Origin of the sequence: Robertkochia sediminum (assembly GCF_016786255.1) — a bacterium.
Lineage (GTDB): Bacteria > Bacteroidota > Bacteroidia > Flavobacteriales > Flavobacteriaceae > Robertkochia > Robertkochia sediminum.
Genome location: NZ_JADMKT010000069.1, coordinates 1 through 57,671 on the forward strand (window position 1 = coordinate 1; position 57,671 = coordinate 57,671).

The window sequence follows — 57,671 nt, forward strand, 5'->3', positions numbered from 1 at the left end:
TTTGCTGTGCAAAACCACCTCCCCCTGGATCAGGGGGAGGGGATCGTACTTCGATGGATCATATGTGTATAGAAGAAGGAAGTTATCCCCTCCTTCCCAAGGAGGGGCGGCCAGAGGCCCGGGTGGTTCGTCCAATCTTCAACGTCTTGTCAATAATCCTACGTTCACCTTCCCCTGATCCAGGGGAAGGTGGCTGGCCTTTGGCCAGAAAGAAGGGGTTGCCAAATACTTTAACGTCTTATCACTAGAACAATATTCTCCTTCCCCTGCCAGGGAGGGCCGAGCGAGAGGAAAAGGCCGGGGTGGTTCGCTAAAAACTCCAACGTCTTATTACCAATTTCACGATCACCTTCCCCTCCCAGGGGAAGGTGGCAGCGCTTTCAGCGCTGTCGGAAGGGGTATTTGATGCATCAACGTTTCTTAATACCATTATGATTGATTTGTGAGTTGGAGTCTTCGTAACTTGGTAACCGCATCACAGCATCACAGCATCACAGCATCACAGCATCACAGCATCACTGTATCACAGTATCTCCTACCGCTTATTTTTCTTACTTTAGAGGTCCAATGATTGACCCATGAATACTTCATTTTCCCTCTACATTACCTTATTCTTCTGTATAACAACAGCGCTGGGACAACATTCTCTGGAAAATGATATGAATATTACTCCGGTCACTATCTATGAAGATCCTTCACTTAAGGAGATTCATGAGCGGGTAAATGCCATTATGGAAGAGGCGATCAGCAATAAGGCCTTCCCGGGAGCCCAGTTCATGGTAGTAAAAAGGGGACAGCTGGTGTTCCATGAAACTTATGGATACCACAGCTATGATCGTATTACCAGGGTAGACAGAAATGACTTGTATGACCTGGCTTCGGTAACTAAGATCGCTGCAGCCTTACCGGCGATCATGAAATTGGTAGATGAAGGTAAATTGGATCTTGACACTCCGTTTAGTGCTTATTGGCCATCCTGGAAGGATCATCCGGAAAAGGCAGCACTAAACTTAAGAGAAATTCTCTCTCATCAGGCGGGACTTCATCCCTATATTGTCTTTGTCAATGAACTTAGAGACAAAAAGGGGAAGTTTAAAAGACGATATATTCATAGCCGATATAGCAAAAGCCATCCCATCAAAATAACCGATGATATGTATGTCTCCAGGAAATTCAGGAAGGAGATGTATAAGACCATCGATAATTCTGTAGTAAAGCCTGAGAAAATATATAGATACTCCGGGTTATCATTTTTATTATTCCCAAAGATCATTGAAGACCTGACAGGGATACCGTACCATACATATATCCGCAAAGAGATCTACGAGCCTATAAAGGCTCATTCTTTAATGTTTAATCCAGAAGGATGGTATCCGGAAAATATGATCGTGCCCACAGAAAGGGATACTATTTTTCGAAATATACAGGTTAAAGGTGTTGTTCATGATGAGAATGCTGCACTAATGGGAGGTATTTCGGGAAATGCCGGGTTGTTTGGTACGGCAGAAGACTTAGCACGTCTCATGCACATGTATCTTCAGGAAGGCAAGTTCAGGGGCGAGCAGATCCTTAGCAGGGAGACTGTCAGGGAATTCACAAAGGTGCAATACCCTGAAAATGGTAATCGACGCGGACTCGGGTTCGATAAGCCTTTACTGGATAATAAAAGCAGGTCGTTAACCGAGGCATATCCGGCTCCTGCCGCAAGTATGGAGAGTTTTGGGCATTCCGGCTTTACCGGGACTTTTGTTTGGGCAGATCCTCAGGGCGATTGGGTTTTCGTATTTCTTTCTAACCGGGTGTATCCGTCCCGAAGTCACCAGGAAATTTATGCAATGGATATCAGAGAGCGGTTAATGCAACTGTTCTACGAGTACGATCAGGAATAAGAACTCTATTTTATTTCGTTTTTCGTCTGTTCACAGGTGCGGTCTCTTTGTTGTAAGGGCTTATGTCATAAGGTATACTTCGAAGGTATCCAACTACCTATTCTATTTTTTGCTGTTAAATTTGGATATAATATAGATTATTTTCTATATTGTGGATTCCCTTAGTCAAAAAACCGGGAAGGATTGATTAATAGCAGCCTAATATTAATCCTTTGATCCATGGTTAGACCTTTACTTTCATTCATACTTTTCTTGTGGAACACATGCGCTTTTTACGCCATGATCATGGAACATGACCTTGACGCGATCAACGATCCACGGGATAGTAGCCTTGTACAAAGCACCAAAGGATCGCCACCTATACCCGTTATCCCCAACAAGACACAACAGTTCTATTCATTCGAAGAAGTTAGCGCGTTTGACTTCGGTACTCCCGTAGGTACAGCAGCCCAACCGCTGGCCGAGTTTACTACTGAATACCTTAACCGTGTACTGCACACTGATCGCGCGACCGATTCGATCATTGCTGTAGCCAAAGAGATCTTTAACGAAATTCACGAGCACAGGCGGTTTTTGGATATTCTATCGGGCAGGGAGGTTATGAGCTTTCCGGTGGGTATTAGAAAACAATTCTCTCAAAATTCAGCGCTCACCGTAGGCGTCATGAACGCCCGATTTCATGGGCAGTATGCAGAAGTAGACCTGTTTGCTCGTCTGGAACTTTCGGAACTCAATGCCGATCTTTTCTTCGCTGCCGCAAATGTCAAACTATCTCATAAGGGAGGTATCTATGAACAGGCCAGGCTACACCTGGTAAAAGACATCCCCGTGATCCAGGAAGGGGGGCAATGGTTATTGACATTTATGGGGGGATTACGCCGAAATGGAGCTCCAGCGGAAGAAAGTTATATGGTGATCGACTGTGAAGGAAACGTTCAAGAGCTATCCCTGGCGGCAGACATACGGCTTTCAAAACAAATCGCCGTACCTCTGAAAAAAAATGGAGAATACGCTTACCCTGATCAATTAAGTCCGTCAAATGGTAGTAATCCGGTTAACAATAAGAGTTATGTGGGGGCTCAGTTTATGGTCCAGGCAAATACGGCCGGCGACTTTATTTTTAATTTGAACCTTCCACTTTTTGAATTTCGCGGACTTAAAGGTTGGGGGTTTCAGTTTAAGGATTGTACCCTTGATCTAAGTGATACCCGTAACATCCCCAGGTTACGGTTTCCCCCGTCGTATACAGAGAATGGATATTTGATACGCGGTCAGCGTGAACTCTGGAGGGGATTTTATGCTTCTGAAGTGGCGGTTATGTTGCCCAGGGAATTTCGGGTTTCAGATACCGACGATCGCATTATTATTGGAGCAAATGATTTTATTATTGACAACCATGGCGTTTCCGGAGATTTCTTTGCAGAGAACGTGATCACTCTGGATAAAGGTACTGCCGGGGGATGGAGATTCTCTGTTGACAGGATCCGGGCGGCCATCGCAGCTAATACTTTTACAGGGGCCGGTTTTTCAGGGAGCATCATTTTACCGGTAAGTAGCGGGAAAGCTAAGAATGCGTTGCCTTATGAAGCCTTTATTTCTCCCCATAATGAATATCTCTTGGATGTAGGTGTTGATAAGGACATCAATTTTGATGTCTTTCGCGCAAGGGCAAAGCTTTTCAAGGGATCATTCGTGCGTATGGAGGTAGCGAACTCTAAATTCTTTCCTCAGGCTCACCTTACCGGGGTGATGGATCTTGACGGAAATACTTCTGCCACCCTTGATACGATCTCGGCTAGTGATGTGAAAAAAACGGGTATGGAAAAGCTCGATCTCCAGGGACTGCAGTTTCAGAATCTCAGGCTTAATACCAAAGCACCTCCCTACCTGGAAGTCGATTATCTCGCACTCCGCGATACAGTTAGAAGTCCATCGTTCTTCGGTTTCGAACTGGGCGTGCACGATGTTTACCTTCAGGTGCCTGATGAGCATTCTGCCGTTCTCGGTTTCAATACTTTTGTTAACCTCGATGATTCCGGGATCAAAGGAGATGTAGGCTTACGTATCACAGCCTCCTTAACTCAGGGTGATCTGATGCGCTGGAATCACGATAGCTTTTTGGTAGATTCTGTCGCTGTTTCCGTCCGTCGTAAAGACTTTGAACTTGAAGGGAGTTTGTATTTTACCGATACCCATGAGCAATACGGAGATGCACTTAGCGGACAAATGCGTTTGTATTCTGAGTCGCTGGATATCCAAGTGGGTGCAAGGGCCATGTTCGGCAAGAGCAATGGATTAAAATACTGGTATGTTGATGCCTATGGAGCACCGAAGGCTACAGGGAACCAGCCTTTTAAGATCTACAGTATCAGCGGCGGACTATTCCATCATATGAAAAAGGCAGGGTATGATCGTATGGGAACTAATCCGTCGGGAATTCTCTATGAACCAGATGCCGCAACCTCGCTTGGATTTAAGGCGATGGCAGCTTTTGAGGTGAAAAAGGCCGTGACCTTTTCCGGGCTTACCGGTATAGAGATGAGTTTTAACAAGGCTTCCCAGGGTGGAGGAATTCGCAGGATAGGATTCTATGGAGCAGCGTCCCTGATGAATGCCATCGATAATGCTTCAGGACAACCACATACGCTTGGTGATCTTCGGGAGGTTCAGGAAATGCAATCCAACAGGGAGACGCAATTGGCATCATTTCATGAGCTTTCTATTGATCAACAAGGCATACGGTATTTCGCAACAGAGGTTTTTCCTGATCTCCTTACCGGGAAGGAGCTCTTTGCGGCGCAAGTGGCTATAGACTACGATCTTGTTAATAAGGTATATTGGGGCCTCTTCGATGCCTTTCTCGATCTTGGAGGCATCAGGGGTGATGGCGAAAAGAATCGATTGGGTTATGTGGAATTCTACAGTGCTCCAGACAACTGGTATGTTTATGCCGGGACCCCCGATCGGCGATTTGGGGTAAGAGATATTCCCGTAGGTCCTTTCCGGGCCAGGGCCAACCTCTATTATATGACTGGTACCCAACTCCCTCCTCCAGCGAGTCCGCCACCACATATTGCCGATATGCTCAACCTTCAAGGAACTGACCTCGAATTGAACAGGAGCTATACTCAAAACCTTGCAGAGGGTAAGGGGTATGCTTTTGGAGCTTCTTTTGCGCTGGGAGTGGGCTTTGACTGGGGGCTTGTCTATGCCAATGTTGAAGCCGGTGTTGGTTTTGACCTGATGATGAAGAATTTTGGCAATACGGCCTGCAGGGGCGACTCGGGACCAATTGGCATGAATGGCTGGTACGCGAGTGGTCAGGCCTATGCCTATTTGCAAGGAGCCATTGGTGTGCGGATCGATGTATTCTTTATGAATATGGATATCCCTGTGCTCAGAGGTGGAATGGCTTTACTGGCACAGGCCGAGCTTCCTAATCCGTGGTTCATAAAGGGCTATGCCGGCCTTGAACTTCAGGTTTTAGGACATATACGAATTAAAACCAGGGTCAAAGTGGTTATCGGGGAACCCTGTGAACTCACCGAAAAGCAGGCCCTGGAAGGGATTACCATGATCTCTGATGTAACCCCCCGGGAGGACGGGACCGATGTTAATGTTTTCGAGACCGTTAATGTCGCTTTGAACATACCCGAAGGAGAACTGTTAAGGGTAGAGACCCTTTCCGGGAAAAAATATTACAAGGCGCTCTTAGATACCCTGGTGGTTTATAACGATAAGAAAAAACTTGACGGCAAACTCTCTTGGAATCAGGACAGAGACCTGCTCACATGGAGTGGTAACGACATATTGCCGGAACGGACGGAGCTGCTGGTATGGGTCAAGCTCAATTTTATGGAATATGCGAACGGGGTATGGCAACCGGTTTACAAGGATGGGGTAGAGGTTTATGAAGAGCGAAAGATCACTTTTAAAACCGGCGATGCGCCATCGTCCATTCCCTTTGCTAATATTGCGACCATGTACCCGGCCGTCGATCAGCAATATGTGCTTACCGGGGAGTTTGAAAAGGGATATATACAATTAAAAAAGGGACAGGATTACCTCTTTAATGATGGCCTGGACAACCGACTGATCTTTGTTTCTGAAACAGGAGGTCGTCTTGGGTCGGATCTCACCTATGATAAGACCAATAACCTGTTGCGTTTCGATCTCCCCGATCTTCAGGGGGAGACCCGGTATACCTTCAAATGGATCGCCGGGGCTTTGAAACAGGGAAGTAGTAAAGGGGCTTCGGTATATGAAACCTCCGGTGATGCACTCGAGGTATCTGCCAATAAGATCCAGAGTTCAGTCAGTAACGACGCCGTATTTACCCGTCTTGAATTCTCCTTTACTTCCAGCAGGTATGCCACCTTTAAGGAAAAAGTACGGGCACAGGAGATTGCCGGGCATTCCCTCTTTACTGATGGCGAACACGACGTAGCGGGATTCGTGATCAATACCAGGGAGGCAGAACCTTGGGATATCCACGACCTGGCTCCAGCAAGGTACAATGGAGGAAAACCTTTGATCAGGGTCGCTGCCCATATGACCGATGATTATTACGAGAAGGAGATCGCCCCTTTACTGTATGACCGGTATCCGCTGGAAGGCCATATCCGTTTCAGTCGCGATACTACCGTATATGGTTTTGTGCCGGTACGGGCGGTGCTTCCTTCTGCGATCTACACCAGCCTGGCAAGGTCTGCAAAAGATCATTCTTTTCTCAGAAGTCAGTTTCCGTTTCAGTGGAGGCTGGCCCGCACCTATAAGGAAGACTTCACCGATCTGCAGCAGCAGTTGGTGGCGCGATATCTTAATGGTCCGGCCGTGGATCGGGAGATGTTTGAAAAGTATAAATACCTGATCAATGGGGTGTTCCCCTATGTGAACACGGAAAAGTACAAGGTTTATTTTAGTTACATCCTGCCTTACAGAACAACAGGGAACAGGGTGAGAGTAGATTATCTAAATACATTCTAATGAAAAAGGAGGTTTGTTTTATTATGGCTTTTTTGTTGTGTTCGTTAGGTGTGGTTTTTGCCCGAGAGCATACGGCCAATGACACCTTAATGGTCAAGGTATATGTAGCCAACGATCATATTAAACTTCGATGGGCTCCGGGAAACCGGTACTTGTGGGAAGATGGATTGCAATACGGGTACCGGTTGATCCGAAAGACCATTACGCGTAATGGGGAGTTGCTGGAAGTGCCGGAGGTATTGGTGCTGAAAGAACGCATTCTTCCCACTTCCGAAGAACAGTGGAAAAAAGCCATGACCACCGATGCGATGGTGGCGGTTGTTGCTCAGGCCATTCATGGTCAAAGCTTCCTGACTTCCGGAGGAGGTGGTTTGGGTACTGCGGCCCAGGTGATCATGGAAACCGATGAGCTTACCAAAAGGTATGCCTTCTCCCTTTATGCTTGCGATATGAGCTTTACCGCAGCAGAATTGGCAGGACTTGCGTTTACAGATCATGCGGTAGATCCAAATGAAGGGTATCTTTATCAATTGCAACAACATACCCCTGATCATAAGGTGGGAGTTTCAGGGATGCGATTTGTCAATGCTTCAGAAAGAACCGTATTACCTGTGCCTCAGCCGCCTGCTGCCATAGCCATTGATAGTACGATCAGACTTTCCTGGAATTACACCAGTCTGGCGAAAACCTATACCGCCTATGTTATCGAGAGATCACAAGATGGTATTAACTATCGTCCTCCTGGCACTACCCCTGTAACGGCTCTTTCGATGGACGCTTCCGGAAATATCACCTATTCTGATACGCCCGAAGCCTTTGGTTTATACCGGTACCGTTTGAGGGGGGTCAATGTGTTTGGGATAACGGGGCCACCTTCGGAAGGGTTTGAAGTCGCTTTGAACCCTCCTTTTACTACCCGTGCCAGGATCGTTGGTCATGAGTCTTATGATGGTGGTGAGATCTCCCTCTCCTGGAAGTTTGAAACACCTCCGACTACTGCATTAAAGGAACTGAAATTGTATGCTTCTTCCCATCCTCATGGAACATATAATGAGATACGATCCGGAATCGATAAAGACGCCGGGGCTATTCACTTCAAGCAAAAGGGTTCGGTAGCCTATTACAAATTACACACGGTAGATCAATATCAGCAAAGCCTGGAATCGCCGGCTTATTTTGTGCAGCTTCCCGATACTATACCGCCGGAAAATCCCGTAGGTCTTAAGGCTATCATAGGAGATGATTCGAGAATCAACCTGTCCTGGCAAGGCGTTGCGGCATCCGATCTGTTGGGGTATGATATTTATTTTGCTCCTTCAAAAGGCGCTGCATTCTCCAGATTGAATAAGGCTCCTATCGAATCTCCTGATTTTGTGTATGTCCTTCAGAAGAAGAACAGCTTGCAACATGCAAGATTTATGGTTCGGGCAGTTGATGAACGCTATAATCAATCGATCCCTTCTGATACCGTGACACTAAGTTTTGCCATTCCCCCGGTAGCTCCGGTGATCAATCATTACCAATATGAGCTAAGTAAGGGCTTGATATTGAGGTGGTCGGTCTATGAACAAGGAGACAATTCCCTATTGCGATTGTACAGGCAGGATAAGGAACTTGCCGCAGCAGGAAAATGGGAGTTGCTCACGGAAATCGACATTGCCCAGGCAACAACCTATACTGATTCCGGGATCCATGCGGGTAAAACCTATCGCTACATCATGACCGCTTTGAATACACACGGCCAGGAAAGTGCGCCATCGGAGGTATTCACCTTTACCGTTCCCGGGCCTCGTCCCGCAATAGATTACGGTCGGCTTACCCTAACAGCCAACAGGGAATACCGCGCCATTCGGTTGCATTGGAATTTTGACGTTCCTGGCCTTTTGGAAGTTCGCTTATACAGACGAAAGGGCGGAGAGAAACTCAGCTTATATAAGACCCTTAAGGGCGAGGCTAAAACCTTTACCGATACCGAAGTAGCTCCCAATAATGCGTACGGATACCTCCTCGTAGGCCTTTATCCCGGGGGAGAACGGAGATCGCTCGAGGAGGAAACAATAAACTTTTAATGAGCTATGAAGAAGCTATTATCACTTTTGCTTTTGGTGATCCCTTTGTTTGGATCGGCGCAGGATTATCGCGTTGTTAGTATCCCCATGGGATACCATTATTCCTTTAATGATGGCTATGCAGATGGGACAGGTACGTGTACGTCCTGCTGGACCTATGCCAACCGGACTCCCGGGTTATTGTTTACACAGAGCCTTGAAAGCTTAACGGAACAACATACTACGAATACCAAGGAACTACAGGTTTCTTTTTATGAATACAGAACAAAGAGCGTTAACAGCGGATTTACCCAGGAAAATTACTGCGGATTAGCGAAGTATAAAGATCAGGACGCTTTTACAAACATGCAGGTAGACTATTGTCAGGCGAGGGTGAGCAGAGAAGATGTCGTCCTGACACCGGGAGCCGTGGTAATTCTGGGGAACGCTCTCTCCCGGGACCTGTCTGATCCCGATCATCAGGGAGCATTAAGTGCAATGAAGGTCTGGATGTTACCCAATGTAACGCAATACGAGCAATCATTAGGGTTTTGTGAGACCCTGTTTCCCGTTCAGGGCACGGGTGTTGAGGGAGGGCATTGGGAGTACCTCCTCGATGAAGAAACTTCATGGAGTACATTAGATGGTCCCTATGCGAATCACTATCCGCTGGATATCACGCTCGAGACTCTGGATCAAAATACCTCGGCGAATCTCAGGGCAGCAGAATTCATCAAATTGAGGTTTGTGCTCAATGCCGAAGGGGGAGGGGAGTATGGCGGATTTCATACTTCTACCACCCAAAGCACTACGGAGGTTCCGGGAACCGGAACGGCCATATTAGGCCCTTATAATTTTACCGTCTACCGCTGTTCACCGGACCTCGCCGGTCCCGTAGTTCCAAAGGATATTTTTTGTAACGGAGAGCTGTCGGGAAGTTTCCGATTGGATTTTGCCCGATCTCTTAACGCGACCTACGACGAAAAAATGTTGCTCATGTTGTACAAGCAAATGGGCGAAGAGTTTGTGTTTATGGAAAGTAAAACACTTTTTTCTGCAGACCTTCCCGAGCAGTCTTATTCCTGGAGCAGAACTTTAGGAGTGGGGATCTACAAGGTGCGTTGGATGACGAAAGAAGGAGGGGATGACCCCGAAAGTATTCCCGATGCTTATAAGGAGAGTACCCCTTTTGTGATCGCAGAACCGGCATCCTTGCAGTTAGCCGCTGAGGGATCGGATGTATTGTGTAAAGGAGAGGCTGGGGGCTCTGTATCACTTACGGCAGCAGGGGGCGTATTGCCTTACGAGTTTTCTCTGGATGGAACGAACTGGACAACAGATCCGGTAATGAATAACCTGCTTGCAGGATCCTATACCATCATGGTGAGGGATGCTAATAATTGTGAAACGGCAACCACCATTACCCTGAATGAACCCACTTCGAATATTGAAGCCACACTTATGAAGGCATCAGATCCTACTGCCTTTGGGAAGAGCGATGGATCGATCAATGTTCTTGTTTCCGGGGGATCACCACCTTATACCTATGTATGGGAAAAGGAGGGTAAGTCCTTTTCAACAGAAGAAGACCTCAAAGACATCGCAGGGGGTACCTATACCTTCCAGGCAACCGACAGCAATGGATGCACGACAGCCCTTCAGCCCTTTACATTGACCGAACCGGAACCGCTGGGACTGCTCTTTATCGCAGAGACCGATTCACTGGCGTGTGCCGAAGAAACCACCAGATTGCGTATTCAGGGTACGGGCAGTGCTTCAGAATGGGATAATAGCTACACCTACTTGTGGGCTGATGGCGGGACCGATCCTTCGATCATTCAAGCCGGGAGCGGTGTTTACCAGGCAACTGTGTTCGATAAATACGGAAATAGCTTTACGGGTAGGTATGAGATCTATGCTCCAATACCCCTCGGGGTTTCGGCATCCAAAAGTGATGTTCGGTGTAAGGGGACAGCAACGGGAAGCATAGCATTGGAGATCAGTGGAGGTACTCCGCCATATAACGTCACCTGGGTGCAACTTGAAGACCCCGGATTTGAAGCCGGGGGTACCGTGCTTCACGAGCTACCTGCCGGAACCTATATCTATGAGGTGGTCGACGCCAATGGTTGTTCGCTAGCTAATGCGGTAGCCCCCATTCGCGTTGAAGAACCTGCCAGGGAGATCACGGTTGAGGATGTGATCGAAAAGCCTATTACTGCTTTTGGAGCTTCAGACGGGGCTATTGAGGTTATCGTTTCCGGGGGAACACCACCATATCAATATGAATGGATAGGCCCTGACGGATTTACTGCAAATACATCGGCGATCACCGGATTGAATGAAGGGGTGTATACCCTTATGGTCGTCGATGAAAATGCAGGTGATGAGCTCTTGCCCGGATGTGTTCTGATCGAAGAATTTGAGCTTATAGCTCCGGCACCCCTTACCGCTGCCGTCATTGAGATAGGGTCTATTGGATGTCATGCCTCCTCGGATGCGGTATTACAGGCTTCCGGTGCAGGAGGCGTATTGCCTTATCGGTATAGGTGGTTTAAGATAGACCAGGATGGAGAGGAGGTCGCCGTTGGAACCGGTGAGTTACTGGAACAAGCAGATGCAGGAAGTTATGTCCTGCAGGTTACAGATCATTATGGTAATACTTCCAGGTCACAGGTAACAGAGGTTATAGCTCCACCTGTATTGGAGATCACAGCCTTTGACGTGATGGATGTGACCTGTTCGGGGATGGATAATGGGGCGGTTACTTTGGAGATCGCGGGAGGGGTTCCCCCGTATGAAGTGCTATGGAGTCACGGCCAAGCGGGATCGGAAGTTTCAGATCTTGGCCCCGGAACCTATGAAGCCATCATTACCGATAAGAAAGGCTGTAGGATGTATCAGGAATTTACTATTGGGGTTAACAGTGACCTGTATGCGCAGGTCGTTGTTCTTCACGAACCAACCGGGGTGGATCGTAACGATGGTGAAGTAAGGGTAGAGATATCCGGAGGTACGCCTCCTTTCGAAGTTTTCGCCAATGGTAGTCTTGTGTATGAGGGTACCGAACCGGAGTATGTCATTGTATCACAGCAGCCGGGAACCTATCATTACGAGATCAGGGATTCAAGTGGTTGCTCTGTAGTCCATGAGCTTTCATTGGCACCTGAGAAACTGGTTCATGTTGAAGTGATCGCTCCTTCTTGTCCCGGCTCATGTGATGGAGCGGTAAATCTCTCGGTTAGTCAGGTTTTAGGGCCGGTTACGATGCTTTGGCCTGATGGAAACAGGGCCAATTCGCGAACCGATTTGTGTGCGGGGACCTATGCCTTAAATGTGCTTTTAGACGGACAAACGGTGGAGACGCATACCGTGGTGATCCCTGAACCGGAACTTCCTGATCCGAAGATCCCGGAAACTGTTTATTTATGTTCCGGAGCACATACCGTTCTCCGGGTACCGGATGTTATGCCCGGGGTTATTTATGAATGGTGGCAGGGCGATCAATATATAGCAGAAGATGCGGCGGTAACCTTGTACAATGAAGGCAAGTACGCTCTCAGGGTGATTAAAGATTCGTGTATTTTGGAATATCCTTTTGAGGTGGTGTTTACAGGGGAGGTGCAGATACCGGAGTTTGTCATGGCTACCGATGTGCTCACCGGAGAAGAGGTATTGGCTATAGACGTGACCATGCCAGTTCCGGAGGAGGTAGCATGGGATTTACCCGAGGAGGCTATTATTACCGGTCGAACCGCAGACGGTATTTCTTTTTACTTTGAGGATCCGGGCGAATACGAGATAGGGATGCGTGTCACCAATGGGGAGTGCAGCAGTACGGTGGTCAAGACCTTACGGGTGATCGACCCTGAACCCGGAACGAATACAGACCTGGGAATTTCCGGGATATGGACATCGGTTCCAAAGATCTATCCCAATCCTGTAGCGTCCTATTTTAACCTTGAAGTAGAACTACAGGAAGCGGGAAGTCTGAGCGTTAAGGTGTACAGCCTGGCGAACAATCAAATGATCTCCCAGGTGGCCGATATGGGAAAAAGGAGCTACCAAAAACAGATCGAAGTGTCCGGGGCACCTCCCGGCATGTATGCAGTGCTTATCGAAACTGATCTGGGGAGCCGGGTGTATAAGGTGGTGAAGTCCTAGACTTTACTTGCGGATGATAGGATAGGATGAACTGCATAGATCAAAAACACCTCTTAAAAACCGGAGTTCCGGTTAAAAGAGGTGTTCTGTATTTTCTACGCTTTTAGAAAAGGCTAAAAGTCGAAATTGTTGTGTTTGAAATACCCACTCGCATCGCTCGATATGGTCTCGATGATCTCAGATACATCGAAGTGTTCTTTTTGATCTTTGATCACCATTTGCAGGTAGTCATTGTAAGTACTCATATTATCAAACTTTGACATCATAGCTGAGACCAAATTGAGGTTTCCGGCCTGTCTTTCCTGATAGAAGGTAAGATGACTTAATTCGGCAGGTAGCTCAGGTAGGTTGATGGTGGTCATTTCCTGGGAAGGAAAGATAACCGACATATAATAAAAGTCCTGAGAAGACGGCACAAAGTAAAGTCTTCCTACCGGAGTTTCATTCCCTGTAACAGACACATCGATACTACTACCCATTTTGTTTGTAGTTATAGCCCAGCCTGGAAGGGTATACTCGGCCTGAGGTAATCCCGGTCTCACAGAAAGGTAATTTTCCAGCTGGAGTTCATTTCTGAAATGACTAAAAATGGAGCTGTAATAATAACCAAATCCGCCTCCAAAGATGGATTCCGTAGTATTGGAGAACAGGGTATGGTAGTTACCGTTGTCATAGTCGCTCTGGGATTGGTATCCGTAAAGAGTGAGTCGTCTGTTCAGCATAGGAGGATTACCAGTAACGGTATAATCTGCTAAAACAACATTCTCGGTACTTAGGTCTGCACGGTCCAGAGGAGTATTATTTGGAGTTGTGGATGGCAACAGTGCATAGGCGTATGGCACACCGTCCAGATTATCTGAATAAAAGTAATAATCGGAGTAATTGTAATCATCAATATGGTCTACAACCCCTATGGTTTGAGGTGTTTCCCATGGGTAGTGATTACCGTAATATCCGTTTCCACTTGCTGTGACGGTTTCGTTGGTGCCAAATCCGGTAGCCAGGAGGGTGATATTGTTGGAATAAATAACCTCTCTCGGCTGGAAGTTCATTTCTGTAAAGTTAGTCCTGTTGATCTTTTGGATATTGGTTGCCCGAACCCTGTCATTCTTCTCGGCAGCGATAAAGGAGATCTGATAGTCCTTGTCTAACGGGAACTCACCGGGCGCATAGATCACGATCTCGGTTTCTCCCATGGAAACTGAGTGAGAGAGGATCGGACTTCCGTCCATTTCTGAGGCCACGATCCAGAAGGATTCCCAGAAGGAGTGAAGGAATCCTTCACCGATGGTCACAGTAACTAGTTTTCTGCGTACCTCAGTATTTACGGTGATCTCGCTTTGATTACCGGCTTTATCAACGGCCCATAAAGATACGGTTCCCTGACCCACCGGGAAGTTCTCCGGGTTAAGATCATAGGTGAACGTCCCTGAGTATTTTTCGTTAACGACGATAGAATCGTTGAACTTTAGTCGGATACTGTCGATACCAGAAGTGGCATCTTCCAGTATTGGCTCGAGAATCATTGGTTTATCGAGGATCTGGTTTTCGCTGAGATGGGTGAAGGCCAACTCCGGAGCTGTGTTGTCAATGATAAAATCGATCATTTTTTCGGCACTATTGGCAGCGCGGTCCTTGGCGTTTATTGTAAGGTTATGTTGGCCGTCCTGAAGGGTGTTGGTATCCAGCGTATAAGCGTAATAGGAGGTGTCTTTAACCAATTCTACAGGAGTCTCTGCGATCCTGAGTTCTACGAGTTCCAGCGCATCATTTTCGGTCACTTCAAAACCAAACTCTTTACCGGTACCTCGCATAATACTATCGGTAGCAATGGTTAGTCCGGAGATCACCGGTTTGATATTGTCTACATAGGCTTGTTGAACGATCGAATCGGTATTGGCCACCATATCGAAAACCTTGATCTTTATAGCTACGAGGGTGTCTGTTTTCTTTGCGATCCCTGATTTAGCCTGAATTGCGCTCAGGTCTAATGCGATCTCATAGGGCGCCACACTGTCTTCTTGGGCGAGTACATTGTTTACAAAGACCTCTACCCGTGCAACTCCTACACCATCCTGAGCATCGAGGTCCAGACCAGTCATACTGGTTATAACAGGTATTACCGTATCCTGGTCTTGCATGTTGTAGGTTTTTAAGGCCTCAGGATCTGATCCGGTGGTAATGGCTTTAATGGCTACAGAAGGGTCAGTATTGTCTGCCGTGAAGGACAATTGATAGGTGGCTTCATTGGCTGCAATATCTACTGCAGAAATGGTTAATTGATGAAGGCCATCAGTAAATTCCAGGGTATTCAGGTTGAGTTCGTATCCACTGCTGTCTGACGCCACTACCGGAATGTCGATATCGCCTACTTTCGCGGTAACGGCTTCAAGTCCTTCATTATCGTTTACCAGGAAGCTCACGGGGTTGGTATCACCTTTTATATAGAGACCGTCTTCCATAGAAACCTGTGCGATCACCGGCATTTCGCCATCGACGATCACCTGTTTTTCTACAGAGGACTGATTCCCGGAAAAGTCAGTAGCAGTGACCGTTAGGGTATACTGGGTTTCACTTTTGCTAAGGACTATACCTTTTGTCTGTATTTGGCTGAAGTCGACTGTAATTCTAAAGGGTGCGGTTTTATCTTCCCCGGCTTTTTCTCCGTCAACAAAGGCTTCCACCTTTTCTACACCTTTTGCATCCTCTGCGCTGATCTCAATAACGATCACATTGGGTACCACTACTGAGGTTGTATCTGACGGAGACCCTTCTCCTGATGTACCGTTATCACCAGGAAGACCGGCGATCTCGAACATCACCTCAGGAGCGATAGTATCCGGCTCCTCAACAGGTTCTTTGGATTCATCTTTAGAGCATCCCAGGATAAGGGCAAAGGTCAGGAGGATCGATAGTAAGCTAAGTCGTTTCATTTGTAGTAAATTTCCGATGAAAATAAGAAATGACTAACGATTTCCATACTGTTTTTGTAGGAATTTTATTCAGTAATTATACACGATGCTCCCTTAGGTTTTGGGAAATCCATTCTAACATGAATGACGATTCATGCGGAACTAAAATGCATGCATCCTCCCTAATCGAAAATAAGAGTCGTAAGTCTTTAAAAATCAATGGGTAATGTATCCTGTTCTTATTTTTAACCATGGGGCAAACGTTATATGAAGAGAAGTTAAATGCACTCACCCATGGTCTTGGGGTGGCGCTATCGATCATTGGCTTGATCGTACTTATTTATTTTGATAGCGGCAGAACCAGTTATTCTACCTTTAGCATTGTGGTTTACGGCCTCTCTGCTCTGATCCTTTTCTCTGCTTCCACCTTATATCACTCTGCCAGAAGGCCAAGAGTAAAGAATTTGTTCCGCCTCCTGGATCATATCGCTATATACTTTCTCATTGCCGGCACGTATACGCCCATGGCGCTTATATCTATGGAAGAAGGATCCGGGTGGACCATATTTACGGCGGTATGGGTCATTGCGCTTATCGGAAGTGTATTTAAGATCTTCTTTTTGGGAAAATACGAACGACTTTCTTTGATGTTCTACCTGTTCATGGGCTGGTTGGTGTTGTTTGATCTAAAGGGGCTTTTTGAAAGTGTTTCCACACCTGCACTCGTCCTGCTTTTAGTGGGTGGGGCATTTTACACCATTGGTACGATCTTCTATTCCGCAAAAAAAATGCCATATCATCATGTGATATGGCATCTGTTCGTTTTAGGCGGGGCTATTAGTCACTACTTTATGGTGCTTGTTGAAGTCTAAGGGGGTATCCCATGGGATTACGAAATACTTATGCTTTGATCACTTCCTTAAAATCTTCGAAGAACTCTTCAAATTTCCCCATTTTTTCCACAAAGAATTCCATGGTTTCCTGCCAGGTGTTCTTGTTGTGAATACTTACCCCTTCTTTAAGGATAAAGATCCGCGAGATCTCCTTGCCATTTTCCAGAAAATAGATGTCTTCATATACCGCTTCCGGCAGGTAACTTTCTTTGAGTACCTTTTCCAGCGACTGCATCTTTTCGTAGTATTTGATGCGCTGCTCGAGGTCCTGGTCTTCAATATCCAGTACCACCATGGCCTTTTTGGTGTCGAAGTAGAACTTAAAGGAGAAGTCTTTGATCCCGGTATTGTAGAGGGTCCACTTTCGGGGAAACGATTTACCGAATGCGATCCAGAATTCCTGACGTATCTTCTTTGATTCTTCTCTGCTAAACATATTACATGATAAATGCTATGGCGATACCCAGGACGATCACCATGAGTTTGTTGATATTGAATTTGTGTTCCTCTGAACTCTCAAAAAGGATCACCGTAGAGATATGAAGAAAGATCCCAACCACCAGGGCCAGAAGTTCATTATACCATGGTCTTAGGAATTCAGAATTACTCCCTACAAAGGTACCCAGTGGAGTCATCATTGCAAATAATAAAAGGAACAAGATGGTTTTCCATCTGCTGATGTTGGAATTTACGAAGAATGCGCTCATAATAATGGCAACCGGTAGTTTGTGCACTACGATACCATAGACCAGGTGGTCGTGTCCTGAGATCGGGAAGCCTTCGAGAAAGGCATGGAGGCTAAGACTCAGGAATAGCGGTATCGGAAATCGGTTAAGTTCTTTGTCGATATGCATATGTCCGTGTTCTGCCCCCTTAGAAAAGAATTCAAGAAAGATCTGTAACAGGATCCCGGCCATGATCAGAAGTCCGAGAATTTTATCGTCACTGTGGTCGTGACCGTGACCGCCGAAGATCTCGGGCAAGAGTTCAAAAACCGTTACCGATAGCAAGAAAGCACCACTAAAGGCCAGAAAGAGCTTAAGGAACTTCCGGTTAGTGAGTTTAAAGACCAAGACAACGAGGTAGCCGATTACTACGGCCAGAACAGGGAGTATGTAATTCATCTGTTTATTTAAAGATCATCACCAACCGCTCTGACCGGGTAGGATGGTATTTGTTTAGTTTGTAATCACCAAAAACATCGAGTAGGAAGATGCCTGCCTCTTCGAACATCTGCTCAAAGTCTTGCAGGGAGTAGGCTTTTACTCTTTCTGTAAAATGGTAGGGCGTTTGGTCGTGCTCAAAACGGATATCCTTACAAATATGTCCGTCTTCCTCATAACGTTCAATATGAAAGTTGATACCTCCGAATGCGATCTTGCTTGCAGGTATCAGATGGCTGCTAACTTCTGTTACGTTCATAAAATCGATCACCCCGAATCCGTTATCTTTCAGGGCATCCTTCATCATCCTTAGCGTTTTAATATGGTCATGATCATTATCAAAATATCCGAAGGAGGTAAATAGGTTGAAAATGGCGTCATAGTGATCGCCGTAAGGCTCGCTCATATCATGAACGTCAAAGCGGAGGCGGGAAGAAGTAAATTGTTTGGCATGTTCGATATTGCTTTCGCTCAGATCGATACCTCTTACGGTATATCCCATTTCACCCAGCATGACCGAGTGCCTGCCGCGACCGCATCCCACATCGAGGACCGAAGCGTTATCCGGTAAATTGAGGTAGGTGGTAAGGTTCTTCATAAAGAGGGCTGCCTCATTGAGGTTTCTTTCCCTGTAAAGAATGTGATAAAAGTCGGTATCGAACCATTCTTTATACCAATTTAAGGTCTCTTTATTCATAAATTTACTTAGGCCACTAAATTAACGTATTTTTGCTATCTGATAAATGTAATTTATGGCAAATAATTTCAAAATGCTTGCCAAAACCATGCACGGTTTTGAGGATATGCTGGCCAAAGAGTTGACCGACCTTGGCGCTATTAATGTGGAGAAAGGAGTAAGAAGTGTGACTTTCGAAGGCGATACCGGCTTTATGTATAAGGCGAACCTTTGCCTGAGAACGGCGATCAAGATCCTGAAACCTATCCGTACGTTTTTCGTAAGGAGCGAACAAGACCTTTACGATAAGGTATACCGTATGGAATGGGAGCGCATGATGAAGGTGAACCAAACCTTTGCCGTTGATGCCACGGTTAATTCTGACCTTTTCAATCATTCCAAGTATATATCCTTAAAGACCAAGGATGCTATTGTAGACCGTTTTCGAAATATTCTGGGTAAGCGTCCTAATGTGGATATCAAATACCCGGATCTACGCATTAATATTCACATTCAGCGCAATCAGGTGACGATTTCCCTGGATAGTAGCGGTCAATCGCTTCATCAGCGGGGATATAAGACTGCGACCAATATTGCACCTATTAATGAGGTACTTGCTGCCGGGATCCTCCTGCAAAGTGGTTGGGACGGACAATCAGATTTTCTCGATCCTATGTGTGGTAGTGGTACCCTGTGTATCGAGGCAGCTATGATCGCTTGTAATATTCCCGCCAATATCAACCGCAGGGAATTCGCCTTTGAAAAATGGGCCGATTACGATGAGGAGCTCTTTGAAAAGATCGTAGAGAGCAGTCTTAAAAAGACCAGGGAGTTTCATCATAAGATCTACGGATATGATAAGGCACCTTCTGCTGCCCGTAAGGCTGCAGATAATGTGAAGAATGCCAACCTGGCAGAATATATTACCATTGAACAAAAGGATTTCTTCGCATCAGAAAAAGAGGGCGATGAAAAACTACACATGGTTTTCAATCCGCCATACGGGCAACGACTGGAAATAAAAGAGTTTGAGGAATTTTATCGTAACATAGGGGATACCCTGAAAAATCATTACGCCAATACCGAGGCCTGGTTTATTACGGCCGACCCGGAAGCTGTAAAGAATGTGGGTCTGCGACCTTCCAGAAAGATCAAGCTCTATAACGGGAAATTAGAGAGTCGTTTATACAAGTACGATATCTACGCCGGAAGTAAGAAAGCAAAGTTTAAAAAGCCCCAATCGTGATCCTTTTATGAAACCAAAGATCAAAGCATTTTTAGTGAATTTCCTCGGCTTTGTAGCCTTATTTCTGATCTTCAGATATACCCTGCTGTATTTTTTTCCTGAGCAGCACTACGTTTCCCTGTTCATTGCGGCGATCACGGCCTCTGTCTTATCGCCAAAGTGTGGGGTAGTGGTAGAGAACGGTCAGCAAAGAGTGAAGGTGAAATGGTTTCTCCTTAAGGGAGTACGAGATATTACCTAGGAAGGGATTATTCTTCTGTTTCTGCTTCTTCCTCTGTTGCCTTCTTCTTATTGGTGGTCTTAAAGATCGGGATGAGGTAGCTCAGGGTATAGTTGTATCCAACCCCGAACCTGCTCTCGTCGGTGACCTTGTTGAATCCTGGAATATACATATTTGGAAGCACGTCTGATGCCGTATCGTTGATCAGGTAGTTCAGGCGTACACTCCCTCCCAGGTAAAGATTGTTGAAAAGCTCGACCTTGACACCCACAACCACTTCTGCCCATTGGGCGGTGAGTCCGTCGTACTCTCCCAGGTATTGTTCTCCGGGGAAACCGTCGACGTTTTCATTCCAGTATTGGTCTGTGGTGTAAATGCGGTATGCATCGAGGGTCTGACTAAAGGTGCTGAATCCGCCGCGAAGTCCGAGGCTAATGATATTGTGCATCCCATACCAGTTCTCATAGGTGTTCCAGTCTACCCCCGCTTTAATATAGCTACCGGTGGTGGTAAACATAAAGTTATCTTCTTCGGTTCCTTTCTTTTCTGTTCCGAGTTCTGCCGCGAGATACATTTTTTGTGACAAGCGGAAATCACCGACGATCTCAAGACCTTCGTAATTATCTTCCAATAATGTTCGGAGGGGTTTGCTGAGGTCTACCCCCACACGCAATCCGTACTTCTGGTAATACACCGGCTTCGCGGTAGCCGTATCGGCTGCAATGCCATTATCCTGGGCAAAAGCTAAGGTTGCACAAAGCAGAAAAAAGATATTAATGGTATATTTTAACATGAAGGGTATCTTGAGGTTGTACACTTGATTTGACTACTTCCAGGGCGCGGATCCATTGGGAACTGTCAACACCTTCCGGGTCGTTAACGACCTGGTTGAGGATGTAGTTTACAGCATACCCGCAGCCTCTTGAAATGAACACTTCATTGGTCTGGTAATTGAATTCTACCAGGTCTACATCACCGGTTTCTACACCATTGGCATCATCGGCCGAATCGTTAATGAGGTAGAAGCTGGTAGCATTCTCGTAGTTCTTAAGCGGAAGGGTGATCTCGTTCTGGCTGGTACGATCGCTAAAGGTACCTACCGTAATGTTCTGCCCAAGGCCAACGGCCCTTAGCCGGGTTACCGATTTAGGCACATCCTGATCGGTAATATCGAAAAATCCGATATGGAGATAGGGGGTGGTACCCGATCCCTCTGGACAGATGTCATCTTTTTCGCAGGCACTGAAAATAGCACCTGTAAGTGTAAGTATGGCTAGGAGAAAAAAGCGTTTCTTCACGTGTTGTTTTTATTTTCTACGTTCTAAAAGTACAACATTTTCCACATGGTGGGTTTGCGGGAACATATCTACCGGTTGCACGCGTGCCACACGGTACAGTTCATCCATCAGTGCGAGGTCTCTGGCCTGTGTTGCACTGTTACAACTTACGTAAACCACCTTTTCGGGGGCAATATCCAGGATCTGTTGCACCACATCTTTGTGCATGCCATCGCGTGGCGGATCGGTAATGATCACATCGGGACGACCATTGGCTTCGATGAATTCGGCATTGAATACCTTTTTCATATCCCCTGCATAAAAGGCCACATTTTCGATCTGGTTAAGGCGTGCATTTTCCCAGGCATCTTCGATGGCTTCAGGCACCGCTTCGACCCCGACCACCTTACCGGCCTTTTTCGCTACGAATTGTGCGATGGTTCCGGTTCCTGTATACAGGTCGTATACGGTTTCATCGCCCTGAAGATCGGCAAATTCCCTGGTTACCTTATACAACTCATAGGCCTGGGCCGAATTGGTTTGGTAGAAACTCTTGGCATTCACCTTGAATTGAAGACCTTCCATTTCTTCAAGAATATGATCGCGACCGGCGTAACATACCACCTCCTGATCGTAAATGGTATCGTTAGGCTTTTGGTTGATCACATATTGCAGGGAGGTGATCTCCGGGAAGGTATTCTTTAAATGATCTAAAAGTAACTCCCTGTTTTCCGGTTCGTCATTATAGAACTGGATGAGTACCATGATCTCTCCTGTAGAGGCCGTTCGGATCATGAGGGTACGCAGGAGTCCGTGTTGGTTACGGGTGTTAAAAAAGGTCATCCCGTTGGCCTCTGCAAAGGTTTTAACCTCCATGCGAATAGCATTGGAAGGGTCGCCCTGTAGGTGACATTTTTTTATATCCAGGATCTTATCCCACATGCCCGGGATGTGAAAACCAAGGGCGTTACGGTTGCCGATCTCGGTATCGCTTTCGATCTCCCCGCGACTGAGCCAGCGGCTGTCGGAGAAGGAGAACTCCATTTTGTTTCGGTAGAAATACTGTTTTTCCGATCCCATGATAGGCGTGATCTCGGGTAGTTCGATCTTGGCAATACGCTGGAGGTTATTGGTCACTTCCTTTTGTTTGTAGAACAGCTGGTGCTCATAGGCCATATTCTGCCATTTACATCCGCCACAGGTGCCGAAGTGTTCACAAATCGGTTCGGTGCGCTTATCGGAAGGCTCGTGGATATGCACCACTTCTCCCTCGAAGTAATTCTTTCGTTTCTTAAAGGTTCGTACATCGACCACATCGCCGGGAACGGCATGAGGCATGAAGATCACCCTGCCGTCCGGTGCCTTAGCTACCCCTTTTCCTTTGGCGCCCGCATCGGTTACGGTCACCTTTTCAAATACCTTGATCCTGTTCTTTCTTGCCATGGGGCAAAAATAGGGTGTTTTTTTGGATTTTGTTTGCAATCGTTTTGGTGAATCAAGGTACGGTGTCATAGATATTTGCCCCATAGGGCGAAGCGTTTTTGACGGAATAGTTTAGGTTGCTCTGTGTTAATACCAGGGCCTCCAGATCAAAAAACTATGGGAAGCACATGTCGGGTCTTTATCGGTTCTCCATCCAGCTTCCCAGGAGTCCATGCTGGCATAGATTCGACGAGTCGTACAGCTTCGACCAGGAGTTCAACAGGGCCACCACCAACGATCTCGATTTCACTCACCTTACCATTTTCCAGGATAGCGAATTTCACCAGCACCCTGGACCCCTTGTATCTTGAGGTGTTGTATTTGGGGTCAATACTGTTTTTTATAAAGGTGATTATGTTCACCATACCTCCTGGATATTCGGCAGGTTCTTCAAAGGGGTAATAGGACACTTCCTTTCCGCTCTCATCCCAGCAGGTTCCAGAGCCGAACATCCCTTTTATGTAGTAGTCTTTACGTTTCAGGGTTCCATTTTCCCAATAGGATAAAAAGCGGCCATGGCGTTTGCCTTTATGCATCTCCCGTTGTATATGTAGTTGTCCGGAAGGGTAGTATTTGCAATAGCTTACTTCCGATTTCTTCCTCGAATGATAACGGTCGTAGGTATTGGAATACTGTATAACGCCGGCTGTATTATAGGTGGTTTCCTTATAGCGGTCGTCTCCGGTAGCTTCCTTGCTCACCACACGGTAATATTCGTGATCGCCAAAGGTGGTTGGCTTGCGGTCCTGATCCAGGTATAAGGTATCCTGGGCACAAAGGCCATGAAAGAAAAAAAGAGCAGGAGGGAGGTCATGGTATTCGGGAGATGTTGTAGATAGGTCATTTCTTTAGCCATAGTTTAGTTGCCGGTTCAGTCACAGGTAATTCCAAAAAAAGCACCCCATTTTTGAGGCTGAAAGGTATTTCTATTGCGTCCTTTTCATCTTTAAACTGATTTTCCGATACAAGTAGGAGTTTGTTGGATGCACTGATCATATAATCGAGTTCTAAATTCATCATACTGATATGCTGAATATATTTTCCGTTTTCTTTGAAAGTATGCTTTTGATTAAAATAGAGTTGTGATGCAATCTCTTTCAATTGGCTGATTTTTAATGAATCATTTTCTATATAGCTCAATTCCTCATATAATGCGATTGAATCAGTTTTAATATTCAAGTAAAACTCGCCATTATCAATAGCATATGGCTGCCAGGAACCTAAAAGTTTATCTATTTGACCAAAGGTGTTAGATGAAACTAAGAAGGTAATAAAGAGACACAATATTGTTTTTATTTTCATGTGTTTATGTCTTGGGTACAACTATGGTTTATAAATAATTCCTGATTCTTTGTCCTTATGATTTCGAAGCGTTCAAAATTGCTCTTACCTCTTCCGGGGTGGGGTCTTTTGCCAGGATGACTCCATCTGAATCGATCAGGAACATTCCTCCGCCACCGCCGTCAACCCCGTATTGCTTCCAGATGTCATTGGCCCTGTCCAGTTCTACCAGGTTGACCCACGGCCATTGCTCTTTTTCAAGAAAACGTTCCAGGCGTTGAGTGTCTTTGAATTCTCCTGCGACCCCAACGACGGTAAAGCCTTTGTCTTTAAATTCATGGTATATGGGAAGCATCTCACGGCTTTTCCTGATACAGGGTGCACACCAGGTAGCCCACAGGTCCAGGAGTGCGATCTTATTTTCGATCAGACCGGATAAGGCTGTGAGCTGACCTTCAAGGTCGGGCGCGATAAAGTCAGAGAAGGGTTCTCCCACGTTGATGTCTTCCATGGCTGTTATGAGTTCTCCTGCCAGCGTATTGTATGGATGATCCGGGTGGACTTTAGAGAGTTTCTCGTAGGTTTGCCTGGCTTTTTGAAGGTCTACATTGTCCCTGTCGTAGATTAGGGTATTCAGGAAGAGGTAATACGCCACCAGGTTGGGATTTTCTTCGATATACGATCGCTGGAATTCCTGCTTTTGCGCATAGATCCTGTCCCGTTCTTCTGCCAGGGCAGATAATTGTTCGGCGATCACCACCTGTGACTTTTTCACACTTTTGATCTGTTTAGATACGAAAGATCGCTCTCCGTCACTTTCTGCCGCTTCCAGGTCGTTCTGAAGGGTCTCGAGATCACTTCTGTTCACTGATTCCCGGGCGTAAAGTGCTCCGAGACTATCGGTCAGGGCCTTCGTTCTCGCAGCGAAGGTCTTTTCCAGGTCGTTCTGATAATCCCGGTACAACGCATTGTACTTACCTCCGGACACCTCATTACTGTCAAAGGCTTCTTCCGGGTAGATCTTAAGGTCGATGGTGGTATTCTCCAGGAATAAGGGCAAAAAACGACCTCCGCCATTGTCGCGGAACGACCCGAGTACCAGGTCTACCGCTTCGGGGTATTCCAGGGTAGCCTCATAGTGGAACTTGCCATCGGTAACCGGGATCTCCAGCACCGAGTCATGCCTGATATCCTGGCCGGGTTTAAGGAGGATAATGCTTTTGATATCCGGGGCGGTAGTGGTACCGTTGAGAATGAGTTTGGTGTTGTTTTGATCGGAGCAACTTGCCAGCGCGATGATCAGGACAAGAAGGGTAAGGATGTTCGATGCTTTCATAATGGGTGATTTCCTGTTGATGGTTACGGCCTCTGGAGCTACATTTATTGTACCAATAGTATTGATCTTCGTCACTAATATAGAAAATTATCGATTTGTGTCGTTCAGAAGATGAGGTGTTTAGGATAAGATTCCTTCTAAAACAGGGGGTGAAAGGCCTGCGCCAGCGGTTGCAGCAGGCTACCATGTAGCGCGAAAAACGCGGTGTTTGCGAGAGCAAACAGGCGCCCAAATAAACTTTAGTATCCGTAATAAAATTATTATTTTGCAACCACTGCAAAAGGATGATTTCTCTCCATAAGAAGGAATTGTAAATTTTTCAATCTAAAATCAACAAAAACAATTTTGGAAAAATTATCATCAAAAGATGCGATCGCATTAGAAGACAAGTATGGAGCTCACAATTACCACCCGCTTCCTGTAGTATTGAGTAAGGGAGAAGGGGTGTTTATGTGGGATGCTGAAGGCAAGAGATACTACGATTTTCTCTCTGCCTATTCTGCAGTGAATCAAGGGCATTGTCACCCCCGTATCGTTTCGGCCATGACCGAGCAAGCCAAGACGCTTACGCTTACTTCAAGAGCATTTTACAACGACATGCTCGGGAAGTACGAAAAATACGCCTGTGAGTATTTTGGTTTTGACAAGATGCTTCCTATGAACACCGGGGCAGAGGCTGTGGAGACGGCCATTAAGATCTGCCGAAAGTGGGCATATGAGAAAAAAGGGATTGCCGAACACGAAGCCAAGATCATTGTTTTTGAAAACAACTTCCACGGCCGTACCACCACCATTATCTCCTTCTCGAACGACGAGGGGGCACGTAAGAATTTCGGTCCCTATACCCCGGGATTCGTAAAGGTAGCCTACAACGATCCAAAGGCGCTTGAGGAAGCTTTGAAAACCGAGAAGAACGTCGCAGGGGTACTTATTGAACCTATTCAGGGAGAGGCCGGAGTTTTCAGACCTGATGCCGATTTCCTGGCCAAAGTTAAGGGGCTATGCAACGATCACGGAGTACTCTTTATAGCCGATGAGATCCAGACCGGTATTGCAAGAACCGGTTCTTTACTTGCCGTTTGCGGAGATTGTTCTTGCCAGGGACACTGCGAAAAGCAAGACACCTATCAACGTCCGGATATGCTTATCCTCGGAAAAGCCCTGAGTGGAGGAGCCTACCCGGTGAGTGCCGTATTGGCCAATAATGAGATCATGGAAGTGATCAAGCCCGGACAACACGGAAGTACCTTTGGAGGAAACCCCGTAGCTGCAGCAGTGGCGATGGAAGCCCTCGAAGTGGTTAAAGACGAAAATCTGGCACAAAACGCCCGTGAATTGGGAGATCTGTTCCGAGAAAAGATGAATGCCTATATAGAGAACAGTAACATCGTAAAACTCGTACGCGGTAAAGGACTCCTTAACGCCATCGTGATCGATGATACCGAGCATAGCGATACTGCATGGAATATTTGTGTGGCCCTGAAAGAAAATGGATTACTGGCCAAGCCAACCCATGGAAATATCATCAGGTTTGCACCGCCATTGGTGATGACCAAAGAGCAACTGCTGGAGTGTGTGGAGATCATTACCAGTACCCTCAAAAAATTCGAGAAGTAATTTCAGGATTTAAAATAAATACTATTTTTGAAAGGCTATTCTTACGGAATAGCCTTTTTTATGCATTAACCTAATCAACACCCTTTATGGAAACCTTATCTGAAACGGTGAGCGCTGCACCGGAAGAATTGAAACTTACCCCACGCATGATCGAAATGCTGAAACAAACCACTTCCTGGACCCGATTTCTGGCTATCGTAGGTTATGTGATGGTCGGATTTATGGTGCTTGCGGCCTTTTTTATGTTTGGCCTGGATCTTCCTATGGATGACACAGGAATGGGAGCTTTTGGAGCCGGAGTTGGAGGAGTGATGTATGTGATCATCGCTCTGATCTACTTTTTTCCCGTACACTACCTTTATAAGTTCTCTTCTTCAATGAAACGAGCCCTTGCCGATCATGACACTCAATTTCTGGAATCAGGCTTCGATTTTCTCAGGAAGCACTATAAATTCATGGGGATCCTCACGGCTGTAGCCCTGATCATTTACGGTATTGCCTTCCTGTTCGGGATCATGGCCGGGGTCATGGCGATCTTTATGTAATAATATATGTGCCTACATGGTGTTTTGTTACCGCCTTATTCCACCTAAAAAAAAAAGACGACTCATAAGGGCCGTCTTTTTTTATAGGTGTCTGAAGATTTTTACTGGTTAGCTTCTGCCTGGCGTTTGGCCTCTTCCCACGCTTCCTGGAATTGCATTTTATACGCATCCCATCCCATGCTGTAGATGTCGAAAGCCATTTTTACCAGTACATATAAGTTAAGGGCGATCGCGGCGATTGCGATGATCTTTCCTGCCTTAACGGTAGACTGTTTGTCGATATAATTTTCCGGGTTTTCGGCAATGATCCCCTCTGCTTTTTGCGAGAGGTTGAGGGCAATGGCCGACGGTATGATCCCGACGCCTGCAAAGCAGCAGCATAACATACCCAGTACGCCTAGTACGATGATGAGAACGGGGTTGGGGAGTTTTTGTGTTTCCATGATCTTTTGATTTTGCTCCCCGCTATTTTAAAAAGTAGTTTCCCACAATTAAGGCGAGGTTTATAAAAACTAATATATATAATAATTTACTGTAATACGGGATCTTATAGAAGTTGTGCGCAATTAACAGGGCGAAAAGAAGGATAAGGGTGTAAATGGCGGGGTACATCTTAAATGCCGCTGCGAACTCGCCCTGAAAGAGCAGGACTGCGGCCCGTTGTGAGCCACACCCAAAGCATTCGAAACCAAAGAACTTTTTGGTCAGGCAGGGAAGCATAAGGTCTTCCGGGTGATAGGTGATCCAAGAGAGGTACATAAGCATTGCCATTGTTTTGGTATGGTAAACTTAACAAAAGTTACATTGTACTTATAGGAAAAGCGTAATTTTGCCATCCTAAAAAGGTATTGTAATCATGAAATTTCTTTCTTTGATCTTTATAGTGGCCGGTGCCATTATGGTTTTTATATTCGACAATGAGGAGCCCTGGCATATTTATATGAAGATCCTTGGATTTGCGTTTTTAATGTACGGATTGTATAAATCGACCGTGCTATGGGTGAAAGACAATCCAAGAGAAGATTCCGATACAGACGAATAAACCTCGAACCGGTATGCTTGACCGGGAGTTGAAATTCAAAAGCAAATGAGTGCATTTCAACCTGGAGATAAGGTAGAAACCATAGACGATAATATCAGGGGGCGTGTGAAACACGTAACCTCCGATGGGGTCATCGTGCTTACCGATGACGGATTTGAAATGAATCTGCAACCCGATGAATTGTTGCGTTTGCCTGAATCAGACGATGCGCTTAAGGTGTCGAATATGGATGTGTATCGCGCAGTAAAGGAAAAGCAACAAGGACAAAAGTTCAGGCGTAAGTCAGTTAAGCGGGAAAAGACCGTTCCGCCTATGGAGGTCGACCTCCACATACATCAACTTACTAAAGATACCCGCGGTATGGCCAATCACGATATGCTCAACCTGCAGGTGGATACGGCAAAGCGACAGTTGGAGTTTGCCATAAACAAGGGAATAAGACGCGTGGTATTTATTCACGGTAAAGGTGAAGGGGTGTTGCGTACCGAGCTGGAGTATTTATTCGGGAGGTACGACAACGTAACCTGGTATGACGCCGACTACCAGAAATACGGTCTCGGAGCTACTGAGGTCTATATCTACCAGAATCCCTGATAAGGTTAATTTATTCTGTGGCTGTTACTGCAGAAGTGATGGTGCCAAATTCATATCTGGGCACATCGTATTTTATCTCCTGACCATTACTAATAAGCTGAAATCCATCCGTGATCGCAATGGTGCTGGAGTAGGTTTCGATAAAGGTGTGGTTACGGCGACTCACAGGTAGCGGTGTCGAAGCTGTTAACGACGCGATGAGGTAATTAGGTTCGGTATTCCCGGTTTGAATATCGTTGGCCGGATTGTTATCTCCGTTAAGGTCTTCAAAGAAGGTGAGGGTACCGTCGTTATCGTCGTCGGTGTCGAGGTAGTTAGGAGTGCCATCTCCATCGGTATCGGTAAGAACGATCTCTCCGCCTACGATCTCGAATTCCTGGGAGGTAAGTACATTATCGCCATCATCATCAATATCGAGGTAATCCGGGAGTCCGTCACCATCGGTATCTCTTGAAGCTTCCTTGTTAATGGTGCCGTCGTCATTGAGTACGATCCCTTCTAGACTGGCCGGAAGGTTGTCGTTGTCGTCTTCTTCCAGGGAGGTAACGATCTCTACAGTTCCTCCGGTAGCATACCATTCTTCAACCACCAGTGGGGCCGTAGGTGGAATGGCATTACAGAAATAGCTTCTGCCCACATCGCCATCAAAAACCCTGTACAAGGCTTTTACGCTGCTGTTATTAATGGCGTAGGTACGGCTGTTGCCATTGGCCGGAAGGCTGGAGAAGATATCGCTCGTTTCTCCTGAAATTTCGATCATCAGGCTTTCTTTCCTGCTATCCCCGATCTTGAACAGCAAGAGTTCGCCACAAGGGGTCTCTACGGCTGTATCGTCAAAATTAAGACGCTCAAGGGTGAGGTCTCCGTCATCACAGGAGAAAATGCTCAGGGCAGTAAAAATGGCCAGAAATCGTTTCATGACAGCAAATTTTGGATCCAGACAAAAGTAAGAACTCCCTGTCTATCTCGAAATTTATTCTCAAGAATTTATTTGTGTAATTTTGCCTCATGCAGAACATCTATCTCGACAATGCCGCTACGACTCCAATACGTCCGGAGGTTATCGCCTACATGCTGGAAGGTATGGAGAAGCACTTTGGGAACCCTTCTTCCACCCACAGTTATGGTCGTGCCTCAAAGGCCCGAATCGAAAAGGCCCGAAAGGCTATTGCCTCCCTGCTTCACGCCCATCCTTCGGAGATCATTTTTACTTCGGGGGGTACTGAAGCCGATAATATGGCACTCATTGGTTCGGTTCGCGACCTTGGGGTAAAACGAATTATTAGCAGTAAGATCGAGCACCATGCAGTTTTGCATACCTTGACCTATCTCGAAGAGGTTTATGGAACCCGAACAGAATGGGTGAGGCTCGATGCTGAAGGAAACCCCGATCCGGAGCACCTGAGAACCTTGCTTGCGGGTAATGACGATAAAACCCTGGTGAGCCTGATGCACGTAAATAACGAGGTGGGTAATATGATCGATATTGCGGCGATCACCCGTTTGTGTAAGGAGTACGGAGCCCTCGTGCATACCGATGCTGTACAGTCTGTTGGTCATTGGGAATGGGATCTGGAAGCTGTGCCCGTCGATTTTCTTGCAGCCTCTGCCCATAAGTTTCACGGCCCGAAGGGTGTTGGCATCCTCTTCAGACGAAAGGACCTTCATCTATCCCCTTTGATCCATGGGGGGGAGCAGGAAAGAGGGAGTCGTGCCGGAACCGAAAGTGTTCACAATATTCTGGGACTGGAAAAGTCGCTGGAAATGGCTTATGCCGATCTGGACCAGGAGCGTGAAAAGATCGCCGGACTGAAAGCCTACTTTCTGGAATCCCTGAAAAGGGCCATTCCGGGAATGGAGGTGAACGGGAGCGGAGCAGATCACAAAAGAAGCACCTACACCCTGGTGAATGTGCGATTGCCTATACCTGCTTCAAAGGCCGATATGTTGCTTTTTCAGCTCGATCTTAAGGGGATCGCCTGTAGCCGTGGTAGTGCCTGCCAAAGCGGTAGCCAGACCGGGTCTCATGTGCTGGCAGAACTTCTCGATGCTCAGGCCATGCAACAACCTTCCCTGAGATTTTCGTTTTCGGTTTACAATACCAAAGAACAGCTCGACCATGTAGTGGAGGTACTTGGAGAGTTTGCAAATGGGTGAGTAATGTTGTAAGGGTGAGTAATTACATAAGGGTGTGCAATGTCATAAGGGTAAGTAATGTGTTAATTGTGAGGAGTGTAACAAACCAGCTGAGCGGTTATCTTTTTATTACATACCTTAAAAAAGCTCGTTTATGTTACAGCCAACCACCAAACAAGAACGTATAACCGCGGTAGATGCGCTTCGCGGATTTGCACTTTTGGGGATCATTCTGGCCAATTTGCCGTGGGCAGGAGACCGTGTAGTACACAGTGATCTCGATGAAACCATGAACTTTGTACACCTCTTCTTGATCCAAAGTAAGTTTATCACCATCTTCTCGATCCTTTTTGGCTTTGGTTTCTATATACAATTTGAACGTTCGCTAAAAGGCGGAGCACGTTTTAACCGCTACTTTATGATCAGGATGACCTTGCTGTTCCTGATCGGTTGTTTACATGGCTACCTGATCTGGATGGGTGATATCATCAGAACCTATGCCCTGTGTGGAATGTTGTTGTTACTGGTACGAAACTGGCCGGTTAAAAGGTTGTTATGGCTGGCTTTTGTATTCAATGTAGTGCTTACGGCTGCTATGTTTATCGCTACAGGGGCCTTGAACCTGGAGTCATTCTACGATTTTGAACCTGCCCTTTGGGAGGAGCATCTTACGGCAACCTCCTACGAGAGGTATCTTTGGGTGAATTATATGATCGATAACTGGCGGAATTTTATTCCCGATATGCCGGTGACCCTCTTCTTTTCTTTTGGAAATATCGCATTGGGGTATGCCCTGGCCAAGATGCGGTTCTTTGATAGCGGACTAAAACATCTTAAAAAGGTAAAGCGCTATCTCGTTGCCGGCGGTGTGGTATTAGGGTTGCCATTTAATTACGCCCTCTATTTGGTGTATTCCGGTAAGCTAGAGCTGGAACTTTCCCTCCTTTGGGTACCTTTTGGGGTGTGTTTAGGCATTGTTTTGCTGGCGCTAACCTATATGATCCTTTTTCAATGGGCCTATGAGGTTCTGGGCGTACAAAAGGTACTTCGCCTGTTTGAACCGGTGGGCAGGACAGCGCTTACCAATTACATCGCCCAATCAATGATCTACCTGGTTTTCTTTCATCATGTACTGTCGTGGTTTCAGCTCTATGGTAAGCTTAGCTTTGCAGAGACCTGGATAGCCGGTTTTCTTTTCTTTGCCGTGCAGATGGTCGCTAGTAAGCTTTGGCTTCGATACTTCCGACAGGGACCATTGGAGTATCTGTGGAAACGTGTTGCCTATTCGTTTACAAAACGATCAGTATCAAGATCCATCCCATCTATTCCGGTGGGCGACTAATGTCTGAAAGGTTTATAGGGTTAGCGAATAGAGTGCTAATGGCCTTGCCATTATAAGGATGCTATTCTTTTCGGTAAGGGAACTTACGCGTAGACTGGCGCATCATCTTGTCGATAATAGCAGTAGTATTCTTTCCGGATTTCCGGTCGATCACCTGCTCAAAGCGCCAGAGTAATTTTCCGGTGGCTCCGTCACTTAATTTGATGGTAATGCGGCCGTAATTGCTTTTCCCGCTGATATAGTCGATGAAGTTAAAGGTGGTGTCTACCCCTTGTGATAACAGCCTGTTTAGTACCAGGTCGCCGGAGATCACTCCGTCTACGCCCAATATATTACTGAGTTCCTGCGTGGTCTTAATATCCAGGTTTTCCGTGGTGACCCCGGCCTGTTTGAGCAGGGCGTTGGTGTTTTCTACATTCTGGAATTCCACCCGGTAATCTTTTTTCTTGTCCCTTTGCAGGAAAAATTGTTCCAGGGCTTGCTGTACCACATAGCCTTCATGTATTTTTTGGTTTTTAAGCATGGCGCTTTCAGAATTGCCGGAGTTTTCCATTTCAAGCCTGGTGGCAAAGGGGAGTATGGCCAGGGTCTTGTGGTCTTTGCTCAGGATTTCAAAGCTGTTGCTTTGGTATACCGATTTCTGTGCAAATATCAGGGATGTTGAAAACAGGCAAATGGTAATGATAAGGAGCTTCTTCATGATTCTATAACTGCATGCTTATTTTTACATTGAACAACCTTCGGGTCATATAATTGGGGATACCGTACTGTACTTTACTGTATACGTCCCGTACCCAGGTGTTCGTGATCGAGTTTCGGATGTCAAAAATATTGAAAATCTCGAATCCTGCAGACAATTCCCTGAATTTATGAAGCCAATGTCCTTTGGGGTAGGGGCGGGTCGCATCGGTAAACACGTAGGAGATCCCCACATCTACCCGCTTGTAATCCGGAAGGCGGAACTGGTAGTCATAAGGATCTGCGTAATTGGGCGATCCTCCGGGCACCCCGGTATTGTACACCCCGTTGAGGTAGAGTTTAACATTGGGTATGGACGGAATGTAATCCTGAAAGAGCAGGGCGAACTTCAATCGTTGGTCGGTAGGGCGGGCAATATACCCCCGGTCATCCTGGTTTTCTTCCGTTTTGAGGTATCCAAAGCTCACCCATGAATCGGTTCCCGGAACAAATTCCCCGTTCAACCTGAGGTCCAGTCCGTAGGCATAGGCCTGGGCATCGTTATTGGCGCGGTATCTGATGCGTACATTTTCCAGGGTATAGGTATTAACGTCGGTGAGGTGCCGGTAATATGCCTCTGAGGTGAGTTTAAACGGCCGATCCCATATCCTGAAGCTGTAGTCATTACCCATAGAGATATGCCATGCCTTCTGGGCCTTAACATCCGGAACGAGATTCCCGCTGAGGTCTCTGAGCTCCCGGTAAAATGGTGGCTGCTGGTAGAGTCCGCCGGAAATTCGAAACAGGAGGTCTTTATTTCCGTTCGGTTTGAATGCCATTTGTGCCCGCGGACTCAACACCATCTGCGAGCTGCCTTCAACTTCTTCGGGGCGGTTATTCCAATAGTTGGTTCGTAATCCTGCAGCTGCGAACCACGATCCTGAGTTTCCTTCCCATTTTTTACTGTACTCGATGTATCCCATGAGGCGATGGGTACTGATAAAGTTCCTGGCGTTGATGTTCTGATAGGCGGTGAGCGGCGCCGTATAAGGAGCGTAGGGTTGGTCATTGGAGAATTCGGGCAGGGGCGGACGGATATTGTATCCCGCCGAGTCGATCACCTCGTATTCCTGAAGCTTATCGCGGAAATCCTCATAATTATAGCGCACTCCCCAGGATAGCAATCCGCTACCACGGGTTTTCTTGCCATGGTGGGCCACGCTTACAATAAAGGCGTCGAGGAGGTTTCGGCCGTGCTCCAGTTGGGAGCCTACTCCTTCGGAGAAGACCACGTTGCCCAGATCTTCTCCTCCTATATTGGTATTCACATCTCCAAGGCGGTATTGGGCGAGGATGTCAAAATATTCCTGCTCCCTGGTGTGGTAGGCAGAGGCGGTCCATTCCAGTTCCAGGCCACCCGCCGCTTTATGGGTTGCTTTAAGGGCTCCGAAACTGGTGTTGTAGCGGTCTTTTTCCTGCCCCTGGTAGAACACCTGCAGCGCAATGGGATCCTGCAAGGTCCCGAAATTGGTTTGCCTGGTCAAAGGGGTGTAGTTGTAACGGTTTACCGAGATATTTCCCAGAAAGCTCAAATCCCAGGCAGTCGACAATTGATAGGAAATGAATGTTTGCACATCGGCAAATACCGGCCTGAAATTGGTTTCTGTTTGTTTGCTGTTCACCAGCAGGCTATTGTCCCGATAGCGCAATCCTGCCAGGGCTCTCAGGCGTTTGTCTTTTCCGATGCCTTGCACCCAAAGACTGCCGCCCAGGAAGCTGGCTTCCAACCCTGCCATAAAGGTATGGGGGGTGCGGTATTGCACATCGAGTACCGAAGAAAGCCGGTCGCCATAACGCGCGCCAAAACCGCCGGCGTAGAAATCGATATCCGATACGAGATTGGGGTTGATAAAGCTTAGGCCTTCCTGCTGACCCGAGCGCACTAACACGGGGCGATATACCTCGATGCCGTTGACGTAGACCAGATTTTCATCAAAATTACCACCTCTTACATTGTATTGGGTGCTGAGCTCGTTGTTGAAATTAACTCCGGGGAGGGAGCGCAAAATATTCTCCACCCCTGCATTTGCTCCCGGGATCTTTCTTACCGTAGCCGGAGTAATGCGTTGAACCCCTCTAACCTCGCGATCGCCACGGGCATTGATCACCACCTCTCCGATCTGTGTCACATCAGGAAGCATGACAGGGTTAAACTCATAGGTATCACCGATACTCAGATCGAGTTGCAAAGCGACTTTTTTATAAGAAATATGGGAGAATTCTACCTTAATATTGGTGTTTGCCGGGATGGTAAGGCGATAGGCACCATTGCTATCGGTGATGGTCCCGTTGCCGGCGGCGGTCACGCTCACATTAGATACAGGTCGTTGTGCATCGTTGAGTACCACCCCCCAAAGCGTGGCTTCCTGGGCGTTTACGACGATTCCGCAAAATAATAGAAGAGCACTAACGAAACGTTGAAGCCATCTCAAGGTATACTGGTTTAATTTCGGTAAAAGCTGGTATTAAAGGTAGTACTATTTCCTACATTATCGGTCACCTTAACCTCTAAATCGTGTTTGTTGCCTTTAAATTCCAGGTCACTGAAGTCAAAGGTGAGGCTACCCTTCTTGTACTCGTATTCCATAAGTACCCATTGGCCGTCGATAGAGGCCTCATAGGTGTTTATGCCGCTCAGATCGTCGCTGATGTAAAGCCTGAGGTAGCGGAAGTTTGAAAGGGTTTGTCCCTTTCTGAAGTTTCCTGCGCGGATCTTTGGAGGGATACTGTCGCGTACCAGCGAGAATTTCCCCAGCGATCGGGTACGGGTGCTGTAAATGCTGTCTTTGAGGTAGGTGTTTTCGTAGTAAGTGCGGCCACGATCGTCCTTGTGTGCAATAAAGTACTGGTCTTTTTGCTCCTGAGGAATATTCTTCCCGGTCATGGTTAGCGTGTAGGGGCTTTTAACTGCGATTCCCGGATCGGCTACCAGTACCCCCATGTCGGTGTTTTTTATGATGGCGTGAAAATCGTGATAAAAGGTTCCCTTCGGAAAAAATACCGTAGCGTCTTCCAGTTGGTAGAGGTTGTCTCTGCCCGCGATCACGTAATAATCGCCTTTAACCTCGTCCTTAGGCCGGGTAACCTCTTGGGGTTTTCCCGCTACGGGGATGGTGATCGAAGTGGCATTCCCGTGAAAATCGGCTACCTCAAGTACGACCTTATAGGTGTTGCCGTCTTTCACATCGATAATTCCGTTGTTCTTATTGTCGCGGTATATACTGAGTTTGTTATAGGGTTCAAGAAAGCACTTCTGAATGCGAGAACCTCTTTTCTCGTAGTGGTCGTAGTCGATCAGCGTATTGATATATCTGCTCTCACCAAAGGAGAAGGTTTCGAACTTATAAGAAAAGTACGGACTCCCGTTTACGTTCATACGTACCTCATAGGCGCCGTTCTTATTGTAGGCCAGGTCCTGGCGGTCGTAGGTGTTAATGCCAAAGCCTATACCACCTGTGGCGTATACTTTTTCTGAGGTATAACTGCCGTCTTCGTTCCTGTTGATATGAAGTTTGATCTTTTGATCGGCTCCGTTCACCACGGCATTGCGGTTATACGGATAGGCGTAAAGGTCCAGGATCCTCGGTGCTTCAGAGTCGGCTACCTCATATCCGAAATAGAGCGGATTGATGGGCTTTTGTGCCATGTCGCGTATTTCAAAATGCAGGTGAGGGCCGGCACTGCTCCCGGTATTTCCGCTATAAGCTATGACCTCACCTTTTTCAACCTTAAGATCGGAGGGCTCCAGGTAGAGGTCGGTCTCATAAGAGCGGCTGCTGTATTGTTTAGACTTGAGGAACTTTTCGATCTTTGGGGCCATTTTCTGCAAATGTGCATAGACAGAGGTGTAGCCATTGGCATGGGTAAGGTACAGGGCTTTACCATAACCGTAGTGCTGTACCTTTATTCGCGAGATGTATCCGCTTTCTATGGCGTAGACCTTGAGTCCCTCCCGTTGTTGGGTCTTGATATCGAGTCCGGCATGAAAGTGATTGCTGCGGAGTTCACCAAAATTTCCCGCAAGAATAATGGGGATATCAACAGGGGCCTGAAAGGTATCTGTTGGATACGGTGATTGCGAAAAAAGGGCTTGAACATAGATCAGACTGCATAAAAGGAAGTACCGCATAAATAATTTTCATTGGAGGCCTAAAATTAAGCATTGATTAAAAAAAAGCTAAGGATTCTGGTTTTAAAACGCTGATAAAATGTTAAAATTTTAGCAAAAAGAAATTCTTATAAACTGTTGCGAGGTACGGTCAGGTATGTTAACTTTGTGAATAGTAGGTATTGAATTTTGCCCCAATGAGTGCGATCATAGAATTAGTTGATTCTTTGGAAAATAAGGTAAGCAAGCTGCTTCACCAGTTGGAAATCCAACGTCAACTCAACCGTGAACTCTCCGAAGAACTACGCAATTCTAAAAGCAGAAATAAAGAACTGCAGTCATCTATTGATGAATGGGAAGAAAAGTACCGTTCGCTCAAACTGGCAAAATCAATGCTCGGCAGTAATGAAAGTAATACAGAAGCAAAGCTTAAAATAAATACTTTAATTCGGGAGATCGATCAATGTATCGCCCAGCTCTCCGAATAACGTTCATAACACCGGATGGGAAAGCTTAAGATCAAGATAACGATTGCAGACAGGGTGTACCCCCTGACGGTTACCCCCGGACAAGAGCAGGGACTGCGAAGGGCCGCCAAGCGTATTGACGGACTTATAAAGACATACGAACGTAGTTATGCGGTGAGAGATAAGCAAGACGTGTTGGCCATGTGCGCCCTCGAATTTGCATCTCAGATCGAACAAAAAAGTATTGATAAGGAGGAGAAAGAAGAGTTTGTAGCCCACAAGCTCAAAGCTCTGAATGAACTCCTGGAAGCCAACCTCGACTGAGGTCTTCTGACGTTCTTTAAAAATAGAAAATAGTTACTGCCTACATCGGATAACATTTTTTTGACAAACTCAACAAGAATCCATTAAAAAAGGTGAGTTCGGATCGTAAAAGCATGCCACTACCGGAATTTCTGGGCGGGTGGATCCTTGATCAGTCCGGTAGCCTTAAACCTGTTATACGGAGTTTGTACAAAACTCGTACCGGTGTAGGCTTTTTTTTTAATATAAATACAAGATGGATATAATAAGTATAACGATTGGTGTGATCGCCGGACTGGTTCTTGGCTTTATCATTGCAAAAGTGCTCGAGAAAAAGAATGTCTCCCGAACACTTTCCACCGCCAGAAAAGAGGCGCAGCATATTGTTAAGGAAGCTAAGAACGAAGGTGAAAGCATCAAAAAAGATAAGATCCTCCAGGCAAAAGAAAAGTTCCTGGAGCTAAAAGCCCAGCACGAAAAAGAGATCATGGCGAAAGACAAAAAGATCTCTGAAGTAGAAAAGCGGGTACGCGATAAAGAATCGCAGGTCTCTAACGAATTGGCTAAGAATAAGAAATCGAATGCCGAACTCGATGAGAAACTAAAGGATTATAACCGCCGACTCGATTTCCTCGAGAACAAGAAAAGCGAGATCGAGAAAATGCACCGCGCCCAGGTAGAGCAATTGGAGGTGATCTCCGGACTTTCTGCCGAAGATGCCAAAACCCAGCTTATAGAGTCGCTTAGAGAAGATGCTAAGAACGACGCGATGTCCTATGTGCAGAATACCCTGGAAGAGGCTAAACTAACGGCTCAGCAGGAGGCTAAGAAGATCATTGTAAATACCATTCAGCGTATTGGTACCGAAGAGGCTATCGATAACTGTGTGTCGGTATTTAACCTCGAGTCAGACGATGTAAAAGGAAGGATCATTGGTAGAGAGGGAAGAAATATTCGTGCCCTTGAAGCTGCTACGGGAGTAGAGATCATTGTAGATGATACTCCGGAAGCGATCATTCTTTCTTGTTTCGATTCAGTAAGACGTGAGGTTGCACGTTTATCGCTGCACCGCCTGGTAACCGACGGCCGAATTCACCCTGCACGTATTGAAGAGGTGGTAAAAAAGACGACCAAACAGATCGAAGAAGAGATCATCGAAGTAGGTAAGCGTACCGTGATCGACCTTGGTATTCACGGATTGCATCCTGAATTGATCAAGGCGGTAGGTAGAATGAAATACCGTTCGTCTTACGGACAAAACCTGTTACAACACTCACGTGAGGTGGCTAAGCTATGCGGGGTAATGGCGGCAGAGCTCGGACTCAACCCGAAACTGGCAAAAAGAGCAGGTCTCCTGCACGATATCGGGAAAGTGCCGGAAACAGAAACAGAAACGCCACACGCCATCCTCGGTATGGAGTGGGCAGATAAATACGGTGAGAAGCCGGATGTATGCAACGCCATTGGTGCGCACCACGACGAGATCGAAATGAAGACCCTGCTGGCGCCTATCGTACAGGTGTGTGATGCGATTAGCGGAGCAAGACCAGGAGCCAGACGACAGGTACTCGATTCGTATATTCAGCGTCTTAAAGACCTCGAAAATATTGCCTTCGGATTTGTAGGTGTTAAAAAAGCCTATGCCATCCAGGCCGGTAGAGAGCTCAGGGTGATCGTAGAAAGTGAAAAGGTGAGCGACGATAAGGCATCACAGCTTTCCTTTGAGATCTCCCAAAAGATACAAACCGATATGACCTATCCGGGACAGGTTAAAGTAACCGTGATCCGGGAAACAAGAGCGGTGAACATCGCGAAATAATAAGTTATAAAGTAGAAAAGAGCCGGGTATATCCCGGCTTTTTTTATGTTTTCTTTAAATCTTAGGTGTCGCTATTTTTCATACTTTTTGAGGTAGTTCTCCCAATTACCTGCTCACTGTGTTCAATAGTATAAGAACATGGACCGCCAAGCCTTCACTCTCAGAACCTGCTTTTACCTGTTACTATTTATTTTCTATGCTTGTTCGTCAACTGATGATGCAGACCTGACCACTCCGAATCCCGCTGAGGCATCAGAGCAAAATGTCGGTGATGACAACCCCTCTGAAGAGGGTGATCCTAATGACACCTCCGGGGGAGAAGATGAATCGAACGACGGAGCTTCAGATGATGAAGCTACAGCAGGTAATAGTGTTTCGGTAACCTCAGATTGTTTCTGGGCCGAAAAGACCGCCTCTGCTATCGAACGTCTGGAATCACAAACTGCCTTGATCGGAGGTCGTTTATACACCTTTGCCGGATTTACCCATAGCCTGGAGATCAGTGCGCAAACCGAGATCCTTGACCTGGAGACCGGGACGTGGACCTATGGGGCGCCTATGCCAGTAGCGGTAACCCATATGGGGGCAGCGGTCGTCGACGGCAAGGTGTGGATCGTTGGCGGATTTGAAGGGGATCACCCCGGGGTGGCAATTGATGCCGTACAGATCTATGACCCGCAAACAGACACCTGGTCAGCAGGTCCGGCTTTACCCTCACCGCGGGCAAGCGGCGCTGTGGTGTATCTCGATGGGGCTTTGTATTATTTCGGAGGTCTCGAGGCCGATCGTCAAACCGATGTGGCTGAACTATTAGTGCTTGATGTGGATCAACAGTCTCAGGGGTGGCAGCAAATGGCCGACATGCCCGTGGCCAGGAACCACCTCGGAGGTGTGGTATATGGCGGACGTATTTATGCGGTTGGCGGACAAACAGGACATGATGGTGCTCGCGACGATCTTGCTGTGGTTCACGCTTATGATCCCGGGACAGACCGCTGGGAGCAGCTCGCTGATCTGCCGGAAGACCGCTCGCATTTTGAACCGGGTATATTCACCTTGGGAGATAAGATCCTGGTGGCAGGGGGCAGAAGCGATGCTGAATATGCCGACGACGTACTCATCTATAACCTCCAAAATGACACCTGGGAGGTGTTGTGCGAACTCCCTGCACCTTTGCTTGCTCCCGTTTCAAGGGTGTATAAAGAGCAACTTTACGTGGTCAATGGGGGAGATGAAGGAGTGTGCTGTCCGTTGAGCAATGTGTGGGTTGCCGATCTTATTGTCGACTAGAAGATCATAAGGTTTTTCACAAGCCGTACCCGATTTCCTAAGGAAGGCGTAGGTGCCGGAGTTTTAATTCCGCTAAAAAGGTCGTAATTTCAAGCGATCAAATGAGAGATATGGAATTAGAGAAATACATTCGCGATATCCCGGATTTTCCAAAACCGGGGGTCCTGTTCAAAGATATTACCCCTTTACTTCTCGATCCGGGAGCTATGCGTGAAACCCTTGGGCGACTTCTGGAAGGAGCTCCGAAACATATCGACAAGGTAGTAGGTATGGAGAGCCGCGGATTTTTATTCGGGATGGCCTTGGCTCACGAGCTTAATTGCGGATTTATTCCGGTGCGTAAACCGGGGAAATTGCCGGCAAAGACCATAAAACAGTCTTTTGACCTGGAATATGGGAGCGACATCCTGGAGATCCATGAAGACGCTATAAAGCCTGGAGAGCGCATCCTGATACACGACGATGTGCTGGCTACAGGGGGAACAGCAGAGGCAACCGGAAAACTGGTAGAGGAGTTAGGAGGAGAGGTGGTGCAGTACAATTTCCTCATCGAATTACAGGCCCTGAACGGGCGCAAGCGACTTAACGGAAAAGAAGTGCACGTGATCTTTGGGTATTAGCCCAATGCACGGAGGGTTACCCATGCGCGATACCCGATAATGGCCAGTTGAAGTTTGCTGGCTTTGGAAATATCAAGTCTTCTTTTGGTAAACGACGGCAGGATGATCTGATTGATCTTTGCCAGGGTCTTGAAAAATGTTTGCTTCATTCGTAGTAGTTTGGTGCAAATGTAGGAATAATAATAACACCGGATTCGGGGTTCGTGGAGTTCACGTTAATAGTTCTCTGGCTGTTCTTGTGGAAAGATGAGATCACTTTGCAAGCCGTTAATTATAAACATAAAACCACCCGTTTCTACACCGGGTGGTTTTCATATTGGTTAGCTGTTATGTGGTCCTGAGCCTACTGTTTGGTTTTGATCAGGATGGCTGCAGGTTTTCCGTATTTCTCCTGTGCTTTTTTTCCTTTGATCACTTCCATGTGGTCGATATCGTCGGGAGAAAGGGCTTTCAGGTCTTTTTCGGTAGCTTCCTTTCCGTCGATAAAAACAGCAGTGGTCTTAAGGTCGATCTCGTTGATGGCTGGGGGTGGGGGCGGACTCATAGTTTTTTTCTGAGCTTTTGCGGTAGTGATAAGGATCACGCCATTCTTTCCCTTTTCACCATAAGCTGCAGTTGCCTTATCTCCTTTTAAAACCTCTATGGATTCAATGTTTTCGGGGGCTGTCGTGCTCATAACATTTTCGCGGGTTTCTTCTCCGTCAATAATGTATAAGGGCTGTGTTTCGTTTAGTCGCACCACGTGTACTTTGTCATCTTGCGCTGCCCCAAGCTTGATCACTTCGAAACTTGTATTATCGGTACTATCTGCCACGCCCAATTTGCGGACTACGACCTCTACTTTTTCAGTGAGCTCGCCAGCGCTATCGATGCTTCCCGATACTTTTTCTTCAAGAACGATGAACTTCGCGTCTTTATCGCTGTCTGAAGTTGTGGTCCAGGTGGCATTGCTCTTACCTCCCTTGATCACGAAATGGTTGCCCTCTTTTTCGCCCTCGGAGGAGGTGATTACGATCATTTCTTTGCCTTCGGTTGGTTCAGTCATTTTTCCGATCCATTTGAATTCTTGTTCTTCAGTTGCCTTCTTTCCGGTGGTTACGTAAACACTTCCGTCTCCTGAAGCAAGCATATAGATGTCGGCAATACCTTCCTGATTTTCATATACTCCTCCAGCACTATTATTGTTATAACTAAAATAAACGTTGATCTTCGTGATCATTCCTGCCTTATCGCGTTTTAATTTTTGCCATTTCAGGGTCCCTCCTTTGGCGGCTACAGCCGAACGGACAGCCTCAAGTTGCTCGTTGGTCATGTCTTTATTGATCGTGAATTCGATCTTTTCTTGGGGAAGAGCTGCAGTCTGTTCGGCCATGGCATTCGGTCTGTTAACCGCCTCTGTGATCTGGTATTGTGCTACGGTTTTGACATTAAATAGCAGTACGAAAACAATAAGTGCCGGGACAGCGATCCCGAATTTCCACAGTTTTGTGGGGTTTGATGGTTGTTGGTGTAACATAACGATTCGTTTTTTGATTAATGAATTAATAAATGGATTGATGATTGATAATTGTTGCGGACTTAAATGTTGTTTTAAAAGGATGTATTGGTATTTTCTTGTAGAAACGTTCTTGTTGCTTACCTCCCGGTCTGCTAGGTATTCCAGGTTCTGAGCGACATCTTTTCGGTACAGCCATGCGATCGGGTTGATCCACATGAAAATAGTGAGTAAATGCATGAACACAATATCCAAGGAGTGATGCTGTTTTACATGCACACCCTCGTGTGCCAGGATCACCGAAGCGTCATCTTCATTTCTTAATGCCTGCGGTAATACGATGTAATTAAAAAAGGAGAAAGGCGCCTTAACCTCATTTGAAAAAACAAGATGAAGTCCTTTATACGTTCTCCGTTGAGTGGCCTTGCTAATAAGCCGGTACAGCGAAGCGAATTGTATAAGCAGTTTGAGACTAAACAGGAGCACTCCGCCTATATAGATGTAAAACAGCATGCCCTCGAGGGTCACTGCCGGATCCTGAGTCACTGGTGGAGGTGGCGGTACTCCGGTATCCGTGGTCTGGGTAAGGGCTACCTGGATGATCTCCACCTTTTCAATGACCCAGAAGGGTAAGGCCAAAGCGGTGAGGGCCCCAAGGATCAGGAACCTTCGGTTGTGCGTGAAAAAGGTTTCCCTGGTGAGTACCGTTTTATACACTACCCAGAATAGGAATAGTAAAGCACTCGCCTTGATGATATAGGTGAAAAATGCATCGTACATCATGACTTGTCTAATTTATCCAGGATCTCCCGGAGTTCTTCAGCACTGATCTTCTCTTCCTTAGCAAAGAATGAGACCAGGCTTTTATAGGAGTTATTAAAATAATCTTCAATAGCCGAAGAGATAAACCGCTTGCGGTAATCTTCCAGGCTTACCAGAGGGTAGTACTGGTGTGTTTTGCCGTACGCCTTGTGACTCACATATCCCTTATCTTCGAGATTCCTGATAATTGTAGACAAGGTATTGTAGTGGGGCTTGTCGGCACCTTTATCAAAAGCCTCAAGCACATCTCTTACAAAAGCCTTTTCCAGCTTCCAGAGCACTTTCATGACTTCTTCTTCCTTGTTGGTTAATTTTTCCATTGTACTGAAATTGTGGGACTAAACTATAACTATAAAAATAGTTATGCAACTAATTTTGTAGTTTTTTAACTAAAAAAGCAGGAGTAGGTAGTGAATTCAGGGTATTTAAGATGGAATGCAGTAAGAGAAGGAGGGAGACCTTAAATTATGATTATCTTCGTTCTGTTAAAAATCGCGAAAAGAAAAGAATGAATCTGTTATTTATTGTTTTAGGGCTGGTCTTATTGGTGATGGGCGGGAACTGGTTATTGAAAGCAGCAGTGGCACTTTCGCTAAAGCTGGAGATCCCTAAGATCGTGATCGGGATGACCGTGGTATCTTTTGCGACCTCTGCACCGGAGCTCATCGTGAGTGTGAATGCAGCCTTTGATGGATTCCCGGATATCGCCATGGGGAATGTGATTGGTTCGAATATTGCCAACCTCGGATTAGTTCTGGCGATCACCTTGCTTTTAGGGGCTATGGAGGTGGAGCGCAGTTTTTACAAGACCGACTGGCCGGTGATGATGATCGCTTCTCTTATGCTGTACTTTTTTGTGGCCCTTGACGGTGTCTTAGAGCGTTATGAAGGTGTGATCATGTTCGCTTTTCTGGTCGTATTCCTCATCTACCTGCTCAGGTTTCAAAAGCCTGCCGTGATCGATGAGATGCCTGAAGACGATGAGCCATTACCATTGCATAAATTAGTGCTGTATCTCGTTATTGGGGGCGTGGCTCTCTGGGGAGGCTCAGAACTATTGATCGACGGAGCGGTTGGTATGGCCCGTTTTTACGGGGTAAGTGAGCGGGTGATCGCGGTAACCGTAGTTTCTGTTGGTACCAGTATCCCTGAATTGGCGGCTTCTGTCATTGCGGTGATCAATAAAGAAAAGGCCATTTCCCTAGGGAACCTCCTTGGGTCTAATGTATTTAATATTCTTGCCGTGCTGGGAATAACCTCCATGATCATGCCGGTTACCATAGATGATCAGGGATTGCTCAATAACGATATCTACTGGATGCTTGGCTTTGCCTTTATCGTATTGCCTCTGGTGTTTATTCCGCGAGGCCTAAGATTGGGCTGGCGGGATGGCCTGGTGTTGTTGGCGGGTTATGGTGTATTTACCTATCTAACCGTGATGTCGTAATGTATCATAAAAAAAGCCACCTTGAAGAAGGTGGCTTTTGTATTTATGGTAGCAAGGACTATTTCTCTGCGCCCTTTACGGTCTTGATAATTCTACCGGCTACTTTGTATGGGTCTGCGTTTGAAGCAGGACGACGGTCTTCTAACCATCCTTTCCAACCTTTCTCTACAGTGATGATCGGAATACGGATCGATGCACCACGGTCTGAAACCCCGTAAGAGAACTGGTCGATAGACTGCGTCTCGTGAAGTCCGGTAAGACGCTCGTCGTTGTAAGCTCCGTACACTTCAATGTGTTCTTTGGTTACAGGACGGAAGGCTTCACAGATACGGTCGTATACTTCTTTGCTTCCTGCCTCTCTCAATGTAGAGTTAGAGAAGTTAGCGTGCATACCAGAACCGTTCCAGTCTCCTCGAACAGGTTTTGGGTGAAGTTCTATATAGTATCCGTATTTTTCAGTAAGTCTGTTCAACAGGTAACGTGCAACCCAGATCTCATCACCGGCTTTCTTAGCACCTTTTGCGAAGTTCTGGAATTCCCACTGTCCCGGAGCAACCTCCTGGTTGATCCCCTCGATGTTAAGACCAGCCTCAAGACAGATGTCAAGGTGCTCTTCAACGAGGTTACGACCCCAGGTGTAACGTCCGCCAACAGAACAGTAGTACTGTCCCTGTGGTCCTGGGAAACCACCTCTTGGGAATCCTAGAGGAAGGTCGGTTTTATTGTCCATGATAAAGTACTCCTGCTCGAAACCGAACCAGAAATCATTATCGTCATCATCGATCTGCGCTCTACCGTTAGAGGCGTGTGGAGTACCATCAGGGTTCATTACCTCGGTCATCACCAGGTATCCGTTTACTCTTTCCGGATCAGGATAGATAGCTACCGGCTTAAGAAGACAGTCTGAAGAACCTCCTTCTGCCTGCATGGTCGAACTTCCGTCAAATGACCAGATCGGACAGCTTTCCAGTTTACCGTCAAAATCTTCTACAATTTTAGTTTTGCTACGTAACTCCTGGGTGGGTGTATATCCGTCCAGCCAGATGTACTCAAGTTTAGCCTTGTTCATAATAGTGTTGCGTTTAAGTAAAATCATTTAGATGGAGCAAAAATAAAATAATTGCACTAAGTACACCATAAAAAAGAGGGGTGATTTCAAAAAACTATCAACATTTTTATTGACACCCTCGAATTTTGAAGGGGAGATAATCTTTTAATGGTATTTTTGAGGAAATAATGCCTTTTTTCGAAGGGTGCCCCCTTTAAGTTTGGGGGTACGTGCTGAAATATAGGTAAGGGGTTATTTTCGTAACTTGATAAATCGATTAAAATAAACAACTTAAATAGCGCGAATGTATGTCAAAAATCAGATTTGATTCGGTCAGGGAAACGTTTCGCAGGGAGCCCATGCCTGTTGCTTCCAGAGGAAAGCGTTCTGAACTCTTTGGAGTAAATGTCTTTAATGAAATGGTCATGAGGGAGTCCCTGTCTAAAGAGGCTTATAATAGTGTGATGGCTGCCATAGAGGTAGGCAGTCGTATCGACAGGAAACTGGCCGATGAGATCGCCTCGGCCATGAAAAACTGGGCCCTCTCCAAAGGAGCAACCCATTATACGCACTGGTTTCAGCCATTAACGGGCGCCACGGCAGAAAAGCACGATGCCTTTTTTGAGCCCATTTCCAACGCCCATGCCGTAGAGAAGTTCGGTGGTGCACAACTGGTACAGCAAGAACCCGATGCTTCGAGTTTTCCGCATGGAGGAATAAGAAATACCTTTGAAGCCCGTGGGTATACTGCCTGGGACCCTACTTCACCGGCCTTTATTTACGGCACTACCTTGTGTATCCCTACCGTATTCGTTTCGTATACGGGGGAGGCCCTCGATAATAAGACGCCTTTATTACGTGCATTACAAGCCGTAGACCAGGCGGCTACCGAGGTGGCAAAATATTTTGATAAAACTGTGACCAAAGTGATCGCTACGCTCGGGTGGGAGCAGGAGTATTTCCTGGTGGATAAAGCGCTTACCAGTTCGCGACCCGACCTGGTGCTGGCCGGACGAACCCTTCTGGGGCATTCGCCTGCTAAAGGACAGCAGCTCGACGATCACTATTTTGGATCGATCCCCGACCGGGTGCTAAGCTATATGCGCGATCTGGAACAGGAATGTATGCTTTTGGGTATTCCCGTAAAGACACGTCATAATGAGGTGGCACCTAACCAGTTCGAACTGGCGCCCATCTTTGAGGAGGCAAACCTGGCAGTAGATCATAATTCCCTGCTGATGGATGTGATGGATAAGATCGCAGCCAAGCACAATTTTAAAGTGCTCTTTCACGAAAAGCCTTTTGCCGGGATCAATGGTTCGGGAAAACACAACAACTGGTCCCTGTCGACCAATACAGGAGTGAACCTTCTGAGTCCGGGATCCACGCCCATGAAGAACCTGCAATTTCTTACGTTCTTCATCAATACGATCAAGGCGGTACACGATCACGAAGAATTGATCCGTTCGGCTATCGCATCGGCTACCAACGATCACCGTTTGGGGGCTAATGAGGCACCACCTGCCATTATCTCTGTATTTATAGGCTCTCAGTTAACCAAGGTTCTCGATGAGCTGGAAGATGTGTCAAAAGGAAAACTCTCTCCAAAAGAGAAAACCGACCTCAAACTTAATGTGGTCGGAAAGATCCCGGAGATCCTGCTCGATAATACCGACAGAAACAGAACTTCTCCCTTCGCCTTTACCGGGAACAAGTTCGAGTTGAGAGCCGTAGGGTCTAAAGCCAATTGTGCCAAACCCATGACCGTTCTTAACAGTATCGTGGCCAATCAACTTATCGAGTTCAAGAAAGAGGTAGACCACCTTATTGATAAGAAGGGACTCAAAAAGGACGAAGCGATCTTTAATGTGCTCAGAGAATACATCAAAGCCTCGAAGAAGATACGTTTTGAAGGTGACGGGTATAGTGATGAATGGGAGAAGGAAGCGGCCAAACGCGGACTCTCTAACAATAAGACCACCCCGGAGGCACTAAAAGCCTCGGTGTCGGAAAAGACCATGAAGCTCTATGAATCCCTCGGGGTGATGAATGCCCGGGAGGTACATGCCCGTTATGAGATCGAACTGGAAGAATATGTCATGAAGGTGCAGATCGAAGGTCGCGTGCTTGGCGATATTGCCAGAAACCACGTGATCCCGACAGCTATTGGTTACCAGAATACGCTTATTGAGAATGTTCGCGGACTCAAAGAAGTATTCGGTTCAGAATTTAAAGACCATGCCGCAGAGCAGATGGAACTCATCAAGTCGATCTCCGGCCATATCGCCGGCATCAATTCTCTGGTAAATAAGATGACCGATGAAAGGCGGGCAGCCAATAAACTAGGGACGGCCCAGGAAAAGGCAGCAGCCTATTGCAATAAAGTGCTTCCGTATTTTGAGGAGATCAGATACCACTGCGATAAACTGGAGCTCATGGTAGACGACGCCCAATGGCCGCTCACCAAATACAGAGAGCTCTTGTTTACCAGATAGTAAATAACAGAAAGACCATGCGAAAAAGATGATAAATCCACACTTCGTTATTAATCCGATTTTTAATTACGTACGTCGAATACTCATCTATTGTGCTGAAAATAAGCTCATAATGATTTTCTGAATTGGAAGCATTTATTATATTTGATATGCTATTAATCAATTTAAAACAAGTGACACAGTTGTGCTTTAAGCAGCACAGCAGTCACTGAAAGGGGTAAGAGAGTTAAACAACTCTCGAAAACACACGAACCATTGTTCGTGTGTTTTTTTTTATCCCTATTTTTGTGCAAAATTTCGAGTTCATGAGTTCTGAAGTGAGTAAAAGATATGCCCAGAGAGGGGTTTCAGCTGCTAAGGAAGATGTGCATAACGCCATTAAAAATGTAGACAAGGGATTGTTTCCCCAGGCATTCTGTAAGATCGTTCCCGATCACCTTACCGGGGATAACGATCACTGCCTGATCATGCATGCCGATGGTGCAGGTACCAAATCGTCTTTGGCTTATATGTATTGGAGAGAGACCGGAGACCTATCGGTTTGGAAGGGGATCGCTCAGGATGCACTCATCATGAACATCGACGACCTTTTGTGTGTAGGGGCAACTTCGAATATCCTTCTGTCTTCTACCATTGGTCGCAATAAGAACCTGATACCGGGAGAGGTGATCTCTGCCATTATTAATGGTACAGAAGAACTCATTGCCGAGCTTAAGGAATTTGGTGTGGAGATCCATTCTACAGGCGGAGAAACTGCCGATGTTGGAGATCTCGTGCGTACCATTATCGTAGACTCTACAGTTACCGCCCGAATGAAAAGAAGCGATGTGATCGATAATGCCCGTATCGAACCCGGAAATGTTATTGTAGGGCTTGCTTCTTTTGGGCAGGCTACTTATGAAAAGGAATATAACGGGGGGATGGGAAGTAACGGATTGACCTCTGCCCGTCATGATGTATTTTCTAAATATCTCGCAGAAAAATATCCGGAAAGCTTTGATCACGAAGTGCCGGAAGACTTGGTGTATTCCGGAGGTGTAAAGCTTACCGATACGGTAGAAGGCTCGCCTTTAGATGCCGGAAAACTCGTGTTGTCCCCAACCCGTACTTACGCTCCGGTCATAGCCGCCATCCTGAAGAAGGTAGGTGCAAAAGCTATTAACGGGATGGTACACTGCAGCGGGGGAGCCCAAACCAAGATCCTTCATTTTGTAGACGGAGTACATGTGATCAAGGATAATATGTTCCCGGTACCACCATTATTTCAACTGATACAGGAACAATCGGGGACCTCATGGGAAGAAATGTACCAGGTATTTAACTGCGGTCACCGTATGGAAATTTATACCAACGAGGAAGTTGCCCAAGAGATCATCGCCATCTCAAGATCATTTAATATTGATGCACAGATTGTTGGAAGGGTTGAGTCTTCAGATACTAAAAAATTGACCATAAAGAGCGAAAAAGGGGTGTTCTCATACCACTAACCGTTCATCCGGAAAAATGTATATTTTAACGGAGTAGCCGCATGGTTACTCCGTTTTTTTGCAATAAACATAATTTTCTTTGGTGCAAGTTGATTTTTAAAAAATGAAAACTTTTAATTTTTTTACTAACGTTAATATGTTGCAAATCAAGATATTAACAATTCATTTTTGATAACTTTTGAAAGAGGGGTTTCCGAATAGGTTGATTTATTGCATACATTTACTTCAGTTCTCATTTATTTCAGTAACCAAAAAAAAATTATAGTTAGCTTATGCAATCCGGTACAGCAACTGCAGCAAAAAAGACCTATACTCAGGAAGAGGCTTATGAAGCGTCCCTGAAGTATTTTAAAGGTGATGACCTGGCCGCCCGTGTTTGGGTGAACAAGTATGCCCTGAAAGACTCAGATGGCAACATTTTTGAAAAGACTCCTGACGATATGCACAGAAGGATCGCCAGCGAGATCGCGAGGATCGAATCTAAGTATGCTAATCCGATGACGGAGCAGCAGATCTTCGATCATATTAAAAACTTTAAATACATCGTTCCACAGGGAAGTCCGATGGCGGGTATCGGAAATCCATACCAGATCGCTTCGCTGTCGAACTGTTTTGTGATCGGAAACGATGGGATGTCTGATTCATACGGGGGCGTGATGAAGATCGACCAGGAGCAGGTACAGTTAATGAAAAGACGAGGAGGCGTGGGGCACGACCTTTCTCATATCAGACCTAAGGGGTCCGGAGTGAAGAACTCTGCACTCACTTCTACAGGACTGGTTCCTTTTATGGAGCGTTATTCGAATTCGACCAGAGAGGTTGCTCAGGATGGTCGTAGAGGAGCGCTTATGCTTTCGGTATCTATTAATCACCCGGATGCAGAAGATTTTATCGATGCGAAGATGGAGCAGGGCAAAGTTACCGGAGCCAATGTTTCTGTTCGTATCGACGACGACTTTATGAAGTCGGTATCAGAAGGGGGAGAGTATGTTCAGAAATTCCCTATCCAAAGTGCTAACCCTAAAACAAGTAAAGTGATCGAATCCCGCAAGCTTTGGGATAAGATCGTTCACAATGCGTGGAAATCGGCGGAGCCTGGAATCCTTTTCTGGGATACGATCATCAGAGAATCGGTGCCAGACTGTTACTCAGACCTGGGGTATACCACTGTATCTACCAACCCTTGCGGAGAGATCCCGCTTTGTCCTTATGACAGTTGCCGTTTGTTGGCGATCAACCTTTTCTCTTATGTGGAGAATCCGTTTACCGATAAGGCGAAGTTCAACTTTGAGCTCTTTAAAGCACATGCCGAAGTGGCTCAGCGTATGATGGATGATATCATCGATCTCGAACTGGAAAAGATCGACAATATCCTGGCCAAGATCGATGCCGATCCTGAGACCGAGGAGGTGAAGCGTGTAGAGAAAAACCTTTGGTTAAATATCCGTAAGAAAGCTCACGAAGGAAGACGTACCGGTATTGGTATCACTGCAGAAGGTGATATGCTTGCTGCCCTTGGAATGCGTTACGGTAGTGAAGAGGCTAATGATTTCTCTGTTGAGGTGCATAAAACACTTGCGCTTGCAGTATACCGCGGTTCGGTGAACCTCGCTAAGGAAAGAGGGGCGTTCACGATCTACGATACGGAAAGAGAAAAGAACAATCCGTTCGTACAGCGTATCAAAGAGGCCGATGAGGAGCTCTATTACGAGATGTCTGAGCACGGAAGAAGAAACATCGCCCTGCTTACCATCGCCCCAACCGGAACGACCAGTTTGATGACTCAAACCACTTCGGGTATCGAGCCGGTGTTCCTTCCGGTATATAAAAGAAGAAGAAAGGTGAATCCTAACGATAAGGACGTGCGTGTAGACTTCGTTGATGAGGTTGGAGATTCATGGGAAGAGTATATCGTATTCCACCACCGCTTTAAAGAGTGGATGGAAGCCAACGGTATCGATACCACTGCCAACTACAGTCAGGAAGAACTCAACGAACTCGTTGCCAAGTCGCCTTATTATAAAGCTACTTCAAATGACGTAGACTGGCTGAGTAAGGTTCGTCTGCAAGGAAGAGTACAGAAATGGGTAGATCACTCGATCAGTGTGACCATCAACCTTCCTGCCGACGTGAACGAACAGCTCGTAGGAGAGCTTTATCTTGAAGCCTGGAGAGTTGGATGTAAGGGAGTTACCGTGTATCGCGATGGTTCACGTTCAGGGGTGCTTATCTCTGCCGATGAAAAGAAAGAGGAGGAGAACGACAGCCTGGAACACTTCCCGCTTACAAGACCTGAGGTGCTTGAAGCTGAAGTGGTGCGCTTCCAGAACAATAAAGAAAAGTGGATCGCCTTTATGGGGCTTATCGACGGGAAACCTTACGAGGTATTTACCGGACTGGCCGATGATGAGGATGGAATTCTTCTTCCAAGATGGGTGACCAACGGATATATTATCAAGAACAGAAATGAAGACGGAACCGGAAGATACGACTTCCAGTTCGAGAACAAGCGAGGATACAAGACCACGATCGAAGGACTTTCTCATAAATTCGATCCTGAGTACTGGAACTACGCTAAGCTGATCTCGAGTACGCTCCGTCATGGAATGCCTATAGAAAAAGTTGTCGATCTGATCAACTCTCTGCAGCTCGACAGCGAATCGATCAATACCTGGAAGAACGGTGTGGCCCGTGCCCTTAAGCGCTTTGTGCCGGATGGTACAGAGATCAAAGGCCAGACCTGTTCAAATTGTAAAGGCGCGAACCTGATCTATCAGGAAGGATGTCTTACATGTAAGGATTGTGGTTCATCTAAGTGCGGTTAACATTTATTGCTATCGCAAGCAAAGCCCTTCTGAATGGAAGGGCTTTGTTGTTTTATCGGCTCATCCGACATCAGGAAGCCAAAAAGACAGTGACCCTATCCTGAAAAATATCGTAAATTTGCCTACGCAATCAGCAGTATCTTTATGTTAGATAAATTAAATGTAGTAAAACAACGTTTCGACGAAGTGTCTGATCTCATCATTCAACCCGATGTGATCGCAGACCAAAAACGTTATGTTCAGTTAAATAAGGAATACAAAGACCTCAAAGAGCTTGTAGATAAGCGGGAAGAGTATATCCAGTTAACAAGTAATATCGAAGAGGCCGAAGAGATCATTGCAGACGGGAGTGATGCCGAAATGGTCGAGATGGCCAAAATGCAACTCGAGGAGGCCAAGGAAGCCCTTCCGGGTCTGGAATCGGAGATCAAATACCTCCTGATCCCTAAAGACCCTGAAGACGCCAAGAACGTGGTGATGGAGATACGTGCCGGTACCGGTGGCGACGAGGCCAGTATCTTTGCCGGAGACCTCCAGCGCATGTATACCAAGTATTGCGAAAGCAAAGGTTGGAAGGTGAATGTGGTCGACTTCAATGAAGGGACATCCGGAGGATATAAGGAGATCATTTTTGAAGTGAGCGGAGAAGATGTGTATGGAACCCTGAAATTTGAGGCCGGTGTGCACCGTGTTCAGCGCGTGCCTCAGACAGAAACCCAGGGAAGGGTGCATACCTCTGCTGCAACCGTTATGGTGCTTCCGGAAGCTGAAGAGTTTGATGTAGAACTCGATATGGGTGATGTAAAGATCATCAGAACCACTTCAACAGGTCCCGGAGGGCAGTCGGTGAATACCACCTATTCTGCGATCCAGCTGCAACACTTACCAACAGGGATCGAAGTGCGTTGTCAGGATGAGAAATCGCAGCATAAGAACCTTGAAAAAGCGATCAAGGTCCTCCGATCAAGACTTTATGAGCGCGAACTGGCGAAAAAGCAGGAAGAAGATGCAGCCCGCCGTAAAAGCATGGTGTCCAGTGGAGACCGCAGTGCCAAGATCCGTACCTATAACTATCCGCAGGGAAGGGTTACCGATCACCGAATCGGACTCACCCTTTACGACCTGTCTAATATCGTGAACGGTGACCTCGAGAAGATCATTGAAGAACTCAAGATCGCAGAGAACACCGAAAAGCTCAAAGAAGCCAGCGAAACCATCTAATAAGAGTTAATATCTCAAGTGCCATAGACATTATGCTTTATGGCACTTTTTTTAAATAGTGCCATATTCATGACAAACCAACAATTGGAATCCCGTATCAGGGAAAAGCGTTCATTTTTGTGTGTAGGTCTCGATACCGACATGAACAAGATCCCTGAACACTTAAAAGATACAGAAGACCCTATCTTCGCATTTAACAAGGAGATCATCGATGCCACCCATAAGTACACCGTAGCTTATAAGCCCAATATTGCATTCTATGAAGCTCACGGAATTGCAGGATGGCAATCGCTAAAGAAAACCATCGACTACCTCAATACCCATTACCCCGAGGTATTTACCATTGCCGATGCCAAAAGAGGGGATATCGGGAATACTGCGGCCATGTATGCCAGGGCCTTTTTTGAGGATATGAATTTTGATTCGGTAACTGTAGCACCGTATATGGGCAGGGATTCTGTTGAGCCTTTCCTGGAGTTTGAAGATAAACATACCATTTTGCTGGCCCTTACCTCCAATCCGGGAGCCTTTGACTTTCAAACCAAGACCAATGGTGATAAGGAATTGTATAAACAGGTACTTGAAACCTCTACATCTTATAAGAATGCCGACAGACTCATGTATGTGGTGGGGGCCACCAAAGCCTCCTACCTCGAGGCGATCAGAGCACTTGTGCCGCGATCGTTCCTGCTTGTTCCCGGTGTAGGAGCCCAGGGAGGGAGTCTCGAAGATGTTTGCAAATACGGGATGAGCGAAAACGTGGGTCTTTTGGTGAATTCATCAAGGGGGATCATCTACGCTTCTTCGGGTGAAGATTTTGCCAGCGTGGCGGGTGAAAAGGCCGAGGCCCTTCAGCAGGAAATGGCAAAATGGCTTTAAAACCGTTAAATTTTTCAGGATAACCGGGTGCATGCCTTTGGGGTGTACCCTGATCTGAAAACATGAAAAAAACCGATCCTCATTGGATCGGTTTTTTTGTACAAGCTAACTCAAACAATTCAAAGTATGAATCTCCGGACTAACCGAAACGAGTTGTGAAGTAGTGCTTTTAAATTCTCCGGTTCGGGAGATGAATTCTCATGATCATTTCGTTTAGTCTAAATAATCTAATCCAAAATTATAAAAACTATATTTTTAAATCGCTGAAAATCAATAAATTGACGTTATGTTAATGATAAGTTGATCAATATGAGGGGATTTGCTATGGTGTTTATAATGCTTCTTGCGCTGCCATTAAAAGGGCAGGAGCCTGCTCTGGTATGCGATAGCGAAGCGCATAGCGCTTTTGATTTTTGGGTGGGAACCTGGTATGTTCTTGACCGGGAAGGTGAGCATGTGGGTGTCAATGAGATCCGGAAAGTCGAGGGTGGCTGTATGATCTCAGAAACCTATAAGAGTGTTACGACCCCATTTACCGGAAGGAGTCTTAATTTTCTGAATCCCGACACGGGAAAGTGGGAGCAAATTTGGGTAGACAATCAGGGTAACTACCTGCACCTGTACGGTGGGTTGCAAAATGGGGTTATGGTGATGCAGGGCGATCACGGTAATGGAGAAAACAGGCGGTCTGATAAGATCTCATGGGCCTTGCTCGATGATGGTCGGGTGCGTCAATTATGGGAGCGCCAAAAGGATTCCGGGGAGTGGACCACCATATTTGAAGGCTTCTATGTGCGTATCCCGGGCGATAAGTCTTAATAGGTTTCGATGTCTTCAAGAGGAAGGTTATCACGGTCGCCTTAGATGCCCTGAGACAGAATCTAAATTGCGCTTTTAGCGATTTTTGAAAGGTTGGGTTGGTTAATTGCAAATTAAAGTCGCCAATTTTTGCATTTTGACTAAATTGCGAACACCAAAAAATCAACGAAAAATCGCTATGGAACAACAAAAGCCTTATCAACCTAAAAATAAAGTTCGCATTGTTACCGCAGCTTCACTTTTTGATGGTCATGATGCAGCCATAAATATCATGAGGCGCATTATCCAGGCTACAGGAGTCGAGGTGATCCATCTCGGCCATGATCGCAGTGTCGAGGAGGTTGTAAATACAGCTATACAGGAAGACGCCAATGCCATTGCCATGACCTCTTACCAGGGTGGACATAATGAGTACTTTAAATATATGTATGACCTGCTCCAGGAAAAGGGAGCTACACATATTAAGGTGTTTGGAGGTGGAGGAGGAGTCATCCTCCCGGAAGAGATCGAAGAATTGATGCAATACGGGATCACCCGTATCTATTCTCCGGATGACGGGAGGGAAATGGGACTTCAGGGAATGATCAACGACCTGGTGCAACAGGCCGATTTTCCGATCGGGGAGCACCTGAACGGTGCTCATGATAAACTCCCAGCCAAAGATCCTTTGTCCATTGCACGTATGATCTCGGCAGCCGAGAACTTTCCGGAGGTCGCTCAGGGATCTCTGGAGACCATACATGAGCAAAACAAAAAAAGCACTACCCCTGTTCTGGGGATCACCGGAACGGGAGGAGCAGGAAAGAGTAGCCTCGTAGATGAGGTGGTGCGACGTTTCCTCATTGACTTTCCTGAAAAGACCATAGGGATCATATCTGTAGATCCCTCAAAAAGAAAGACCGGCGGAGCCCTGTTGGGCGATCGTATTCGCATGAATGC

At 46.4% G+C, this 57,671-nt stretch carries 47 protein-coding genes and 1 other RNA gene (1 of these 48 running past the window's edge); 27 read left to right on the forward strand and 21 right to left on the reverse strand.

Annotation, left to right across the window (positions count from 1 at the left end; genetic code table 11):
- The first annotated feature begins 578 nt into the window (after positions 1 to 578).
- From IS446_RS04690 to IS446_RS04705, 4 genes are all read left to right on the forward strand, one after another.
- Positions 579 to 1,889 (forward strand): serine hydrolase domain-containing protein, encoded by a 1,311-nt coding sequence (locus IS446_RS04690; RefSeq protein ID WP_203058852.1) that lies wholly within the window; start codon positions 579 to 581, stop codon positions 1,887 to 1,889.
- A 219-nt stretch (positions 1,890 to 2,108) separates the two neighbouring features.
- Positions 2,109 to 6,875, forward strand: a complete 4,767-nt coding sequence (locus IS446_RS04695) for a hypothetical protein (RefSeq protein WP_203058853.1) — start codon at positions 2,109 to 2,111, stop codon at positions 6,873 to 6,875.
- Positions 6,875 to 8,944 carry a fibronectin type III domain-containing protein gene (locus IS446_RS04700; protein WP_203058854.1) on the forward strand — a complete coding sequence of 690 codons (2,070 nt, stop codon included), beginning with the start codon at positions 6,875 to 6,877 and terminating at the stop codon, positions 8,942 to 8,944. The genes IS446_RS04695 and IS446_RS04700 overlap by 1 nt, the downstream gene beginning before the upstream one ends.
- A gap of 6 nt (positions 8,945 to 8,950) precedes the next feature.
- Positions 8,951 to 13,087, forward strand: a complete 4,137-nt coding sequence (locus IS446_RS04705) for a T9SS type A sorting domain-containing protein (protein ID WP_203058855.1) — start codon at positions 8,951 to 8,953, stop codon at positions 13,085 to 13,087.
- A gap of 113 nt (positions 13,088 to 13,200) precedes the next feature.
- Here IS446_RS04705 and IS446_RS04710 read toward each other — a convergent pair whose 3' ends face one another.
- Positions 13,201 to 16,020: an Ig-like domain-containing protein gene (locus IS446_RS04710; protein ID WP_203058856.1), complete on the reverse strand. Its 2,820-nt coding sequence runs from the start codon at positions 16,018 to 16,020 to the stop codon at positions 13,201 to 13,203.
- Between the two features lie 230 nt (positions 16,021 to 16,250).
- On the opposite strand from IS446_RS04710, the gene trhA reads away from it, so the two are divergent.
- Entirely contained in the window at positions 16,251 to 16,871 is a 621-nt protein-coding gene (gene trhA, locus IS446_RS04715) for a PAQR family membrane homeostasis protein TrhA (RefSeq protein WP_203058857.1), read from the forward strand.
- A gap of 28 nt (positions 16,872 to 16,899) precedes the next feature.
- Here trhA and IS446_RS04720 read toward each other — a convergent pair whose 3' ends face one another.
- The 3 genes from IS446_RS04720 to IS446_RS04730 are packed head-to-tail and all read right to left on the reverse strand — an operon-like array spanning position 16,900 to position 18,752.
- Positions 16,900 to 17,328: a DUF4268 domain-containing protein gene (locus IS446_RS04720; protein WP_203058858.1), complete on the reverse strand. Its 429-nt coding sequence runs from the start codon at positions 17,326 to 17,328 to the stop codon at positions 16,900 to 16,902.
- A 1-nt stretch (position 17,329) separates the two neighbouring features.
- Complete coding sequence (locus IS446_RS04725; RefSeq protein WP_203058859.1) at positions 17,330 to 18,016, reverse strand: ZIP family metal transporter; 687 nt, start codon at positions 18,014 to 18,016, stop codon at positions 17,330 to 17,332.
- A 4-nt stretch (positions 18,017 to 18,020) separates the two neighbouring features.
- On the reverse strand, positions 18,021 to 18,752 hold the full coding sequence (locus tag IS446_RS04730) for a class I SAM-dependent methyltransferase (RefSeq protein ID WP_203058860.1): 732 nt from the start codon (positions 18,750 to 18,752) through the stop codon (positions 18,021 to 18,023).
- A 55-nt stretch (positions 18,753 to 18,807) separates the two neighbouring features.
- Between IS446_RS04730 and IS446_RS04735 the strand changes: the two genes are divergently transcribed.
- Together IS446_RS04735 and IS446_RS04740 are read left to right on the forward strand one after the other, a co-directional pair.
- Positions 18,808 to 19,977, forward strand: a complete 1,170-nt coding sequence (locus tag IS446_RS04735) for a THUMP domain-containing class I SAM-dependent RNA methyltransferase (protein WP_203058861.1) — start codon at positions 18,808 to 18,810, stop codon at positions 19,975 to 19,977.
- Positions 19,978 to 19,984: 7 nt separating this feature from the next.
- Positions 19,985 to 20,218, forward strand: coding sequence for a hypothetical protein (locus IS446_RS04740; RefSeq protein WP_203058862.1), 234 nt, complete (start codon positions 19,985 to 19,987; stop codon positions 20,216 to 20,218).
- 7 nt (positions 20,219 to 20,225) lie between these two features.
- On the opposite strand, the gene IS446_RS04745 is transcribed toward IS446_RS04740, so the two are convergent.
- The 7 genes from IS446_RS04745 to IS446_RS04775 form a co-directional block, all read right to left on the reverse strand.
- Positions 20,226 to 20,990 carry a DUF6048 family protein gene (locus IS446_RS04745; RefSeq protein WP_203058863.1) on the reverse strand — a complete coding sequence of 255 codons (765 nt, stop codon included), beginning with the start codon at positions 20,988 to 20,990 and terminating at the stop codon, positions 20,226 to 20,228.
- Positions 20,971 to 21,495: a DUF6452 family protein gene (locus IS446_RS15560; protein ID WP_203058864.1), complete on the reverse strand. Its 525-nt coding sequence runs from the start codon at positions 21,493 to 21,495 to the stop codon at positions 20,971 to 20,973. The genes IS446_RS04745 and IS446_RS15560 overlap by 20 nt, the downstream gene beginning before the upstream one ends.
- A gap of 9 nt (positions 21,496 to 21,504) precedes the next feature.
- The gene (rlmD, locus tag IS446_RS04755; protein WP_203058865.1) at positions 21,505 to 22,917 is read right to left on the reverse strand and encodes a 23S rRNA (uracil(1939)-C(5))-methyltransferase RlmD; all 1,413 of its coding nucleotides are present in this window, start codon (positions 22,915 to 22,917) and stop codon (positions 21,505 to 21,507) included.
- A gap of 146 nt (positions 22,918 to 23,063) precedes the next feature.
- Entirely contained in the window at positions 23,064 to 23,657 is a 594-nt protein-coding gene (locus IS446_RS15565) for an energy transducer TonB (protein WP_203058866.1), read from the reverse strand.
- Positions 23,654 to 23,800: a hypothetical protein gene (locus IS446_RS04765; RefSeq protein WP_203058867.1), complete on the reverse strand. Its 147-nt coding sequence runs from the start codon at positions 23,798 to 23,800 to the stop codon at positions 23,654 to 23,656. Before IS446_RS04765 ends, IS446_RS15565 begins: the two co-directional genes overlap by 4 nt.
- Positions 23,797 to 24,258 (reverse strand): hypothetical protein, encoded by a 462-nt coding sequence (locus IS446_RS04770; RefSeq protein WP_203058868.1) that lies wholly within the window; start codon positions 24,256 to 24,258, stop codon positions 23,797 to 23,799. The genes IS446_RS04765 and IS446_RS04770 overlap by 4 nt, the downstream gene beginning before the upstream one ends.
- Before the next feature lie 55 nt (positions 24,259 to 24,313).
- Positions 24,314 to 25,573, reverse strand: a complete 1,260-nt coding sequence (locus tag IS446_RS04775) for a TlpA disulfide reductase family protein (protein WP_203058869.1) — start codon at positions 25,571 to 25,573, stop codon at positions 24,314 to 24,316.
- A gap of 342 nt (positions 25,574 to 25,915) precedes the next feature.
- Between IS446_RS04775 and rocD the strand changes: the two genes are divergently transcribed.
- A complete protein-coding gene (gene rocD / locus IS446_RS04780; RefSeq protein ID WP_203058981.1) occupies positions 25,916 to 27,190 on the forward strand; it encodes an ornithine--oxo-acid transaminase in 1,275 nt (424 codons plus the stop codon).
- An 86-nt stretch (positions 27,191 to 27,276) separates the two neighbouring features.
- Positions 27,277 to 27,735 carry a hypothetical protein gene (locus IS446_RS04785; protein ID WP_203058870.1) on the forward strand — a complete coding sequence of 153 codons (459 nt, stop codon included), beginning with the start codon at positions 27,277 to 27,279 and terminating at the stop codon, positions 27,733 to 27,735.
- A gap of 101 nt (positions 27,736 to 27,836) precedes the next feature.
- Here the strand turns inward: IS446_RS04785 and IS446_RS04790 are convergent, their stop codons facing one another.
- The gene (locus IS446_RS04790) at positions 27,837 to 28,178 is read right to left on the reverse strand and encodes a CCC motif membrane protein (protein ID WP_203058871.1); all 342 of its coding nucleotides are present in this window, start codon (positions 28,176 to 28,178) and stop codon (positions 27,837 to 27,839) included.
- A 22-nt stretch (positions 28,179 to 28,200) separates the two neighbouring features.
- Entirely contained in the window at positions 28,201 to 28,500 is a 300-nt protein-coding gene (locus IS446_RS04795) for a DUF2752 domain-containing protein (RefSeq protein WP_317192168.1), read from the reverse strand.
- Positions 28,501 to 28,591: 91 nt separating this feature from the next.
- Here IS446_RS04795 and IS446_RS04800 point away from each other — a divergent pair, with 91 nt between their 5' ends.
- A complete protein-coding gene (locus IS446_RS04800) occupies positions 28,592 to 28,777 on the forward strand; it encodes a hypothetical protein (protein WP_203058872.1) in 186 nt (61 codons plus the stop codon).
- A 45-nt stretch (positions 28,778 to 28,822) separates the two neighbouring features.
- Positions 28,823 to 29,371, forward strand: a complete 549-nt coding sequence (locus IS446_RS04805) for a Smr/MutS family protein (protein ID WP_203058873.1) — start codon at positions 28,823 to 28,825, stop codon at positions 29,369 to 29,371.
- Between the two features lie 10 nt (positions 29,372 to 29,381).
- Here the strand turns inward: IS446_RS04805 and IS446_RS04810 are convergent, their stop codons facing one another.
- On the reverse strand, positions 29,382 to 30,290 hold the full coding sequence (locus IS446_RS04810) for a hypothetical protein (protein WP_203058874.1): 909 nt from the start codon (positions 30,288 to 30,290) through the stop codon (positions 29,382 to 29,384).
- Positions 30,291 to 30,379: 89 nt separating this feature from the next.
- Here IS446_RS04810 and IS446_RS04815 point away from each other — a divergent pair, with 89 nt between their 5' ends.
- Together IS446_RS04815 and IS446_RS04820 are read left to right on the forward strand one after the other, a co-directional pair.
- Positions 30,380 to 31,528, forward strand: a complete 1,149-nt coding sequence (locus tag IS446_RS04815) for a cysteine desulfurase family protein (RefSeq protein WP_203058875.1) — start codon at positions 30,380 to 30,382, stop codon at positions 31,526 to 31,528.
- A 133-nt stretch (positions 31,529 to 31,661) separates the two neighbouring features.
- A complete protein-coding gene (locus IS446_RS04820; protein WP_203058876.1) occupies positions 31,662 to 32,849 on the forward strand; it encodes a DUF418 domain-containing protein in 1,188 nt (395 codons plus the stop codon).
- A 61-nt stretch (positions 32,850 to 32,910) separates the two neighbouring features.
- Here IS446_RS04820 and IS446_RS04825 read toward each other — a convergent pair whose 3' ends face one another.
- Genes IS446_RS04825 through IS446_RS04835 form a run of 3 tightly spaced genes read right to left on the reverse strand, consistent with a single transcriptional unit; the run spans position 32,911 to position 37,716 of the window.
- A complete protein-coding gene (locus IS446_RS04825; protein ID WP_203058877.1) occupies positions 32,911 to 33,549 on the reverse strand; it encodes a DUF4136 domain-containing protein in 639 nt (212 codons plus the stop codon).
- A gap of 4 nt (positions 33,550 to 33,553) precedes the next feature.
- Positions 33,554 to 36,019 (reverse strand): TonB-dependent receptor, encoded by a 2,466-nt coding sequence (locus IS446_RS04830; RefSeq protein WP_203058878.1) that lies wholly within the window; start codon positions 36,017 to 36,019, stop codon positions 33,554 to 33,556.
- A gap of 11 nt (positions 36,020 to 36,030) precedes the next feature.
- Entirely contained in the window at positions 36,031 to 37,716 is a 1,686-nt protein-coding gene (locus tag IS446_RS04835) for a M23 family metallopeptidase (protein ID WP_203058879.1), read from the reverse strand.
- A 176-nt stretch (positions 37,717 to 37,892) separates the two neighbouring features.
- Between IS446_RS04835 and IS446_RS04840 the strand changes: the two genes are divergently transcribed.
- The 6 genes from IS446_RS04840 (at position 37,893) to IS446_RS04865 (ending at position 42,194) form a co-directional block, all read left to right on the forward strand.
- Entirely contained in the window at positions 37,893 to 38,183 is a 291-nt protein-coding gene (locus IS446_RS04840; RefSeq protein WP_203058880.1) for a hypothetical protein, read from the forward strand.
- Positions 38,184 to 38,198: 15 nt separating this feature from the next.
- Positions 38,199 to 38,486, forward strand: a complete 288-nt coding sequence (locus IS446_RS04845) for a cell division protein ZapA (RefSeq protein ID WP_203058881.1) — start codon at positions 38,199 to 38,201, stop codon at positions 38,484 to 38,486.
- A 67-nt stretch (positions 38,487 to 38,553) separates the two neighbouring features.
- Positions 38,554 to 38,673, forward strand: a non-coding RNA gene (ssrS, locus tag IS446_RS04850) — 6S RNA.
- Between the two features lie 48 nt (positions 38,674 to 38,721).
- Positions 38,722 to 40,284: a ribonuclease Y gene (rny, locus tag IS446_RS04855; protein WP_203058882.1), complete on the forward strand. Its 1,563-nt coding sequence runs from the start codon at positions 38,722 to 38,724 to the stop codon at positions 40,282 to 40,284.
- A 138-nt stretch (positions 40,285 to 40,422) separates the two neighbouring features.
- Entirely contained in the window at positions 40,423 to 41,574 is a 1,152-nt protein-coding gene (locus tag IS446_RS04860) for a Kelch repeat-containing protein (RefSeq protein ID WP_203058883.1), read from the forward strand.
- Positions 41,575 to 41,684: 110 nt separating this feature from the next.
- Entirely contained in the window at positions 41,685 to 42,194 is a 510-nt protein-coding gene (locus tag IS446_RS04865) for an adenine phosphoribosyltransferase (RefSeq protein ID WP_203058884.1), read from the forward strand.
- Here IS446_RS04865 and IS446_RS04870 read toward each other — a convergent pair.
- The 3 genes from IS446_RS04870 to IS446_RS04880 form a co-directional block, all read right to left on the reverse strand.
- Positions 42,191 to 42,343 (reverse strand): SsrA-binding protein, encoded by a 153-nt coding sequence (locus tag IS446_RS04870; protein ID WP_203058885.1) that lies wholly within the window; start codon positions 42,341 to 42,343, stop codon positions 42,191 to 42,193. The two genes, IS446_RS04865 and IS446_RS04870, sit on opposite strands and share 4 nt — an antisense overlap.
- A gap of 194 nt (positions 42,344 to 42,537) precedes the next feature.
- Positions 42,538 to 44,472: a M56 family metallopeptidase gene (locus IS446_RS04875; RefSeq protein WP_203058886.1), complete on the reverse strand. Its 1,935-nt coding sequence runs from the start codon at positions 44,470 to 44,472 to the stop codon at positions 42,538 to 42,540.
- Positions 44,469 to 44,831 carry a BlaI/MecI/CopY family transcriptional regulator gene (locus IS446_RS04880; protein ID WP_203058887.1) on the reverse strand — a complete coding sequence of 121 codons (363 nt, stop codon included), beginning with the start codon at positions 44,829 to 44,831 and terminating at the stop codon, positions 44,469 to 44,471. The genes IS446_RS04875 and IS446_RS04880 overlap by 4 nt, the downstream gene beginning before the upstream one ends.
- Before the next feature lie 188 nt (positions 44,832 to 45,019).
- Between IS446_RS04880 and IS446_RS04885 the strand changes: the two genes are divergently transcribed.
- Entirely contained in the window at positions 45,020 to 45,958 is a 939-nt protein-coding gene (locus tag IS446_RS04885; protein ID WP_203058888.1) for a calcium/sodium antiporter, read from the forward strand.
- Between the two features lie 58 nt (positions 45,959 to 46,016).
- On the opposite strand, the gene IS446_RS04890 is transcribed toward IS446_RS04885, so the two are convergent.
- A complete protein-coding gene (locus tag IS446_RS04890) occupies positions 46,017 to 47,027 on the reverse strand; it encodes a glutamine synthetase beta-grasp domain-containing protein (protein WP_203058889.1) in 1,011 nt (336 codons plus the stop codon).
- Between the two features lie 287 nt (positions 47,028 to 47,314).
- On the opposite strand from IS446_RS04890, the gene IS446_RS04895 reads away from it, so the two are divergent.
- The 7 genes from IS446_RS04895 to IS446_RS04925 form a co-directional block, all read left to right on the forward strand.
- Positions 47,315 to 49,501, forward strand: a complete 2,187-nt coding sequence (locus IS446_RS04895) for a glutamine synthetase III family protein (RefSeq protein ID WP_203058890.1) — start codon at positions 47,315 to 47,317, stop codon at positions 49,499 to 49,501.
- Between the two features lie 305 nt (positions 49,502 to 49,806).
- Positions 49,807 to 50,988 (forward strand): AIR synthase related protein, encoded by a 1,182-nt coding sequence (locus IS446_RS04900; RefSeq protein ID WP_203058891.1) that lies wholly within the window; start codon positions 49,807 to 49,809, stop codon positions 50,986 to 50,988.
- A 272-nt stretch (positions 50,989 to 51,260) separates the two neighbouring features.
- The gene (locus IS446_RS04905; protein ID WP_203058892.1) at positions 51,261 to 53,813 is read left to right on the forward strand and encodes an adenosylcobalamin-dependent ribonucleoside-diphosphate reductase; all 2,553 of its coding nucleotides are present in this window, start codon (positions 51,261 to 51,263) and stop codon (positions 53,811 to 53,813) included.
- Between the two features lie 144 nt (positions 53,814 to 53,957).
- Positions 53,958 to 55,034, forward strand: coding sequence for a peptide chain release factor 1 (gene prfA, locus IS446_RS04910; protein ID WP_203058893.1), 1,077 nt, complete (start codon positions 53,958 to 53,960; stop codon positions 55,032 to 55,034).
- A 69-nt stretch (positions 55,035 to 55,103) separates the two neighbouring features.
- Positions 55,104 to 55,913: an orotidine-5'-phosphate decarboxylase gene (gene pyrF, locus IS446_RS04915; RefSeq protein ID WP_203058894.1), complete on the forward strand. Its 810-nt coding sequence runs from the start codon at positions 55,104 to 55,106 to the stop codon at positions 55,911 to 55,913.
- 309 nt (positions 55,914 to 56,222) lie between these two features.
- Positions 56,223 to 56,732 (forward strand): hypothetical protein, encoded by a 510-nt coding sequence (locus IS446_RS04920; RefSeq protein ID WP_203058895.1) that lies wholly within the window; start codon positions 56,223 to 56,225, stop codon positions 56,730 to 56,732.
- Between the two features lie 178 nt (positions 56,733 to 56,910).
- Positions 56,911 to 57,671 carry the start of a methylmalonyl-CoA mutase family protein gene (locus IS446_RS04925; protein ID WP_203058896.1) on the forward strand. Its footprint extends 2,698 nt past the window's final position, so the window shows 761 of its 3,459 coding nt (coding positions 1-761); its start codon is at positions 56,911 to 56,913; its stop codon lies beyond the right edge, outside the window.

Bases quoted from the DNA above. Each gene is read 5' to 3' on its own strand.
- IS446_RS04710 (WP_203058856.1), bottom strand. From the start codon at position 16,020: ATGAAACGACTTAGCTTACTATCGATCCTCCTGACCTTTGCCCTTATC.
- IS446_RS04730 (WP_203058860.1), bottom strand. From the start codon at position 18,752: ATGAATAAAGAGACCTTAAATTGGTATAAAGAATGGTTCGATACCGAC.
- IS446_RS04735 (WP_203058861.1), top strand. From the start codon at position 18,808: ATGGCAAATAATTTCAAAATGCTTGCCAAAACCATGCACGGTTTTGAG.
- IS446_RS04860 (WP_203058883.1), top strand. From the start codon at position 40,423: ATGGACCGCCAAGCCTTCACTCTCAGAACCTGCTTTTACCTGTTACTA.
- IS446_RS04835 (WP_203058879.1), bottom strand. From the start codon at position 37,716: ATGCGGTACTTCCTTTTATGCAGTCTGATCTATGTTCAAGCCCTTTTT.
- IS446_RS04805 (WP_203058873.1), top strand. From the start codon at position 28,823: ATGAGTGCATTTCAACCTGGAGATAAGGTAGAAACCATAGACGATAAT.
- IS446_RS04775 (WP_203058869.1), bottom strand. From the start codon at position 25,573: ATGAAAGCATCGAACATCCTTACCCTTCTTGTCCTGATCATCGCGCTG.
- IS446_RS04720 (WP_203058858.1), bottom strand. From the start codon at position 17,328: ATGTTTAGCAGAGAAGAATCAAAGAAGATACGTCAGGAATTCTGGATC.
- pyrF (WP_203058894.1), top strand. From the start codon at position 55,104: ATGACAAACCAACAATTGGAATCCCGTATCAGGGAAAAGCGTTCATTT.
- rny (WP_203058882.1), top strand. From the start codon at position 38,722: ATGGATATAATAAGTATAACGATTGGTGTGATCGCCGGACTGGTTCTT.
- IS446_RS04790 (WP_203058871.1), bottom strand. From the start codon at position 28,178: ATGGAAACACAAAAACTCCCCAACCCCGTTCTCATCATCGTACTAGGC.
- IS446_RS04810 (WP_203058874.1), bottom strand. From the start codon at position 30,290: ATGAAACGATTTCTGGCCATTTTTACTGCCCTGAGCATTTTCTCCTGT.
- IS446_RS04880 (WP_203058887.1), bottom strand. From the start codon at position 44,831: ATGGAAAAATTAACCAACAAGGAAGAAGAAGTCATGAAAGTGCTCTGG.
- prfA (WP_203058893.1), top strand. From the start codon at position 53,958: ATGTTAGATAAATTAAATGTAGTAAAACAACGTTTCGACGAAGTGTCT.
- IS446_RS04885 (WP_203058888.1), top strand. From the start codon at position 45,020: ATGAATCTGTTATTTATTGTTTTAGGGCTGGTCTTATTGGTGATGGGC.
- rlmD (WP_203058865.1), bottom strand. From the start codon at position 22,917: ATGGCAAGAAAGAACAGGATCAAGGTATTTGAAAAGGTGACCGTAACC.
- IS446_RS04745 (WP_203058863.1), bottom strand. From the start codon at position 20,990: ATGTTAAAATATACCATTAATATCTTTTTTCTGCTTTGTGCAACCTTA.
- IS446_RS04870 (WP_203058885.1), bottom strand. From the start codon at position 42,343: ATGAAGCAAACATTTTTCAAGACCCTGGCAAAGATCAATCAGATCATC.
- IS446_RS04770 (WP_203058868.1), bottom strand. From the start codon at position 24,258: ATGAAAATAAAAACAATATTGTGTCTCTTTATTACCTTCTTAGTTTCA.
- IS446_RS04700 (WP_203058854.1), top strand. From the start codon at position 6,875: ATGAAAAAGGAGGTTTGTTTTATTATGGCTTTTTTGTTGTGTTCGTTA.
- IS446_RS04905 (WP_203058892.1), top strand. From the start codon at position 51,261: ATGCAATCCGGTACAGCAACTGCAGCAAAAAAGACCTATACTCAGGAA.
- IS446_RS04820 (WP_203058876.1), top strand. From the start codon at position 31,662: ATGTTACAGCCAACCACCAAACAAGAACGTATAACCGCGGTAGATGCG.
- IS446_RS04845 (WP_203058881.1), top strand. From the start codon at position 38,199: ATGGGAAAGCTTAAGATCAAGATAACGATTGCAGACAGGGTGTACCCC.
- IS446_RS04875 (WP_203058886.1), bottom strand. From the start codon at position 44,472: ATGATGTACGATGCATTTTTCACCTATATCATCAAGGCGAGTGCTTTA.
- trhA (WP_203058857.1), top strand. From the start codon at position 16,251: ATGGGGCAAACGTTATATGAAGAGAAGTTAAATGCACTCACCCATGGT.
- IS446_RS04865 (WP_203058884.1), top strand. From the start codon at position 41,685: ATGGAATTAGAGAAATACATTCGCGATATCCCGGATTTTCCAAAACCG.
- IS446_RS04895 (WP_203058890.1), top strand. From the start codon at position 47,315: ATGTCAAAAATCAGATTTGATTCGGTCAGGGAAACGTTTCGCAGGGAG.
- IS446_RS04725 (WP_203058859.1), bottom strand. From the start codon at position 18,016: ATGAATTACATACTCCCTGTTCTGGCCGTAGTAATCGGCTACCTCGTT.
- IS446_RS04900 (WP_203058891.1), top strand. From the start codon at position 49,807: ATGAGTTCTGAAGTGAGTAAAAGATATGCCCAGAGAGGGGTTTCAGCT.
- IS446_RS04815 (WP_203058875.1), top strand. From the start codon at position 30,380: ATGCAGAACATCTATCTCGACAATGCCGCTACGACTCCAATACGTCCG.
- IS446_RS04800 (WP_203058872.1), top strand. From the start codon at position 28,592: ATGAAATTTCTTTCTTTGATCTTTATAGTGGCCGGTGCCATTATGGTT.
- IS446_RS04690 (WP_203058852.1), top strand. From the start codon at position 579: ATGAATACTTCATTTTCCCTCTACATTACCTTATTCTTCTGTATAACA.
- IS446_RS04840 (WP_203058880.1), top strand. From the start codon at position 37,893: ATGAGTGCGATCATAGAATTAGTTGATTCTTTGGAAAATAAGGTAAGC.
- IS446_RS04740 (WP_203058862.1), top strand. From the start codon at position 19,985: ATGAAACCAAAGATCAAAGCATTTTTAGTGAATTTCCTCGGCTTTGTA.
- IS446_RS04765 (WP_203058867.1), bottom strand. From the start codon at position 23,800: ATGACCTATCTACAACATCTCCCGAATACCATGACCTCCCTCCTGCTC.
- IS446_RS04825 (WP_203058877.1), bottom strand. From the start codon at position 33,549: ATGAAGAAGCTCCTTATCATTACCATTTGCCTGTTTTCAACATCCCTG.
- IS446_RS04785 (WP_203058870.1), top strand. From the start codon at position 27,277: ATGGAAACCTTATCTGAAACGGTGAGCGCTGCACCGGAAGAATTGAAA.
- IS446_RS04705 (WP_203058855.1), top strand. From the start codon at position 8,951: ATGAAGAAGCTATTATCACTTTTGCTTTTGGTGATCCCTTTGTTTGGA.
- IS446_RS04795 (WP_317192168.1), bottom strand. From the start codon at position 28,500: ATGCTTATGTACCTCTCTTGGATCACCTATCACCCGGAAGACCTTATG.
- IS446_RS04890 (WP_203058889.1), bottom strand. From the start codon at position 47,027: ATGAACAAGGCTAAACTTGAGTACATCTGGCTGGACGGATATACACCC.
- IS446_RS04695 (WP_203058853.1), top strand. From the start codon at position 2,109: ATGGTTAGACCTTTACTTTCATTCATACTTTTCTTGTGGAACACATGC.
- IS446_RS04920 (WP_203058895.1), top strand. From the start codon at position 56,223: ATGAGGGGATTTGCTATGGTGTTTATAATGCTTCTTGCGCTGCCATTA.